We start from the raw sequence: 52197 nt of genomic DNA, 5'->3' as shown, positions 1-52197 counted from the left end.
CCATGGTGCCTTGGGTGCCGGGGAGTCGGGCGGCGGGATGGCGGGAGTCGGGGGAGTTGAACGCGCAGTAGTCGACAGCGACTTGGATCTTGCGGACCTGTTCGCGGGCCTCGCGGCGTTGGGCGGCGGTGAAGGCCTCCAACAACTCCCCAGTGGACTCCCACGACCCACCGTCATCATCATCAGGCGGAGGCGGCCATTCCTCGTCAGGCGGCGGGCACTCCTCCTCGAGCGGCGGCACATCCTCGTCACGCGGGACAGGCCAGTCCTCCTCGGCCGGCAGAGGGGAACGGTCCTCAGCGGCCTCATCGGCCTTAGCGGCCTCAGCGCCCGCAGCGGCCTCGGCGTCGTCGGCGGCCTTGTCATGGTCGGGTACGCGATCCGGGTCCTGGGCGCGGTCGGCATCGCGGTCGGCATCGCGGTCGGCATCGCGGTCGGCATCGCGGTCGGCATCGCGGTCGGCATCGCGGTCGAGGTCGGTGTCATGCTCGGGGTGCGGCGCACGATCGCGGCTAGGATCGAAGCCACTCTCCCGATCACGATCGCACTCGGGATCGGGCTCGCCGGCTGGCGGCGGAGGAAGCGGTTCCGAGATCGACATGGAACAAGCCAATCAGAAGCCACCGACAATCTGTTGGGTCGACCGAACGCCTGTGGAACAGGCGAAGACAGTCACCTCTGGCACCGCGAACGTCCCCGGAAGAAGGCTAGGAGCTGGGTCCGACAACATGTCTCGCGCCTGGGCCGGTGCGGGGGACCTTGCTGAGGTGATCAACCGACAGTCGCGGTAGCCGAAACCGTCCGCCTTCGCGATCAGCACGCGCTCTTGGCCGGACCGCTGCGAGCGTGGCGAACCAGCGTGTGATCGCCGAGGCCGTGGGACGTGTCAGCACGGTCTGGATCGGCGATACGACCGGCCGAATCAGCGGCCTCACTCCTGTCGGCCGTCGCGGCGCGTTGATCGTTCCGGCACCCCGTCAGCTCGCCTGTCGTCTGGGACCATCCGGCTGAGTCCGTCGTCGTGGGGCCGTCAGGAGTCGCCTCACGACGGTGACCACGTATCCGGCGAAGGCGAACGGCGGGATGAAGGCAGCTCCTGAATCGAGATCGGACACGGTGGCGAGACCGACCGCGGTGACACCGGCGACCACAAGCCACGCGGTGGCGTCACCGAACACTGCGGCGGCGATGTCGAGGGTCTGCTGCTCGCGATCCATCTGGCTCCGCAAAGGCAGATTCTTGCGTGAGGCAAGCGCGATGGGCGATGCGCCGGATCGAGCCATGCGCCGATGCGCGACGAAGGTAGGCAGGTAGGCGCACGCAGCAGTGCGCATGCGGGAAGCCGCGAGCCGGAAGCCGCGAGCCGGAAGCCGCGAGCCGCGAGCCGGCAGCGACGAGCCGGAAGGGGCAGCGGGAAGATCAGACCTGACCGGATGTGGCGACCAGGACGACATCGGCTCCGACCCCGACGACGGCGGACGTCGCGGAGGGACGCCCTGACCAGCGCGACACCACGGCGTACGTCGGCCTCTATATCGCTGAGGGCGAGACGGGCTGGCCGCCGCAGAGCCCGCGGCGCGTCGACGCGGAGCTGTTGCGCGAGCGCCTGAGCGAGGGCGGGCGCGACCGGGACATGTGAGACCGGCCCGGCATCGGGGCACTGCGAAGCATGAGCACGGACCCCGCACACGCCCGTGGCGCCGTCGACGCGTGGGGTCTGCAGCGCGACTGGGTGGACGCCGACGATCACCCGCAACGGGTCGATGAGGTGACCCTCGACCGCCTTCGCGAGCTCATCGGCACACCGCCGGAGGACCTGGAGGACCGTGCGCCGCTGGTCACGAGACCCGGGCGGCGACTGGGCCTCGGAGCCCTCGAGGTGAGGTGCGAGGACGGCGTCAGGCGGACGATCGAGGACGAGGTGCCCTCGGACTTCCCGCTGGGCTACCACCGCGTCGAGGTCGGTGGTCACGACCGTCTCCTCGTCGTCTCCCCAGGGCGGTGCCATCAGCCCTCCGAGCAGGCGTGGGGTTGGACGGTCCAGCTCTACGCGGTGCGCTCGCAGGACAGCTGGGGCATCGGAGATCTGGGCGACCTGAGGGTCCTGCGTGAGTGGACGGAGCGGCTGGGTGGCGGCTTCCTCCTGGTCAACCCGCTCCATGCGACGGCGCCGACGCTGCCCCAGGAGCCGAGCCCCTACCTGCCGGCGACGCGACGGTTCCTCAGCCCGCTCTACCTTCGCCTGGACCAGGTGACGAGCGATCTGCGGGCCGAGGTCGATCGTCTGCGAAGGGAGTCGACCCTCGACCGCGACACCGTCTGGCGGCTCAAGCGCCGGGCGTTGAAGGCCGCCTGCGATCTCGATGCTCCGGACTTCAGAGCCTGGCGAGGCAAGGCCGCTCGTCCGCTCGAGGACTGGGCGACCTGGTGCGCGCTGGCCGAGGAGCATGGGCCCGACTGGCGGAGCTGGCCGGAGGAGCTCCGACGTCCGGACGGCCCGGCCGTGGCGGCGTACGCTCGCACCCACGCCGCCCGGGTCGACTTCCATGCCTGGCTCCAGTGGCTGCTTGACCATCAGCTGCGAGAGGCCAGCGGCGAGCTGACGCTCATCCAGGACCTCCCGATCGGCGTGGCCGGCGGTGGAGCCGACGCCTGGGCGTGGCAGCATGTTCTGGCCCACGGCGTCAGCGTCGGCGCCCCGCCGGACATGATGAACTCGACCGGTCAGGACTGGGGCTCTCCGCCGTTCGTGCCATGGCGGTTGCGCGCCGACGAGTATGCACCCTTCATCGAGTCCGTGCGTGCCACGATCGCGGGAGCAGGCGGACTGCGCATCGACCACGTGATGGGGCTGTTCCGCCTCTGGTGGATCCCGGAGGGCTCAGCACCGACGGAAGGCGCCTACGTCCGCTACCCGGCCGACGACCTTCTCGACATCGTGGCGCTGGAGTCGCATCGAGCGGGCGCCGTCGTGGTCGGTGAGGACCTCGGGACCGTCGAGCCGGGCGTCCGCGAGGCGCTGGCCGAGCGCGGCATCCTGTCCTACCGCGTCCTGTGGTTCGAGGACGAGGATCCCGCCGAATGGCCGCGGGAGGCGCTGGCAGCCGTCACGACCCACGACCTTCCCACCGTCGCCGGTCTGTGGAGCGGAGCGGACGCGGAGGAGCAGGCTGCGACGACCGGGATGACGGAGGACGACATCGCGGCGGGCCGCGAGGAGCTGCTGGGACGGCTCCGACGCACCGGTCTTGCGGCTGAGGCGTCCGTCGACCAGGCGATCAGGACGGCCTACGAGCAGCTCGCGAAGGCGCCCTCGTTGCTGCTCGCCGCCTCCCTCGACGATGCCGTGGGCGCGCAGCGGCGCCCCAACATTCCCGGCACGACCGACCGCGACAACTGGCGCATCCCGCTGCCCCTTCCGCTTGAGCAGCTCCTCGAGGATCCCGGCGTTCGTGAGCTCGCCCGGCTCCTCGCGGACCACGCGGAGCGGTGAGCTGTCCGGCGGTGCCAGGACGCCCGATCTGGACCGGGCGCCCACGGCGCGGTCCCACGGTCAGGCTGAAGCCTCGTCCGCCCCGGTGCCCGCCTGCCACCGTCGCAACCGCGCCGCACGCAGACTGCTGTGCTGCTGGTCGGCGCCGACGACGGAGACGAGCTGCGCGGCAGGCATCGGGCGGTGCATGAGATAGCCCTGCGCGCAGACGTCAGCGGTGTCGTCGCCGAGGGCGTCGAGCTGGGTCCCGCGCTCGATGCCCTCGACCACGACGCCGAAGCCGAGCGTGCGGCCCATGGCGATGACCGAGAGGAGCAGCGCGGAGGAGCGCTGGTCGACGTCGATGTCCTGAGAGAGCGAGGCGTCTGCCTTGATGTAGTGCACCGGCAGGTCGTGCAGATAGCTGATCGAGGAGAACCCGACGCCGAAGTCGTCGATCGCGAGCTGAGCGCCCGCCGCACAGATCCCGTCCATCGTGGCAAGCACGCTCGGGTCCAGGTCGATGCCCTGCCGCTCGGTGATCTCCAGGACGAGCGTGACGTCCGCGAGCGCAGCGACCGTCCGGCGGACGACGTCGAGGAAGGTCGGCTCATGGAGCTGGCGTGCCGAGATGTTGACGGACAGGCTGAACGGTCCGGCGACCATGCTGCGCAGGTGGACGGCATCGGCCGCGACCCTCGCAAGCACCCGCTCGCCGAGGTCGACGATCAGTCCCGCGTCCTCGGCTGCGGGGATGAAGACGTTCGGCGGCACGGCAGCCCCTCGGCGGCTCCATCGAGCGAGCGCCTCGGCCCCGACGACCCGGCCGGTGTCCAGGCTGACGATCGGCTGATAGGCGACGTCGATGTCGCCTCGTGTCAGCGCGTGCCGCAGGTCGTCGACGAGCTCGAGACGCTCCAGCCGGGACAGGCCCATCGTGTCGGCGTACTCCTCGACCTGGCCCTTGCCCGCCATCTTGGAGGCATACATCGCCAGGTCGGCCTTGCGCAGGAGGCCTGTTGCGGTGTCGCCGAGGGCCGCGAAGGCGATGCCGGCGCTGGCGCCGATGGACATCGTGTGCTCGTCGACGGACAGCTCCTCACGGAGGGCGGCAAGGATGTCGTCGCAGACGACCTCGACCTCGAGGGGCCCGCGGTTCTCGAACAGCACGGCGAACTCGTCGCCGCCGAGCCGGGCGACGGTGCCCCACGCGCCGACGGACTCCCGAAGCCGTCCCGCGAGCGCGACGAGCACCTTGTCGCCGGCCTCGTGGCCGAAGCGGTCGTTGACGGGCTTGAAGTCGTCGAGGTCGATGAACAGGAGCGCGACCGGGTGCTGGCCGGTCGTGGACGAGCCCAGCGCCTCGGTCACACGGTCGAGCAGGATGCCGCGGTTGGGCAGGTCGGTCAGCGGGTCGTGCCGAGCGATGTGCACCATCTCGTCGGTGAGGTCGAGGCGCGAGAGTGCCTCGGCGGCCACGGCCGCGAGCGCCCGCAGGGCCTGCTCGTCAGCGGCGGACGTCGAGCGCGCGCGGTCGAGGGCCTTGGCGACCAGCCACAGGGGCTCGTCGCCGCCCTGGACCTCCGCGCCGATCTCCGAGCGACCCGGCGGGGTCGGGCGCACGGCCACGTGCGAGAGCCGGAGCAGCCGGCGGGCGTCCTCGACCAGCGCGTCCTCCACCTCGCGACGTGTGGCGAGAGTCTGCGCCCGCATGGCGGCGTCGAAGAGCGCACTGAGACGGCGGGCGTTCTCCTGCCCGCGGGTGACGGCGCGCGTCGCCACGAGGAGTGTCACGAGTGGCACGCACAGCAGGCTCAGGCTCCACCACGGAGCCGTCCGGTGGACGATCGCCGCCAGGTAGCCCAGCGTGTCGAACGGGACGAAGCACGCGATCGCCACGAACGTCTCGCGTTGCACGAGATGGCGGCTGAAGCGGCCGCCGCTGCTGATCGTCACCGAGACCGCCGAGAGCAGCAGGTCGGTCGCGAAGTACGCCGTGGCGGCCAGCGCGACGCCCACGAGCTCTCGCATGTCCCCGGCGCCCTCGCCGCGCACGGTGGTGAGGATGAGAGCCGCGAGGGCGCCTGCCACGATCCCGACGCCGATGTTGAACAGCTTCGGCGAGAGGCGCTTGTCGGCGGTCAGCTGGGTGGCGAGCACGCCGAGCGACCAGACGACGAGCGCGTCCGGCGTCGGCAGCGTGCAGAGCATGAACATGAGGATCGTCGAGTCGAACCCGACCTCGATCCCGCCGCTGCCGGCTCGGTCGAAGACGATCGGAAACCGTGCGACGACGACGATCAGGATGACGCCGCCGACGCTCATCGCCGCCGGGACCGTGTGTGCGTTGATCCGCGCGACCACCGTCGCGAGCACCGCGATCGCGAGTCCCGCGCCACAGATCGCCGCATTGAACAGCCAGCCGAGCGTCGCTCGCGGCTGAGCAGGCAGCACGGTCATGGGGCCCCGATCTCTTCCGCGACTGTTCGCAGCCATGATCGCGTGCACGCCGCGCAGGAGCCGGCCGTTCGGCGGAGGTTCGCCCGAACGGACCATCGGCACCGGAGGTGGTCTAGCCCGATCGGGCCACCCCGACAACCGGGGTCCGGCACAATCTCAGGCCGGGAAGGGCACCCCGGTCTTCGCGTGGCACCGATACCCGTGGGGGACCCGGTCGAGGTACTGCTGGTGGTAGGGCTCGGCGGGGTAGTACACCGGCGCCTCGCGCACCTCGGTGGTGATCGGGTCGAACCCGCGACGCGCCAGCTCCTCGCCGTACACCTTGGTCAGCTCGAGTGCCGTCTGCTCCTGCTCCGGGGTCGTGTAGTAGATCGCCGAGCGGTACTGCGTGCCGACGTCGTTGCCCTGGCGCATGCCTTGGGTCGGGTCGTGGACCTCGAAGAAGGTCTTCACGAGGTCGGCGTAGGAGACCACCGACGGGTCGAAGACGATGCGGATCGCCTCCGTGTGGTTGGTGCGCCCGCTGCACACCTCCTCGTACGTCGGGTGGGGTGACGTGCCGCCCTGGTAGCCGACGGAGGTCGAGTAGACGCCTGGCTTCTGCCAGTAGATCTCTTCGGCGCCCCAGAAGCAGCCGAGACCGAAGTAGGCGACCTCGAACCCCTCGGGCGTCGTGCCGTCGCCCGGAGTCGCGTCGAGAGCGGTGCCGAGCACACGGTGCCGGGCCGGCAGGTCCCACATCGGGGCGTCATGGCCGGGAAGGGTCTGCTCGGGGGAGAAGAGGGTCTTCGGACGACCGAACATGGTGGTCCTCCTTCACGAGGGTCTGGTGGTGGCATCCATCCAACACCGTGGGACACGCAGAAGTTCCCGCTCGCTAGGCTCGTCGACGTGACCCAGGAGCACCGAACTGAATCAGACCTGAAGGGGTCAGGCTTCGAGACCCTGGCCATCCACGCCGGCTACGAGCCGGACCCGACGACGGGGGCGGTGAACCCGCCGATCGTCGCCTCCAGCACCTACAAGCAGGACGGTGTCGGTGGACTCCGCGGCGGCTACGAGTACAGCCGCTCGGCGAACCCGACCCGCACAGCCCTCGAGGGGGCGATCGCCGCCGTCGAGCAGGGTGAGCGCGGGTTCGCCTTCGCGAGCGGGCTGGCCGCCGAGGACACGATCCTGCGGAGCCTGCTCGAGGCCGGGGACCACCTCGTCTTCCCGGACGACGCGTACGGCGGCACGTTCCGTCTCGTCGACAAGGTCGCGCGCCCCTGGGGCTTGGAGTACACGCCCACGTCGATCCACGACGTCGCGTCCGTCGCCGAGGCGATCAGGCCGGGCCGGACCAGGATGGTCTGGGTCGAGACGCCGACCAACCCGCTGCTCAACATCGCCGACATCGCCGCGATCGCCAACCTGGCCCACGCCGCCGGTGCGCTGTTGGTCGTGGACAACACCTTCGCCTCGCCCTACCTCCAGCAGCCGCTGACGCTGGGCGCCGACATCGTCGTGCACTCGACCACCAAGTACGTCGGCGGGCACTCCGACGTCGTCGGGGGAGCGGTCGTCGTGCGCGACCTCGACCTCGCCGCCAAGATCGGGTTCCACCAGAACGCGATCGGTGGCGTCGCGGGCCCGTTCGACGCCTATCTGACCCACCGCGGCCTCAAGACGCTGGCCGTGCGGATGGACCGGCACTGTGACAACGCCGAGCGCGTCGTCGACTTCCTCGTCAACGACTCGCGCGTCTCAGAGGTGTTCTACCCCGGACTCGCGAGCCACCCCGGCCACCAGGTCGCGTCGCGCCAGATGAAGAGGTACGGCGGCATGATCTCCTTCCGCGTCGCTGGTGGTGAGAGCAAGGCGCTCGACGTGTGCGAGCGGGCCGAGGTCTTCACCCTCGGCGAGTCGCTGGGCGGTGTCGAGTCGCTCATCGAGCATCCGGGCCGCATGACGCACGCCAGCGTCGCCGGCACCGAGCTCGAGGTCCCCGCCGACCTCATCCGGCTGAGCGTCGGCATCGAGACGGCCGACGATCTCGTGCGCGATCTCGACCGAGCGCTGGGCTAGCGAACGGGTAGCGCCGGCGAGCGCCGCGGCGCTGACAGGGGATGTCCCCACCACGCCCTAGTCTCGGGACATGACGGACGAGAACCCGAGGCGCCGGCCCGCCCGCACGGCGCAACCGGAGCCGACTGAGCCGCCGGTCCCCCCGGCGGACGAGGCCCGGTTCGCCGCGCGGCTCCTCCACCAGTGGAGCCAGCTCCGTGAGGAGCGCCAGGCGCAGCTCGCGGTGCCCGTCGCGGTGGCGACGCCGATCGAGCGCGCGCCGGCGGTCCCGTCGGGCGTCGAGCTCGCCGCGCAGTGGGCGTGGCGCTTCCTGGTGATCGCCATTGCGGGCTACTTCCTGGTGCGCGCGCTGGGCTACCTCGAGCTCGTCGTGATCCCGCTGGTGGTGGCGATGCTCATCGCCGCCCTCGTCGTCCCGCTGGTGGTGGCCCTGCAGCGTGCCGGCCTTCCGCGGGGTGTCTCGTCGTTCCTGGTGGTCATCGGGGGGCTCGTCTTCGTCGCGGCGCTGTTGACGTTCGCCGGCCAGCAGGTCGCCAACGGCGCCAATGACCTGGCCGACCAGACGGTCAAGGGCCTCGGTGAGATCAAGGACTGGCTCAAGAACGGGCCGCTCCATGCCAGCGACAGCCAGATCAACAACTACATCGACCGTGTCCAGAAGGCGATCACCGACCGCACGACCAGCGGCGGCAACGTCGTCGGTCGTGTCGGCGAGGTCGGCACCGCCCTCTCGCACGTCTTCGCGGGCATCTTCATCACGCTCTTCGCGACGTACTTCTTCCTCGCCGACGGCGATCGGATCTGGGCGTGGCTGGTGCGGATCGCCCCGCGGGCCGCTCGCGGGCGGGTGGACGGCTCCGGCCGGGTCGCCTGGATCTCGCTCACCCAGTTCGTGCGCGCCACGGTGATCGTGGCGGCGGTCGACGCGATCGGCGTGATGATCGTCGCGGCCGTCCTGCGGGTGCCGTTCGTGGCCGCGATCGGCGTGCTGGTGTTCCTGGGCGCTTTCGTGCCGCTCATCGGCGCGACCCTGGCCGGCAGCGTGGCGGTCCTCGTCGCGCTCGTCGACCAGGGCCCGGTGACCGCGCTGCTCATGCTCGGCGGCGTCATCCTCGTCCAGCAGCTCGAGGCGCACGGTCTGCAGCCGTTCCTCCTCGGGCGATGGGTCTCGGTCCACCCACTGGCGGTGATCGTCGCGATCGCCACCGGCGTGCTGGTGGCCGGCATCGCCGGCGCCCTGGTCGCCGTCCCGTTGGCGGCGGCCCTCAACGCGGTGGTGCAGCACCTGGCGGCGGAGACGACGGTCGGCGCCGACCCGGAGGAGGAGCTCGCCGAGGACTACGCCGAGGACGTCGACGCGACGGACGCGGAGGTCCCCGACGTCCCCGAGGACAGTGGGCAGGAGGACGGCTCGTGAGCGTCGAGGAGGGCACCGTCACCCTGGCCGACATCGAGGCCGCCCGCGACCTGCTGTCCGATGTCGCCGTCGAGACGCCCGTCCAGGGCGCTCGGTGGCTCGAGGCGCTGACCGGCGCGCCGGTGCGGTTCAAGTGCGAGAACCTCCAGCGCACCGGCTCGTTCAAGTCCCGCGGGGCCTACGTCCGCATCGCGCGGCTGAGCCCGGAGGAGCGTGCCCGCGGGGTCGTTGCCGCGAGCGCGGGCAACCACGCGCAGGGCGTCGCGCTCGCCGCCCAGCGGCTCGGCATCCCCGCGACGGTCTTCATGCCCGAGGGCGCCCCGATCCCGAAGGAGAAGGCGACCCGAAGCTACGGGGCGACGGTCGTGTTCGAAGGCCGCTACCTGGAGGACAGCCTCGCGGCTGCGCGCCGGTTCGCTGAGGAGACCGGCGCCGTCCTCATCCATCCGTTCGACCACGTCGACATCGTGGCGGGCCAGGGCAGCGTCGGCCTCGAGATCCTGGAGCAGGTGCCGGACGTGCGCACGGTCGTCGTGCCCACCGGTGGCGGCGGACTTCTCGCTGGGATCGCGCTCGCCATCAAGGCGAAGAACCCGAGCGTGCGGCTCGTCGGCGTCCAGGCCGAGGGGGCGGCCGCCTTCCCCGGCTCGCTGGCCGAGGGCCGGCCGCTGGCGCTGCCGTCGATGAAGACGATGGCCGACGGCATCGCAGTCGGCCTGCCCGGGGACATCACCTTCGCGGCTGTGCGTGACAACGTCGACGAGATCCGGACCGTCTCCGAGGAGTCCCTCTCCCGGGCCCTGCTCGGCGTCCTGGAGCGGGCCAAGCTCGTCGTCGAGCCCGCCGGAGCCGCCGGTGTGGCGGCGGTGCTCGACGACCCGGCGGGGTTCCCCGGCCCGACGGTGATCGTGCTCTCCGGCGGCAACATCGACCCGCTGCTGCTCAACAAGGTGATCCGGCACGGTCTCGCCTCGGCGGGGCGGTTCGTCACGCTGCGTCTCGTCATCCCCGATCTGCCCGGCGGGCTGGCGGAGCTCCTCGCGGAGGTCGGGGGAGCCGGGGCCAACGTGCTCGAGGTCGCGCATGCACGCACCAGCCCGACCCTGAGTCTCGACGAGGTCGAGGTCCTGCTGCAGCTCGAGACCCGCGGCGAGCCCCATGCGGTCCAGCTCGTGGATCGACTCCGCACCCGCGGCTACCGGGTCGAGCTCAGCTGAGCCGGCAGCGTCCCGGCAGCGTCCCGCCTCGCGCCCACCTGCGTCTCGACCACAGGCTTGCTAGACTCAGACGTTCTGACAGTCCGCTGGGCCGTCGAGAGAGGATGGCCCGCCGACCGAAGTCACTCGAGGCGATCGTGTCTTCTCCCGTCGCCCCCAGCATTCCGATTCCCGCAGTGCGAGCCGCCCAGCGGCTCACCGATCCACCGAGGAGTACCCCTCATGACGCAGCAGACCGACACCGCCGGCGCGAGCACAGTGTGGTTGGCGAAGTCCGCCTACGACCAGCTGGCCGCTCAGCTGGAGGACATGAAGGGTCCGCAGCGCCAGGCGATCGTCGCCGAGATCAGCGCGGCCCGCGACGAGGGTGATCTCAAGGAGAACGGCGGCTACCACGCCGCGCGCGAGGCGCAGGGCCGGCTCGAGGGCGAGATCCAGGCCCTCGAGGCCCTCCTGCGCACCGCCGACACCACCGAGCCCGCGGACGACGGCATCGTGGCCGCCGGCAAGGTCGTCACGTACAAGTACGACGGCGATGCGGACGACGAGGCGGAGACGTTCCTCTTCGGCGCGATCGAGATGAAGCAGTTCTACGACGGTGACGTCTTCAGCCCGCAGGCGCCGATCGGCCGCGCGCTGCTCGGCCACAAGGCCGGTGAGACGGTCGAGTTCACCGGCCCGACCGGCCGTGCCATCAAGGTGCAGGTCCTCAGCGCGGAGCTCTTCAAGGGCTGATCGTCGCTACCGCGCGTCGTTCTGGTCGGCGGTGGTGCATCCGATCTTCTCGACCGACGTCGCGAGGCGCTCGGTCCTGATCGAGACGTCGTTGCGGCCGTTGCTCGGCACGAAGGACTTGTCCCCGACGATGGTGTGGTCCTCGGCGTAGGCCCGCAGCAGGCACCGGGGGCTCTTGGCGCCGGATCGGAGATCGACCTCGAGCCGCGCGTCGACCGTGTGGTCGTCCACGACCTTCCAGGTCGACAGGTCCGAGGTGACCTGCGGCGTGGAGTGCACGTAGACGGCCCACGCCAGCCAGATCGCCAGCAGGAACGGCACCAGGACCCCGACGGCGAGGAACACCTTCGGCCAGACCGAGGAGTGTGCGGCGTACCGCTCGGCGATGCGCGGATCCTGCTGAGTCACCCGCTCACTCTCCCACCTAGGATCAGACCATGCCCGACCACCCCCGAGCCGCAGCCTGGGCTGGGCTGCGGCTCATGCACGTCCACGCCCACCCCGACGACGAGTCGAGCAAGGGCGCGGCGAGCACGGCGATGTATGTCGCCAACGGTGTGGACGTCCACGTGGTCACCTGCACGGGCGGTGAGCGGGGCTCGATCCTCAATCCGAAGATGGACCGGCCCGGCATCCTGGAGAACATCCACGAGATCCGCCGCCAGGAGATGGAGCGCGCGCGCGACATCCTGGGGGTGACGCAGGACTGGCTGGGGTTCGTCGACTCCGGCTGGCCCGAGGGAGATCCACGCCCGCCGCTCCCCGAGGGCTGCTTCGGGCTGGTGCCGGTCGAGGAGGCGGCGGTGCCGCTGGTGCGGCTGATCCGGTCGCTGCGTCCGCACGTCCTCACGACGTACGACGAGCGGGGCGGCTACCCGCACCCCGACCACGTGATGTGCCACCAGGTCAGCGTGTTCGCCTTCGACAAGGCGTCCGACCCGACGTGGCACCCGGAGCTGGGGGAGGCGTGGCAGGTCCTCAAGCTCTACTACCACCACGGCTTCAACCGGCCGAAGACCCTGGCTCTCCACGAGGCGATGCTCGAGCACGGCCTGGAGTCGCCCTACGCGCAGCGCCTCGAGGACTGGAAGCCCGAGCCCGAGTGGGACGCCCGGATCACGACTCGGGTGCCGTGCTCTGAGTTCTTCGGCGTGCGCGACCAGGCCCTGCTGGCCCACGCCACGCAGATCGACCCCGACAGCGCCTGGTTCGCGATCCCGCACGAGATCCAGGCCAAGGTGTGGCCCACCGAGGACTTCGAGCTCGTCACGAGCCACGTCGAGACCACCGTGCCGGAGGACGACCTGTTCGCCGGCATCACCGCGAAGGAACACCCATGAACACCCTGATCAGCACGCTTGTCACCACCTGGGCGACCGAGGGCCCGAAGCCGGCCGATGTGAAGGCCGGCTGGACCGCCTTCGCCGTCTTCCTCCTGCTGCTCGCCGCAGTGGCGCTGCTGGGCTGGAGCCTGTCCCGCCAGCTCAAGAAGGCCCAGCGCAACAAGGAGGCCGGCATCCTGCCCTCGTCGAAGGACGAGCGGCGAGGCCACGCGCCCCGGGGCTGAAGAGGGGCCGAACAGGACTGAGTCAGGGCTGGATCAGGACCGGCGCACCACCCGCACGAGGCAGTCCCACGCGACCAGGTCGTCCTCCTGGCGGTGGCCCGGCTCGGCGACGGGTCGCGCGACCCGCTCGGCACGCACGACGTCGTAGGCCGCCCCCGACTCTGCGCACACGGCGTCGAGGTCCTCCAGGATGTCCTCGGCGGTCATGAGCACGTCGGGGTCCTGCGGGCCGCCCGTGCCCTCGGTCAGGTTGGTCGAGTCGTGTCCGACCACGAGGAGCGTCCCACCCACGCGCAGCGACGAGAACGCGTTGCCCACCGCCGCGCGCCGCTCCTCGACGGGCAGGTGGAGGTAGGCCTCGACGACGAGGTCGACCGGCTCCGGCACCCGCCAGGTCGTGGCGTCGGCGCAGACCCACTCGATCGCCAGGTCGCCGGCGACGGCGCGGCCCTTGTCGAGGGCGACCTGCGAGAAGTCCACGGCGGTCACCCGCCACCCGAGTCGGGCCAGGTGAAGCGCGTTGCGCCCCTCGCCGGCGGCGAGGTCGACGGCGCGTCCGGGCGCCAGGTCAGCGACCTCCGCGGCGACGAAGCGATTCGGCTCGGCCGACCAGACCAGCTCCGTCGCGGCGTACCGCTCGTTCCACCCGCTGGCGTCCATGGCGGTCACGCTACCGCCGCCCCGGGTTCGCCGGCGACGGGGTCGCCATGCGAGAATGGGCTGCGCAGGGAGGGGAGTATTCCTTCGCGACGGCGTCGTCAGGACGGCCCGCTTCTCGGAGCGGACCCGGTGCCGTCGGCCCACCGTTCATGAGTGGGTGGAAGAGACCTCCGGAGTTCCGTCACGCACTCCGGAGGAGACACATCTCATGAACGCTCTCTACGGCGACTCGGTCGCCTCGCCGACCGTCTGGGCGATCACCACCGTCGTCCTCGTCGGCGTCATCGCGTTGGACATCTTCGTCATCGCGCGCCGCCCTCACGAGCCGTCGATGGCCGAGGTGACCCGTCACCTCGGCATGTTCATCGGGCTGGCGGTGCTCTTCGGGATCGGTCTTGCCGTCTTCGCCGAGCCGCACGCGCTGTCGCCGAACCCATCCGCCGAGTTCTTCGCCGGCTGGCTGACCGAGTACTCGCTCTCGGTCGACAACCTCTTCATCTTCATCATCATCATGGCGAAGTTCGGGGTGCCCCGGCAGTATCAGCAGACGGCGCTGCTGATCGGGATCGTGATCGCGCTCGTGATGCGCGGGATCTTCATCCTCGTCGGCGCGGCCGCCATCAACCAGTTCAGCTGGATCTTCTACCTCTTCGGTCTCTTCCTGGTCTACACCGCCGTGAAGCTGGCCCGGGAGGGCGGCGAGGACGAGGACGAGTACGAGGAGAACCGGCTCGTCCGCTTCGCGGAGACACACCTGCCCGCCACCACCCAGTGGCACGGGACGCACCTCCTGACGAAGGTCGGCGGGTCGCGCCTGCTGACGCCGATGTTCTTCGTGGTGCTCACCCTCGGCACGACCGACCTGCTCTTCGCGCTCGACTCCATCCCGGCGATCTACGGTCTGACGAAGGACCCCTACATCGTCTTCACGGCGAACCTGTTTGCACTGATGGGCCTGCGTCAGCTCTACTTCCTCATCGGCGGTCTGCTCGAGCGGCTCATCTACCTGTCCTACGGGCTGGCGTTCCTGCTCGGCTTCATCGGGCTGAAGCTCATCCTGCACGCCCTGCACGAGAACGAGCTGCCCTTCATCAACGGCGGCCACCCCGTGCACTGGGCGCCCGACATCCCCATCTGGCTCTCGCTCGTGGTCATCGTCGGCACGCTCGCCGTCACCACAGTCGCCAGCCTCGTCGGCTCGCGGCGCATGTCCGACGCCGAGCGCGACGCCGTCACGGGCCCCCGTCGGGAGTGGCACCGCGACTGACACCCGACTGACCGGGGTGGGTGCCGGTGGACCATGAGGGCGGGGGCGCGGGGCCGGCCTGACATGTCTGCGACACGTCCGGGTACCGGGGCCGGTCGGGCAGCGTGGTGCTCTCTGGCATAATTCGGAACGGCTCAAGAAGTCGGGCCTCCGAACATGTCGCCGTCCCCAGCGGCGGCTGTCGTTGCGCTGCCGCGCACCGGAGATCGCCCGCGTGGTCGCTCCGCGCTCGGTGAAGCGCGCACTTCGGTGGAACGACATGCTCCTGTTCCAATGAGGAGGACCCCTTGCACGACTGCGACGGCGCCCGAGGTGCGGCTCGGTGACCCAGCCGCTTCCTCTCGACGAGTCCGCCACGGCCTTCCAGGCTCTGGCCGACCTGGTCTACCAGGCCGACTCCTTCGCCGAGGTCTACGACGCCATCTGCCGGACTGCGCTCGAGGCCGTCCCGGGCTGCGACCACGCCGCCGTCACCACGATGCGGGCCGGCGAGAAGCCCGTGTGCGAGGCCGCCACCGACGAGATCGCGCGCAGGATCGACGAGCTGGAGCGTGAGACCGGCGAGGGCCCCTGCCTCGACGCGATCCTGACCCAGAGCTTCGAGTGCGAGCCGGACATCACCGCGGGGTCCGCGTGGCCCCGACTCGCCGAGCGGGTGCTGGCCGAGACTCCCGTCCGCGGCATGGTCGGCTACCGGATCCTCGTCGGCGACCGGAAGGCCGGCGCGCTCAACCTGTTCTCCGACACCCCGGGGGCGCTGACACCGGAGACCGCCAGCGTCGGCGCCATCGTGGCGTCCTTCGCCTCGGTCGCACTGGCCGCGGCGGCGGAGCACGCCAGCGCGCAGAGCCTGCGTGAGGCACTCGACAGCAACCGGGAGATCGGCAAGGCGATCGGGCTCCTCATGGCCACCGAGGGCATCGGCGACGAGGAGGCCTTCGGCAAGCTGCGCGAGGCGTCCAGCAAGCTGAACCTGCGCCTCTCCCTCGTCGCCCGTCGTCTGGTGGACCACCACAATGGCGATGCAGACTCCGTCCAGCGCTAGCGCCACGGCGTCGGTATCCCGCAGGCCCGTCTACGTGGTGGTGGCCAGCCATCGCGAACTCGTCGCCCGGGGACTGGTCTCGATGCTCGCCGACCATCCGGAGGAGGTGCTCGTCAGCGTCGCGGCGAGCCTTCGCGCGGTGAGCGCAGGGGTCGACGTCGTCCTCTACGACCTGGCGCTGCTCGACGACTCCGGTCCGACACCGCTGCGGGACGTGATCGCCAGCGCTGAGGGCCGTGTGATCGGCATCGCGGAGGCGTCCGACGGCGTGCACCAGAGCCTGGCCGAGCAGTTCGGGGTGGCGGGCTGCGTGCCGACGGAGGTGCACGGCGGCGACCTGCTCTTCGCGATCGCCACGGTCGCGGCAGGCAGGCGGCTGCCCCCACGGGTGGAGGCACGTGGCCCCTTCACGCGGCGTGAGGCCGAGATCATGGGACTGATCGCTCAGGGTCTCTCGAACGAGGAGATCGCGCGCCGCCTGGTGATCAGCGCCAACACGCTGAAGAGCCACATCCGGCAGGCCTACCGCAAGATCGGAGTCGCGACCCGCGCACAGGCCGTGGCCTGGGTGACGCAACGGGGACTCGGGTGAGCGCCGGCTGACTCACTCGGTGCTCATTCCGGAGACCCGACGGGGGTACCGCCGCCCCATGACGTCCTCGACGGGCCTGCTCCCGACCTCGGTGCATCCCACGCCGGTGCCTCCTGACCCGGCTGCTGCCACGGCCGACGATGGGGAGGGGTTCCGCGACTGCCGCGGACACTGGCACTCCTGGAACGGCGAGGAGGACTGATGCACCTGCCCAAGCCCCGGGGGCCCCTCAGCGAGCGGGTGGTCGGCTCGCTGGCCTCGGCAGACCCGCAGGCTCTCACCTCTCCGCCCGAGACGGACGGCGCCGAGGACGCGGCGATCGCCCTGTGGTGTCTCTACGAGCTCTCCTACCGTGGGTTCGACGAGGTCGATGACCGCCTGGAGTGGGCCCCGGACCTGCTCAGGCTGCGCCGGGAGCTCGAGGAGGACCTGGAGGCACGGCTGCGATCGCGCTGGAGCGGCCCGCCGTCGTACGACGGGGACTTCGCCTCTGCCTTCTTCGCCGCCGTCGAGGGGCATGAGGGCCCCTCCCTGGCACGGTTCGTCCAGCGCAAGGCCACGGCCGACCAGGTCATGGAGCTGCTCCAGGCCCGGTCGGTCTACCACCTGAAGGAGTCCGACCCGGTCGCCTTCAGCGTGCCACGCCTTCCCGTCGCCGCGCGGGCCGCGCTCATGGAGCTGCAGTACGACGAGTACGGCGGTGGTCGCCCCGAGCGACTGCACGCGCATCTGTTCGCCGAGGGCACGGCGGCGGTCGGTCTCGACCCGTCCGAGGGCGCGTACGTCGACCAGGCGCCCGTGCCGGTGCTCGAGCAGAACAACGCGATGAGCCTGTTCGGCCTCCATCGCCGACTGCGTGGCGCCTCGGTCGGTCACCTCGCTGCCTTCGAGGCGACCAGCTCGGGGCCGTGCCGACGGATGGCGCAGGGCCTGGCCCGCCTCGACATGGCGCCCGAGATGCGGGCCTACTACGAGGAGCACGTCGAGGCGGATGCCGTGCACGAGCAGCTCGCGGTTCGGATGATCTGCCAGGCGCTCATCGAGGCGGAGCCCGAGACGGAGGCCGACGTCTGGCTCGGCGCCTTCACCTGCCTCGACACCGAGGACCGGGTGGCGCACTTCTACCTCGACCGGTGGGGAGTGGAGGCGTGAGCGCGACCACCACGCCCGACGTCGTCATCTGCCCGGGCGGCCCGCTGCTGCTCCGCGGCGAGCACGTCGTCCGTGACGAGGACGGCACGGAGCACGAGACCACCCGGCCGATCTCGGCGGTGTGCCGGTGCGGCCGGTCGGCGACGAAGCCGTGGTGCGACGGCACGCACAAGCTCATCCCCGAGAAGCTGCGTCCCTGAGCCACCCGCCAGCCGCCCCGCGTAGCCTGGCCGCGAGGCGAGCGGGTCGCGTCGAGCTGGAGGTGACGATGGGCGAGGTGACGGCGCGCCCCCTCGAGCTGGCCGACTTCGCCGCGGTCGTCCGCCGTGCGCACGCGCTCGCCCAGCAGGGCGGACGCCGAGTCCTCGGCGTCGCGGGCCCCCCGGGCGCGGGCAAGACGACCTTGGCGGTCGCCCTCGTGCGTGAGCTCAACGCCTCGGCACCTGACGGTCGCGACTGGGTCTGCCACGTGCCGATGGACGGCTTCCACCTCGCCGACGTCGAGCTGAGTCGCCTGGGTCGGCTCGACCGCAAGGGAGCGCCGGACACCTTCGACGCCGACGGCTACGCGGCCCTGTTGCGACGGGTCCGGTCCGCGCCCGACCACGAGACGGTGTACGCCCCGGCGTTCGACCGGGACATCGAGCAGCCGGTCGCGGGCGCCATCCCTGTGCCGCCCGAGTGTCGACTCGTCGTCACCGAGGGCAACTACCTGCTGCTCGACGAGCGGGGCTGGCGTCATGCCAGGGCGGCCGTCGACGAGGTGTGGTTCTGCGACCTCGACGACGAGGAGCGCCGTCGGCGGCTCGTCGAGCGGCACGTGCGCTTCGGGAAGTCCCGCGTCGACGCCGAGGCCTGGGTCGACGGCGTCGACGCGTCGAACGCGGTCGCGGTCCGCACGACCCGCCCTGCCGCAGACCTCGTGGTGGCCCCGTCGGCCGTCGACGAGGCACGCCGCCGTTGAGCGCTGGTTGTCGGCTGCGGAGCCGCCACTGTCGGCGGCCTCTGCCACGATGGGGACATGGCCGACCGTCCCGACGTCCCGCCCGAGTGGGTCCGCCGCGTGGGTGAGGTGCTGCAGCGCTTCCCGGAGTGCGTCGAGCAGGACGCCTGGACCGGTGTCTCGTGGCGGGTCGGCCAGGCGACGGTGGCCCACGTGTTCGGCGGGGAGGACCAGCTGTTCCGGATCGTCTTCCGTGCCGAGCCCGACGAGGTCATGGCGTTCGAGCATCTGGGTGCGCCGTACTTCCGCGCCTCCTGGGGGCAGAACGTCGTCGGCCTGCTGCTCGACGACGACACCGACTGGGAGGAGCTGGCCGAGCTGCTCACCGACTCCTACTGCCTGCAGGCGCCCGACCGCCTCGCGAGCCGGGTGTCGCGTCCGGCGTGAGGCATGCTGGCGACGAGTGGGTACTGTGCCGCTACTCTGCCTCGGAGCGGGTTGAGACGCAGCCCGGTCCGGCACAGAGCGCCGTGCGTCGGGGATGGCGGTGGTGTTGTCGGTGTTGTCGGTGGAACGGTCGAGCGTGCGGCTCGTCGGGAGGTGTGGTGGAACGGCTTCGGGGAAGCGTGTCGAGCGGTGGCACGCACCTGGCTGTCGAGCTGGACTTCGTGCCGACCGCGGTGCCGCTGGCTCGGTCGATCGTGCGTCGGCACGCGGGCGACTCCTCACCGCGCGTCCGCGCCGACGCGGAGCTGCTGACCTCCGAGGTCGTCAGCAACGCCGTGATGCACGGCGCCCCGCCGTTGCGCCTCGCCGTCCTCGGCGTCGGCGATGATCTCGTCGTCCGCATCAGTGACGGCAGCAGCGTCGTCCCCACCGTCCGATCCGGTGCGCTGAGCCTCGATGCCGTCGGCGGGCGGGGCCTGCGGATCGTCGCCGACCTCGCCTTCGCGTGGGGCGTCGACGTCGATCAGGACGATGATGGCAAGACCGTGTGGTTCCGAGTGACCGCGGAGACCACCGGGAGACACAACAACCCCACGCAACAGCATCGAACGCAGGAGACAGACCTATGGATCTGAGCATCACTCGCAAGGACGGGAAGCTGGCGCTCGTCGGCTCGGTCGACCTCGTCAGCCGGCAGAGCCTCGTCGACGCGGGGAAGGAGGTCCTGGACGACGGCGAGCCGCTCGCCCTCGACCTCGCCGGGGTCGACTTCATGGACTCGGTGGGCATCGGCGCCCTGGTCGAGCTGAGCAAGGCGGCCGCCTCGCGCGGCCAGCGCTTCACCGTCGCCGAGGTCTCCCCGGTCGTCGGGCGCATCCTGCAGGTGACCGGTCTCGACGGCGCATGGACCGCAGAGGGCACCGCCGCCGACAGCCAGGGTTGATCGTCGCCGCTGTCAGGCCTCAACCAGCAAGCCGGCCGTGGAGGAGCCTGACGATCGGCCAGGCCCCGTCCGACCAGTTCGACATCACGGTGTAGGTCAAGGACGCCGAGGGCCGATGCAGGCTGGTGAACGACACGCCGGCGTCGTACCCCTCCAGCCACACGGCGTCGCTCGCGGCGTGCAGGTGGAACCCGAGGCCGTAGCGCCTGTTCTCCTCGGGCCAGTCACTGCGCGGTCGGACCATCTCGGCGAGCCGCTCGAGCGACACGATGCGGCCGGCGAACAGCGCGTCCCAGAAGGCGCTGAGATCAGCCGCGGTCGAGTAGATCCCTCCGTCGCCACTGCCCAGCACGGGAAGATGGAAGACGTTCGTCCGCCGTCCGCCGGCTGTCAGATAGCCGAGAGCGGCGCGGCCCGGGAGCTCATCGGAGCGCAGGAACGCCGTGTCGACCATGCCCGCCGGCTCGCACACCGTGGTGCGCACCAGATCGGCGAACGCGACGCCGCTCGCCCGCTCCGCCACGAGTGCCAGCACGACGTAGCCACCGTTGTTGTAGGCGAAGTGCGCCCCCGCGGGGGACACCGTCTCGTGCCCCTCGAGCACCGGCAGATACTGCTCCGTGCTCGCGAGCGTGTGCACGGAGACGGGCATCACATAGTCGGTGATGTCGCCAATGGCGTCCTCGCCGAGGTAGTCGCCGATCCCGGATCGATGCGCCAGAAGATGCTCGATCGTCACGTCGCCAGCGATCAGCGGCAGATCGTCGCCGAGGAGCGAGCGGGCGGTCGTGCCGAGGCCGAGCACCCCCTCCTCGACCAGACTCATCACCGCGAGAGCCGTCAAGCCCTTCGTGCCGCTCGCCGTCGCGAACTGCGTCTCGAGGGTGTTCGCGACCCCATGCGCGCGGTCAGCGAGCCCGTAGGCGGCGGACAGCTCGGTCTCCCCGGCGCGATCGACACGGACCACGCCCGCGAAGCCGATGTGCTCTGCAGCGGCGTCCACCTCGTCCGCGAGTGACATGACGACGAACCTAGCCTCGCGATGCTCCGCCGGTCACGCCTCGCGCTCTTCTGGCCCTGTGCGGCTCCAGGGGCTGCCAGACTCAGGCGCATGAACGGCAGCACGCAGTCGGCGGATCGACAGAGCAACGCCTACGAGCTGTTCATCCTGGTGCTGACGGTCTACTCGCTCGCCATCATGGCTGCGGTCCTGCTGCCGACTCTGTCGACGCCGACGCTCGATCTGCTCGCCTTCTACGACAACGTCATCTGTGTGGTGTTCCTCCTCGACTTCGCGCTGCGCATGAAGCGCGCCGAGTCGAAGGCGGCGTACTTCTTCCGAGGGCGCGGCTGGCTGGACCTGCTCGGGTCCATCCCGAGCTTCGGCTTCTTCCGCTTCACCGTCCTGCTGCGGTTGGCACGCCTGAGCCGGCTCGCCCGCATCAGCCGCCTCTTCCGGAGACAACGCAAGGAGGACCTCGTCCGCGACGTCCTGGCGAACCGGGGCCAGTACGCCGTCCTCGTGACGATGCTCACCGCGTTGCTGGTGCTCACCGTCTCGGGCGTGATGGTGCTCCAGTTCGAGAGCCACTCCTCCGACGCCAACATCAAGACCGGAGGCGAGGCGCTGTGGTGGTCCATCGTCACGCTCACCACCGTCGGATACGGCGACTACTACCCGACGAGCTTCGGTGGCCGGATCGTGGCCACCTTCGTGATGGGCGTGGGCATCGGGATCATCGCCTCGCTCGCCAGCATCCTCGCTCGCGTGATGATCCCGACCGGTGACGACGACGATCCGGCCGAGCTCGACGCCGTCTCGCGTCAGCTCGAGGCGCTGCGGCTCGAGATCGAGCTGCTCCGTCGCGAGCTCGGCCCGCGGCGTTCTGAGGAGGCGGACCCCGACGGGGGAGTCGCCGACTGACGTGACGCCATGCTGGGCCTGGGTCCGCGCTCATTCGAGCGCGACGGGCTCCAAGGTCCACGCGATCTGGCCGGACTCCTCGCCTGCCGACAGGGCCGTCTTCGCCCACGTGTCGAGCGGGGCGAACGTCGTGAGCCAGTCCTTGATGAGGCGGTCGGCCTCCTCCTCGCCGTAGTGAGCGGGGAGCAGCACACCCAGCTCCCAGTCCTCCTCGAGGGTCCCGCCCTCCAGCAGGAAGACATAGGTCACCACGTCGTCTGCCGGCCCCGTCGCGCGCATCACCCGCCACCGACCGTCGAGGTCAGGGCGCTGAGCGCGGACGGCAGGGACGACGGTCTCGACGAGGAACCGCTCGAAGTCGTGAGCGCGGTCGGATCGCACCGGATTGAGTCCCAGGTGCAGCTGCTCGGTCATGGGGTCCTCCTGACTACCCTCGTGCATGGACGGGTCGAGGTCACCAGCGTGAACCTGCAGGGGGACGGCGTCCACCCTTCGGTCAGCCCGGCGCTCCGATGACCGGCGGCGGCGTTCGCGGCGGCGTTCGCGGCGCTGGGCTCGTCGTAGCCGCACGGACCAGCCCGGCTCGCGGTAGAGCGGGATGATCTCCATCTCTATCGGCACGCAGACGCGGGTCCGATCGACCACGTCTCCACTCTAGTCCTGACGCCGCTTCGCGTCGGTTCGACCGCCGCCGGCTTCGACGGTGCCCTCACATGTCGGTCGCGCGGGGGTGGCGTGGCTCGTAGAGCGCCACCTCGCCCCCGCCCGGCAGCCGGAACCGGGTGAGCCGTCCCCATCGTTCCTCGCTGATGTCCCCGCTGAACTCCACCCCCTTGGCCTGCAGGTGGAGCATCGTCGCCTCCAGGTCGTCGCACATGAAGAAGAGCTCGTGTGCGGGTGGACCGTCCGTGGGGTGGAACGCCACCTCCGACGGAGGCAGCTTGAAGATCAGCCATCCGCCGCCGGCGTCGACATGCGGTTGCTCGAGCACGTCCACGAAGAAGGCGCGGTCGGCTTCGGGGTCACGACTGAACAGCACCACATGGCTTCCGTTGATCACGTGAGGACCGTACGCCGTGCTGCGTCCGGTCGGGCCCTACCGGTTGGTGGCGTCCTCCGCTAACGTCGGCAGCACGCACCGCGCCGCAACCTGAGCAGTGGGTTGTCTGCCTCATAGCTCCATGGCTCGCGGGTATCTGGTGGCCTGTCAGGAGGGTCCCGATGGCGTCCGTTCCCTCGCCCGTGCGGCACCCCGTGGCGCCGCTGGCCGGCGGACTCTTCCTTGCGGCGTGGGTCGCCGTGGACGTCTGGGGAGACGTCCAGGTCAGCGGGCTGTTCTGTCTGTCGGCAATCGCGGTCGCGGTGAGCGGATCGGTTCGGTGGACGTTGGTCACCTCGGCCGCGGCCGTCACGTCGGCTGCCGCGTCGGGTCTGTGGCACGACAACCTCGGATCGGCGGCATGGCTGGTGAGACTGACCGGGTGCGTGATCGGCTGCGTCGCGGCGACAGCGGGGGCGTGGCACCTGGAGCGCGACCGGCGCGTGATGCGGCACACGACCTCGCTCGCCCACGGCCTGCTGGACGCTCTTGCGGTCGAGCTGACCGGCGCCCGCACGGTCAAGGAGGTGGCGACGGGCTTCGTGACCCGAGCCGCGGACCGTCTTGGTGCCAGCTCCGGCATGGTGTTCGTCCTCGACGACGACCGCGTGATGCGCTCAGTGGTCTGGATCGGACGCAGCGGGCCGCAGGCCGACCGCTATGCGGAGTTCCCGATCGACGCCGACCTTCCGGGGGCCGTGGCGGCGCGAGAGCGCACCGCCAGGCACTACCCGGAGCGAGCGGCGATCGAGACCGAGTTTCCTCAGCTGCGGGGCTACTACCCCGACGACCGAAGCCTCCACGTCCTGCCGCTGGTCCATCACGAGACGGTGATCGGGCTGCTCGCCCTGACCTTCCCGGTCGGTGCGATCACCACCTCCGAGGAGGAGGGTCTGCTCGTCTCGCTCAGTGGCACGCTGTCGACGGCACTGATCCGAGCTCGCGAGCTGGAGGTGGCCGACGCTGCGGCTCAACGCACGCAGCTGCTGTCCGAGGCATCCGTGTCGCTGTCGCGCAGCCTCGACTTCGACAGCACCCTCGCCGAGGCGTGCCGCCTCCTCGTGCCCCGGTTCGCCGACTGGTGCGTCATCGACGAGCTCGAGGACGGCCAGCTGGTCACGGTCGCGCTCAAGCACCGCGACCCCGAGACGACGGCCTGGGCCGAGTCCATGCGGGGTGTCTTCCCTGTCGACATGGGCGCGGCCTCCGGTGCTCCTGCCGTCGTTCGCACCGGCCGGTCCGAGCTCCACCGCTACATCCCACGCGAGCTCGTCGATGCGGCCGCGACCAGCGAGGTGCACGGCGAGGTCCTGCGCCGGCTGGGACTGGTCAGCGCGGTCATTGCGCCGATGTGTGGGCGGGAGGGGACGGTGATCGGTGCGGTCAGCCTCGCTCACGCCGAGTCTGGTCGCCGATACACGTCCGAGGACCTGCAGTTCCTCGAGGACCTGGCCAACCGCATCGGGCTGGCCCTGGACACCGCCACCACCTTCCGCCAGCAGACCAAGCTTCTCACCGACGTCACCGCGATCGCCGAGGCAGCCCAGCGCGCCATCCTCGCGCCACTCCCCGCCCGCATCGGCCCGATCACCCTGTCTGCTCGCTATGTCAGCGCCGCCGAGGAGGCACATGTGGGCGGCGACCTCTACGAGGTCGTCCTCGCCTTCGACCGGACCCGGTTCCTGATCGGCGACGTCTGCGGCAAAGGACTTCCCGCCGTACGCACCGCCACGATCGTGATGGGTGAGTTCCGTGCCGCCGCGACCCAGGAGCCCGACCTCACCACCTTGGCCAAGCGGCTCGACCAGCAGCTGCGACCCTGGCTCGACGACAAGACCTTCGTGACAGCCTGCCTGGTCGACATCAGCCCAGACGGTGCCTACGAGGCGGTCTCCTGTGGACACCCGCCGCCCTTCCACATCTCTGGCGGCGGCTGGCAGCCCGTGCTGCTCGACCCGGCACCTCCGTTGGGCCTGAGCTATGCCCCCACGCCGGCTCTGGGAGAGCTCCGGCGGGGCGACCGCCTGTTGCTCTACACCGACGGACTCCTCGAGGCGCGCCTGCCCACGCCCGACCGGCAGTTCTTCGACCCGAACACCATCCAGGCACTCGCAGCGCACGAATCGTTCGACCGCGTGCTCGACACGATCTTGCACCGGCTCCGCGCCAGCACCTCCCAACAGCTCCGAGACGACCTCGCACTCCTCCTCATCGGCTACGAGCCGCCGGGTCCTCCGGTGCCGGCAACGGCACCGACAAGCGCGTGAGAGGTTGACCCTCGCCATCCCTCCTACGTCGTCCCGCCCCCCGCGGTGGGTGCAAGGCTGGGGACATGCCCAACCGGCTGGCCAGCGCGACATCCCCCTACCTGCTGCAGCACGCAGAGAACCCCGTCGACTGGTGGGAGTGGGAGCCGGCGGCCTTCGAGGAGGCGAAGCGGCGCGACATCCCGATCCTGCTGAGCGTCGGCTACACCGCCTGCCACTGGTGCCACGAGCTGGATCCATTGGCGGTTACTGGCGAGTATTGACGAAACCGCAGTTCAGATGGGGTGTGCCGGTTCACGTCGGTTCGGCAATGCCCGCCATTGGACACCGATTTCGCGGCTTCGTGCATCACTCTCGTGTATCACTGGGGGAGGGGCTCAGGCGTCAACCTCAGTGGAATGACGAGCGATGCTGACGTGTCGAGACACCTAACACGTCCCAGAGACGTGTTAGGTTTCTCCAAAATTTCTAACACGTCGTTCGGATGAGTCGAAAGAGATAACAGGTGTCCTGGAGTCCCGAGGTTCCCTTCAATGATCTGCCCGCTCTGCCGCCGGCAGGTCTCGACCTCGAGCCCAAGCAAGTGCTCAAGGCCACCGTCGAGGCCCGCACTGCGCTGGCGACACTCGCCCAGGCCGGCCAGCTGCTGCCAAACCCCAACATCCTGATCCACGCTGTCCCGCTGCTTGAGGCGCAGGCCAGCTCCGAGATCGAGAACATCGTGACAACAGCGGACGAGCTGTTCAAGCACGTCGATTCGGGTGGCGGAGATCACGCCACCAAGGAGGCTCTGCGCTACCGGCGTGCGCTGTTCGCGGGGGTCGAATCGATCAGGAACCGGCCGCTCACGGCTGCGACGGCTGCTCGGATCTGCTCCGAGTTGCAGGGTCGAGACATGGCGGTTCGCGCGGTGCCGGGCACGCGGATCGCGAACCCGGTCACGCGGGAGATCGTGTATGCGCCACCCGAGGGGGCGGACCTCATCCGCGAGAAGCTCTCGGCATGGGAGCGTTTCGTCCACCTTGGGGACGATCTTGATCCGCTCGTGCGTATGGCAGTGGCCCACTACCAGTTCGAGGCGATCCACCCGTTCCACGATGGAAACGGGCGCACCGGCCGCGTGATAAACATCCTGATGTTGATTGAGGCCGGCCTGCTGCGCGACCCGATCCTCTATCTTTCACGCGCGATCATCGCCCGGAAGAACGATTACTACCGACTCTTGCGAGCGGTGACGGCCGAAGACGCGTGGATCGACTGGATCCTCTACATGCTCGACGTCGTCCGCGAGTCGGCAACGTCAACCACGCGGAAGATCGGAGCGATCCGCACGTGTCAGGAGGACATTGCCGAGCGAGCTCGCACTGCCACCCCGGGTGGACGAGATGCACAGTTCTTGGCCGTCCTCTTCGAGCAGCCTTACTGCCGCATCAACACTGTCGCCGACCGATGCGACGTCTCGCGTCAGACCGCGTCCTCCTGGCTGCACGCTCTGGTTGAGGCGGGGCTCCTCAGCGACGTTAAGGTCGGCAGAGAGCTCCTATTCGTCAACCACGAGTTCCTGGATGTGTTGACGCGCCCCGAGTGAGCTGAAGGCTCACGTGAGCTTGAACCGCAAACGCAATCCTTGACCGACGAACGCGTACAGGCCACGGGCCCGGGGATCGAACGGGTTGCGCAGCATATGAATGCGGCGCTTGTCGTTCAGCACGTCGGTGATCACGAGGAGTTCGCCAGCGCCCGTTTCGGGCGTTCTGCTGTGCGGCAAGCACCTGAGTTTCTCCGAGTTCGATCTGACCGCCTTCACCCTGCGTGGTCTTCACCTCATACATGCGCAGCCCCTCGCGCGTCGGGACCGCAAAATCCCAGCCGAGCCCGTCGTCTCCAGCGCCGGGGAAGGCAAGTTGACGATAGGCACTCACCCAACACTCCGGGGAAAGTCCTCGGGGTGCAACCGTTCGAGCCACTTGTAGGCGAACCACTCACCGGCGAAACCGATCGCCTCACGTTGAGGGTCGCTCATCCGCGGCTGCTTGGAGATGCCGCCAGGCCCGCACACGATGATCGACGGACCGCTCGAGGTGGCGGTCGTCGGGCCCGCCGGACCGGCCCGCGATGCCCTGGCCCGAGCGGCGCGCCGGCTTCCGGGCGCGTCGTGCTGGTCGCTGACGGGCCGCGTTACGACATCGGCCTGCTCGAGGGCCGAGTCCCGGTGGACGGCCGCCCGGCGGCGTACGTCTGTCGCGGCTTCGTCTGCGAGCGGCCCGTGACGGACCCGGCCGATCTGCCGGCTCAGCGCAGCGCGTAGGTCGCGATCGACACACCGGTGTAGTGGGCGACGAGGGCGAGCACCGTGAACGAGTGGAAGACCTCGTGAAAGCCGAACCAACGCGGCCAGGGGTCGGGGCGCCGAAACCCGTAGACGACGCCGCCGAGGGTGTAGAGCGCCCCGCCGACGCAGATGAGCGTGAAGACGGCGATGCCGGTGCCCAGCCCCAACGCGGTGGCGCCGCTGAAGAACAGGGGCAGGAAGAAGACCGCGGCCCAGCCCAGCGCGCCGTAGATCGGGACGTAGAGCCAACGGGGTGCGTCGTTCCAGAAGATGCGGAACAGCACCCCGAAGATGGCTCCGGTCCACACCACGGAGAGCAGAAGAACCTGCGGCCGGCCGTGAAGCAGGATCAGCGAGAAGGGCGTGTAGGACCCCGCGATGAGCAGGAAGATGTTGGCGTGGTCCCACCGCTTGAGGAACGCGTGTGCGCGCGGACCCCAGTGGCCGCGATGGTAGACCGCTGAGACGGCGAACAGCAGGAGCGCCGTCGCGGTGAACGCGACGGCGCCGACCTTCGCTCGGCCGGCGGGGGCCAGCACGACGAGCACGATCCCCGCAGCGAGGATGACGGGCACGCTGGCGGCATGCAGCCACCCGCGCAGCTTCGGCTTGACCTCGGCGATCCGCTCCGACACCGCGTCGGAGAGGTTGTCGAACCGATCGCGGACGGCGTCGCGGCCGCGCTCGAGCGCGCGGTCTCGGCGGGCGTCGCTCTGGTCGGTCATGCCACGACGGTACCCAGAGCGTGGTCGACACGCCCAAGCAACCGGCAGGCCTCGGGAGCCTCTACCCTGGAATCGTGGCCGACTGGAAGCGTGGACTCCGCAAGGTGCTCTACCCCGCCTACGAGGCGCGGATGGTCCGCAACCTCCCCGAGGACAAGCTCCCCAAGCACATCGGGGTCATGCTCGACGGCAACCGCCGCTGGGCCAAGGCCGTCGGCCAGGACACCGCCCACGGCCACCGGGCCGGTGCGGCCAACATCGAGCCGCTGCTGACCTGGTGCGACGAGGTCGGCATCCAGGTGGTCACGCTCTGGCTCCTCTCGACCGACAACCTCAACCGACCCGCCTCCGAGCTCGAGCCGTTGCTGCAGATCATCGAGGAGGCCGTCGACTCGCTCGCCGACCAGCGTCGGTGGCGGTTGCACCCCGTCGGCGCGCTCGACCTGCTGCCCGGCAGCACCGCGGAGCGGCTCAAGTCGGCGGAGGAGTCCACCCGCGACGTCGACGGGCTGCTCGTGAACGTCGCCGTGGGGTACGGCGGCCGCCGCGAGATCGCCGACGCGGTCCGCTCGCTGCTCATCGAGCACGCCGAGCGCGGCACCTCCCTCGAGGAGCTCGCCCAGATCATCGACGTCGAGCACATCGCCGACCACCTCTACACCAAAGGTCAGCCCGACCCGGACCTCGTCATCCGCACGTCGGGGGAGCAGCGACTCGGCGGGTTCCTGCTGTGGCAGAGCGCGAAGTCGGAGTTCTACTTCTGCGAGGCCTACTGGCCCGACTTCAGGCGTGTCGACTTCCTCCGCGCACTGCGGGCCTACTCCCAGCGCGAGCGCCGACTCGGCCGCTGACGGTCCGCCGGCACCGCATCGCCGGCGTTGTCGCGGCTCGACGACCCGCTCCGCTCAAGGTCGCCTTCGCCGCTCCGCCTTGGCGCTGCAGCACCGGCGCACCGTCAGTCGGCGAAACGTTGCGAAATCAACTGTTCACCCACGCGTGCGGGCGTGTCGCCGTTTCGGGGTACTGGAGCGGCGTACGTTTCCAACCAACGGCGAGTGGGGAAGCTCGCCGCATCGGGAGGCCCGTTCGTGACTGCTCACGACCAACAGACTCGGCACGGTGACCCGTGTCGTGTCGAAGGGGGCCGGCACCCCGGCCTTCGGGCATCCTCCCGGTCCACTCGTGTGAACTGAGGACCGGGGCGAGGGTGCGTGCCTGCGGTCCGTGAGGGGTGAACCGCGTGGCTACCCAGGCCAAGACCTCCAGCTCCACGAATTCCTCGGGCGTCGGACCGACAGTGCGGACGTTCGTCCTCGACACCAGCGTGCTGCTGGCCGATCCAGGAGCGCTGCGGCGCTTCGCGGAGCACGAGGTCGTGATCCCGGTCGTCGTCATCACGGAGCTGGAGGGGAAGCGGCACCATCCCGAGCTGGGCTTCTTCGCCCGCGCCGCCCTGCGCACGCTCGACGACCTGCGGGTCCTCCACGGCCGGCTCGACCAGCCCGTCGAGATCGGCGATGAGGGCGGCACGCTGCGCGTCGAGCTGAACCACACCGACCCGATGGCGCTGCCGTCCGGGTTCCGGCTGGGCGACAACGACACCCGGATCCTGGCCGTCGCGAAGAACCTCGCCGACGAGGGGGCCGACGTCGTCCTGGTCTCCAAGGACCTGCCACTGCGGATCAAGGCGTCCGCGGTCGGCCTGGAGGCGCAGGAGTATCGCGCCGAGACCATCTCGGACTCCGACACGGGCTACTCCGGCATGGCCGAGCTCGACGTCCCCGCCGCCGACCTCGACGAGCTGTACGACGACGGCGTCGTCGACCTCGAGGCGGCCCGGGGCCTGCCGTGCCACACCGGGCTCGTCCTGCTCTCCGACCGCGGCACCGCCCTGGGCCGGGTCGGGCCGGACAAGCAGGTCCACCTCGTCCGGGGCGACCGCGAGGCGTTCGGCATCCACGGACGCTCCGCCGAGCAGCGCATCGCGCTCGAGATGCTCCTGGACCCGGAGGTCGGCATCGTCTCCCTCGGCGGCCGGGCCGGCACAGGCAAGTCGGCCATGGCGCTGTGCGCCGGGCTGGAGGCGGTGCTCGAGCGTCGTCAGCACAAGAAGGTTGTCGTCTTCCGGCCCCTGTTCGCCGTCGGTGGCCAGGAGCTCGGCTACCTGCCCGGCTCCGAGGCCGAGAAGATGGGCCCCTGGGCGCAAGCCGTCTTCGACACGCTCGGCGCCGTGACCAGCCAGGACGTCGTCGACGAGATCCTGGACCGCGGCATGCTCGAGGTGCTGCCGCTCACGCACATCCGGGGGCGCTCGCTCCACGACTCCTACGTGATCGTCGATGAGGCTCAGTCACTGGAGCGCAACGTGCTCCTCACGGTGCTCTCGCGCATCGGCGCCAACTCGAAGGTCGTCCTCACACACGATGTGGCGCAGCGCGACAACCTGCGCGTCGGGCGGCATGACGGGGTCGTGGCCGTCGTGGAGAAGCTCAAGGGCCACCCGCTGTTCGCCCACGTGACGCTGACCCGCTCGGAGCGCTCGCCCATCGCCGCTCTCGTCACCGAGATGCTGGAGAGCTACGTGCTCTGAGGCGCCCTAGCGCCCCACCCGGCGCGCCGAGGGCTGTGAGATAGGCCTCGGCGCGCCTGCACGTGCGGGGCTGTTGTGACCTGTGTGACGGGAGGGGCCCATTTTGTTCGGAACTCGGAGCAAGATAGCGCGTTCGGTTTGCGAGCCTCGGATCGGTCGGGCAGGGTGTTCGGGACCTGTCGGACGACCCTAGGGTGAATCTTGTCGAAGCATGCCGCACCCAGGCACCGCAAGGCGCCTGAGCGCTCGGTCCTCGACGCTCCCCGGAAGGCCGTTCGCGCAACGGTCCTCCTCGGTGGCCTCGCCGCCGCCGCCACTGGCACCGTGGTTGCCGGAGGGCTGGCGCTGAACGGCGGGGATGGCAGCCTCGCGGCCGCAACGGTCAGCGAGCCCCTGCCGCAGCACGCGGACGCAGCCAGTCAACCCACCAGCACCGCAGCCCAGTCGCAGAGCAGCGCCGACGCGCTGGCGCGCCGGGACACGGTGGTGTCCCGCTCCAGCGACCGACGCGCCGCGGCCGACCCCGCCAAGGCCGCCGCCCTCGCCGCAGCCGCTCCGGCGAAGGTGCAGGCGTTCGCGCGCACCGAGGACGCCGCGGCCGGAGACCCTAAGTCGATCGCCAGTGCCCTGCTCGGCGACTTCGGCTGGGACAGCTCGCAGTTCGGCTGCCTGGACAGCCTGTGGACGCGCGAGAGCAACTGGAACGTCAACGCGACGAACGCCTCCTCGGGAGCCCATGGCATCCCGCAGGCGCTGCCCGGCTCGAAGATGGCGTCCGCCGGCCCCGACTGGGAGTCCAACCCCGTCACCCAGATCAAATGGGGACTCGGCTACATCCAGGGTCGCTACGGCTCGCCCTGCAGTGCGTGGGGACACTCGGAGTCCTTCGGCTGGTACTGAGACGCCAGGAGTCCTGGGCCGATCGCATCAGAGTTCCTACGCAGCGGACAACGATCGGTAATAACCCCCAGATTGGCGATGTGGCCGGCAGAGAGTGATCTTTGCCGCTCGGGGGCGACCAATCGACTATCCGGGGGACCCATGTCTACATCGTCCGGCCGCGCTGCTGCGCGCGGCCTCGCACTACTTCTCACACTCGGCCTGTCCGTCGGCCTCGCGGCCGGCGCCGAGGCCAAGGGCAAGCCGACCAAGCCATCGGTCCCGACCGACCTGGCCATCGGGACGATCACGACGTCGGGGGCGTCGTACGTCGTTCCTGCAACCTGGAAGGCCGGCGCCAACACGACGTCGTTCCAGGCGTCCGTCCTGGCCGGCACGTCCGTGCTCGCCAAGTCCACGCTGACCACGACCTCCTGGGCGCCGCACATCACGGCCAAGGCCGGCACCGCGATCAAGGTCCAGGTGATCGGGGTCAACGGCAAGTTCAAGAGCGCCGCGGCCATCGCGTCGGCCACCCTGCCGGACGTGACCGCGCCCGTCGGCCGCTACACCGCGGCGTGGGGCACGCCAGGCGTCAGCGACACCACGCTGCCGGTGACCTTCTCGCAGGTCTCCCTGACCGATGACGTCACCCCCACCCCGGGCATCACGGTCAAGGTCGACTTCGGCGATGGCTCGCCGAGCGTGACCAACCCGACCTTCCCGCTGGTGCACCCCTACACGATCGCCAGTGGCGTGGCCCAGCGCTACCAGCCGACGATCACCGTCACCGACGCAGCCAACAACGCGGCGAGCGCTGCGGTGAACGCAGTCGTGGTGTTCGACAGCGCGGCGCCGACGGGCGCCGTCACCGTGACCCCGGCGAAGGGCTGGGCACGCTGGACGGCCGTGTCCCTGCGGACGACGGCGACCGACAACCTGAGCCCCGCGGCCAACATCCGGCGGACGATCGCCTGGGGCGACGGATCCACGACCGTCACGACCGGCGACAAGACATTGCGTCACACCTACGCGGTGGCGGGGACGTTCACGCCGAAGGTCACTCTGTTGGATGAGGCCGTGCCGGCCAACTCCCACGACGTCCTGGGCACCGCCGTCGCGATCAAGAAGGACGTCTACGCCCCCGCCGTCACGCTGACGCTGCCGGCCACCAAGAGGAGGTCCGTCCGGTCCTGGACGACCCTGCGGGGGACGGCCCGTGACGCGCAGACCGCGGTCAAGCTGGTCCGCGTCAAGACGGTCGAGAAGCGCGGCACCGCCTTCTACGCCTACATCCCGGCCAAGCATGTGTGGGTCAAGGTCGGCACGAAGACGCGTGCGTTCGCCACCGCCGGCTACGTCCAGGTCAACACCACCCGGGCGTGGGGCGTGCGGCTCGCGCGCCTGACCAAGGGAGTTCTCGTCTATCGCGTCCAGGCGAGGGACGTCATGGGGAACTACTCAGCGGTGGTCGAGCACAAGCAGCGGCTGACGCAGCGCTGACAGCAGCGCCGGATCGACCCGGCACGCCGTCCCGAGGGGCGGGCGTGCCGGGTCGTGCGTCATCAGGGGTGCGTCATGGACTCCACGTCGAGGGCCGCATCGAGCTCTTCGAGGGTCAGGACGCCCCGGTCGACGTACCCGAGCTTGAGAACCGTCGCCCTGATCGTCGAGCCGTCGGCGAGCGCCTGCTTGGCGATCTTCGCTGCGTCCTCGTAGCCGACGTAGGAGTTGAGTGGCGTCACGATCGAGGGTGACGACTCGGCGTAGGCACGCAGGCGGTCCCGGTCGGCCGTGATGCCGTCGATCGTACGACGGGCGAGGACCGTCATCGACGCCGCGAGCAGCCTCACCGACTCCAGCACGTTGCGCGCGATCACCGGCATCGCGACGTTGAGCTCGAAGGCGCCCGACGCGCCCGCGGCGGTGACCGCGGCGTCGTTGCCGATGACCTGGAAGGCCACCATCAGCGTCGCCTCGGGCAGCACGGGGTTCACCTTGCCGGGCATGATGGAGGAGCCGGGCTGGAGGTCGGGAAGGTGGATCTCGGCGAGACCCGTCGTCGGACCGGACGACATCCAGCGCAGGTCGTTGTTGATCTTGATCAGCCCGACCGCCAGCGTCTTGAGCACGCCGGACAGTTCCACCAGCGAGTCACGGGTGCCCTGCGCCTCGAAGTGGTTGCGTGCCTCTGTGAAGGGCTGCCCGGTCGCCTCCGAGAGCACCCGGATCACCGCCTGCGGGAACCCCGCAGGCGTGTTGATCCCCGTGCCCACCGCGGTGCCGCCGAGCGGCAGCTCCCGCACGCGCGGGAGGACGGCCTCGAGGCGCTCGGCGGCGTAGCGCACCGTCGCGGCATAGCCCCCGAACTCCTGCCCCAGGGTCACCGGAGTCGCATCCATCAGGTGCGTGCGACCCGACTTCACCAGGCCGGCGAACTTCTCGGCCTTGCGCTCCAGTGAGGAGGCGAGTACCTCGATCGCGGGCAGCAGCTGGTCGCTGACGGCGACCGCCGCAGCGACATGGATCGCCGTCGGGAACGTGTCGTTCGAGGACTGGCTGGCGTTGACGTGGTCGTTGGGGTGCACGCTGACGCCGTCGCGAGCGGCCAGCGACGCGATGACCTCGTTGGCGTTCATGTTGGAACTCGTGCCCGAGCCGGTCTGGAAGACGTCGATGGGGAACTGGTCGTCGTACCGCCCGCTGACGATCCCCGCGGCCGCCTTGCGGATCGCGGCCGCCTGCTCCGCGCTGATGACGCCGAGCTCGGCGTTGACGGTGGCGGCCGCCGCCTTGACGTGGGCCATCGCGTGGAGGAGGTCGGGCTCGAGGGGCGTGCCGGAGATCGGGAAGTTCTCGACCGCGCGCTGGGTCTGTGCCCGCCACAGCGCGTCCTTGGGGACACGGACGTCGCCCATGCTGTCGTGCTCGATCCGGAAGTCCTCGTCGCGGGCGCTCACGTCAGCCATGTTCGTAGTTGTACCCCGCTTCGCGGCCGGACGTGCCCTCCTGTGACCGGTCAGACGTGTCCGGCGTAGAGCCAGTAGGTCTCCGCACGGCCCTGGAGGTCCACCTCAAAGGCCAGCGCCTCGGTGCGCCACCGGCCGAACACCCGCTGCATCGTCGCCTCGAGAGCCGGCGCCGCGGCCGCGCTCCACACCACGACGGTGCCGCCGGGTCGGGTCACTCGCATGGCCTGCTCGAGCGCGGGCGCCTCGTAGAGGTCGGCGTTGGCGTCATGGACGAGATAGCCCGGTCCGTTGTCCACGTCGAGGAGGACCAGGTCGTACGTCGACCCGGCGCTCTCGCGCAGCGCCAGGGCGACGTCGCCGACGGTGACGGTGACGCGCGGGTCGGCGAGGAGCTCGCGGCCAGGCACGATGCCCTCCTGCATCCAGTCGACGAGCGCCTGCTCGATCTCGACGACGGCGACCCACTGGACGCGCCCGTCGGCGAGGACCGCGCCGAGCGTGAACCCCAGCCCGAGACCGCCGACCAGCACCGTCGCAGGGTCGGCGTGCAGCTCGAGCGCCCGGGTCGCGAGCGCACGCTCGGTCGAGGTCTCGACCGTGTCCATGACGAAGACGCCGTTGGCCCGCAGCTCGAGCGAGCCGTCGGCGCGCCGCCGCAGGACCAGCTCACCCCGCGCCGAGGTGGCGCGGGCGACCTCTCGCGTGCTCTCGTCGTCCGGCGCCACGCGGGCCATCCTCGCCCACTCAGCAGAATATGGCCCGACGCACCCGGGTAACGGCTCCCATGACGAATCCGAGCGACCCCACGCCCGAGCGCCCCGGCATGGACCAGGAGGCCGAGGCGCACCCCGGCACACCCCGCGAGACGGAGGCCGAGGAGACCGACGGGCAGGTCTCGGAGGTCGGCCGGCTCGACGCGAGCGACGCCGGCACCCCGATCCAGCCGTCCGACTCCACCGCGGGCTACACGGAGTCGGAGTCGGAGTCGGGTGATCCGGACACGCAAGCCGCCGGCCCGGACGCCGTGCCGCCGGAGAACAGGCGCGACAACGATTTCCGCCCTCGGGACGGACAGCTCGGCGACCGCGTCGACGACGCGTAGCCGCGGCCCGAGCGTGCGCCGCCACACCGCGACACGCCGACGATCACGGCGTGTTGCGCTGATCAGGCGCAGCGAGCGGCCGGGCCCTACTGCGCCGACCGCACCCGGATCCCGGAGAGCGGCACCGTGGTGGTGCCGGAGGGGTCGGTGAAGAAGTCGTTGCCCTTGTCGTCGACGACGATGAAGGCGGGGAAGTCCTCGACCTCGATCTTCCAGATCGCCTCCATGCCGAGCTCGGGATACTCGAGCACCTCGACGGACCGGATGCAGTCCTGGGCGAGCCGGGCGGCCGGGCCACCGATCGACCCGAGGTAGAACCCGCCGTGCGCGCCGCACGCGTCGGTCACGGCCTTCGACCGGTTGCCCTTGGCGAGCATGACCATCGACCCGCCGGCCGCCTGGAACTGCTCGACGTAGGAGTCCATCCGCCCCGCCGTCGTCGGCCCGAAGGAGCCTGACGCCATCCCCGTCGGCGTCTTCGCGGGGCCGGCGTAGTACACGGGGTGGTCGCGCAGGTAGGAAGGCATCTCCTCGCCCGCGTCGAGGCGCTCCTTGATCTTGGCGTGCGCGATGTCGCGCGCCACGACCAGCGGGCCGGTCAGGGACAGGCGCGTCTTGACAGGGTGCTTCGAGAGCTCGGCCAGGATCTCGGACATCGGCTGGTTCAGGTCGATCTTCACGACCTCGCCCGCCGAGATGTCCTCGGCGACGCCGGCCGAGGGCATGTAGTGCGCCGGGTCGGTCTCGAGCTGCTCGAGGAACACGCCCTCCGGGGTGATCTTGCCGAGCGCCTGCCTGTCGGCCGAGCACGAGACGGCGATCGCGACGGGGCAGGAGGCGCCGTGGCGGGGGAGTCGGACGACGCGGACGTCGTGGCAGAAGTACTTGCCGCCGAACTGGGCCCCGATGCCGAAGGACTGGGTCAGCTTGAAGACCTCCTCCTCGAGCTCGAGGTCGCGGAAGCCGTGGGCCGACATCGAGCCGGAGGTCGGCAGGTTGTCGAGGTAGTGCGCCGAGGCGTACTTCGCCGTCTTGAGTGCGAACTCCGCCGAGGTGCCCCCGATGACCACGGCCAGGTGGTACGGCGGACAGGCCGCTGTGCCGAGCGAGCGGATCTTCTCGTCGAGGAACTCCAGGATCCGCTTCGGGTTCAGGATCGCCTTGGTCTCCTGGTAGAGGAAGGACTTGTTGGCCGAGCCGCCGCCCTTGGCCATGAAGAGGAACTTGTACTCCGGCTTGCCGTGCGAAGGAGTGGAGTAGATCTCGATCTGCGCCGGCAGGTTGGTGCCGGTCGACTTCTCCTCGTACGTCGTGATCGGCGCCAGCTGGGAGTAGCGCAGGTTGAGCTGCGTGTAGGCGTCGTACACCCCGCGGGAGATGACCTCGCCGTCGTCGACGCCGGTGAGCACGCCCTCGGACTTCTTGCCCATCACGATGGCGGTGCCGGTGTCCTGGCACATCGGCAGCACTCCGCCGGCGGATATGTTGACGTTCTTCAGCAGGTCCAGAGCCACGAAGCGGTCGTTGCCGGACGCCTCCGGGTCGTCGATGATCTTGCGGAGCTGGGCGAGGTGCGCCGGCCTCAGGTAGTGCTGGATGTCGTGGATCGCCTCGTAGGTCAGCCGACGGATGGCTTCCGGGTCGACCTTGAGGAAGGTGCGGGTGGTGCCGTCCGCGTCGGGCACCTCGAACGTCGAGACCCCCTCGGTCGTGACCAGCCGGTACGGCGTCTCGTCGGCGCCGGTCGGCAGCAGGTCGGAGTAGAGGAACTCAGGACTCGAGGGTGTGCTCGCCACGAGTCGTCAGGGTAGCCCAGGCGCCACCGGAAGGGACCCTCAGGTGCGCGGAGGTAGGGTCTGGCGTGCTCGTGAGGCTCCGTTCCGCCCTCGTCGCGCTCACCGCGCTGACGACCGTCCCCCTCGCCGCGGCTGCCTGCTCCTCACCGGCCGAGCACCCGGCGAAGCACGAGACCGCAGCCCCCACACCGTCTGCGTCCGCGGGGGCGTTCGGTGGGACGGACGGACTGGTGGCCGCCGCCAAGAAGGAGGGCCGGCTCAACGTCATCGCGCTCAGGCCGGACTGGGCCAACTACCAGGGCGTCATCGACGGCTTCAGGAGGAAGTACGGCATCACCGTCGACTCGACGCAGCCCGACGCGTCCAGCCAGGAGGAGGTCGACACCGCCAGGCGGCTCCAGGGAAAGCCGACGGCGCCGGACGTGTTCGACATCGGCCCCGCTGTGTCCGCGGCCAACCTCGACCTGTTCGCGCCGTACAAGGTGGCGACATGGGACGACATCCCCGCTGCCCTCAAGCAGCCCGACGGCACGGCGGTCAACGACTACTGCGGCTATATGGCGATCGGCTACGACGCCGGCACGGTGCCGCGGATCACCAGCCTCGACGACCTCCAGAAGCCTGGCTTCACAGGCAAGGTGGCGCTCACCGGGGACCCGACGCAGTCCAACACCGCTCTCAACGCGGTCCGCTTGGCCTCGATCGCCGAGGGCGGGAGCGCCGGCGACGTCGCGCCGGGTGTCGCCTTCTTCCAGCGGCTCGCGAAGGCGGGACGCTTCCTGCCGAGGGCGGCTACGGACCAGTCGGTCCTGTCGGGCCAGACCTCGGTGGTCTTCGACTGGGACTACCTCAGTGCCGCGACCACCGCGAAGCTGCCCACGTGGAAGGTGTTCGTGCCGCCGAACGCACCCCTCGCGGGCTGCTACTACCAGGCGATCAACAGGCACGCCCCCCATCCGGCGGCCGCACGTCTGTGGGAGGAGTACCTCTACTCCGACGAGGGTCAGAACCTTCTGCTCTCCGGCGGCGTCCGCCCGGTCCGGGCGGCCGCGATGCTGAAGGCGGGCACCATCGACAAGGCGGCGTACGCGAAGCTGCCACCGACGTCTGCCGCGCCGATCCGCCCGACGCCTCAGGACGACGCGAAGGCGGCGGCGTACCTGGATGCGAACTGGTCCCAGGCGATCGGCTGAGAAGGCAGGGCGTGGCTACGCTGAGGTCATGAGCTCGCAGGACCCGTCCCGGCTGCGGATCTCCGACGACGACCGCCACCGGGTCGCCGAGATCCTGCGGCAGGCGGCCGGGGAGGGCCGGATCGACCTCGGCGAGCTCGACGAGCGGCTCGAGCAGACCTACGCCGCCAAGACGTACGCCGACCTCGTCCCGATCACCCTCGACCTGCCCACCACCCTCGGTCCGTCGATCGAGATTCCCTCGCAGGCGATCACCCCGACGGCGTACACCAGCCAGCCCCACCCGCACGAGAGCCACGTCGCGATCCTGAGCGGTCTCGACCGCAAGGGCGTGTGGACGGTGCCCGCGTCGATGACGATCAGCTGCTTCATGGGCGGCGCCAACCTGGACCTGCGACAGGCCGTCTTCTCCTCGCGCGACGTCGTCATCACCGTCAACGCCTTCATGGGCGGCGCCAGCATCATCGTCGGCCCCGGCACCGAGGTGGTGATGGAGGGCACCGGCATCATGGGCGGGTACGCCGGTCCCGCCGACCTCCTGGCTGCCGATCGCCGGCTCGACTCGCCGACGGTGCGGGTGCGCGGCGTCGCGATCTGGGGCGGCGTCAGTGTGGAGCGCAAGCCACTCAAGCCGCCCCGCCAATTGCGGCGCCGGGGCTAGACGCTCGTCTGCAGCTCCGGGATCGTGCCGGCGTGCTCGGTGTCGACCGTCAGGTTGCGACCGGACTCGGGCTCGAACAGGTGGATCCTGGAGGCGTCGACCCAGATCTCGGCTTCCTCGCCTTCCCGGATCCGGCTGCCGCCCGACAGGGTCGCGACGAGCTGGGTGTGCAGGGCCTCGCCGTCGAGGTCACGCTCGAGCTGGGCGAGCTGCTCCTTGACCTCGGGCGGCGCCTCGTAGGGGATGTAGGCGTAGGTCTCGTTGCCGAGCCACTCCACGACCTCCACGGTGGCGCGGAACGTCGAGCCTTGGGCGCCCTCGCGGGTGCCGGCGTCGTCGAAGTGCTCCGGTCGGATCCCCGCGAGCAGCAGCCCGTGCCCTTGCGCCTGCTCGGCCTTGTCCGGCGGCAGCTCCACGCTGCCGAACGGCAGCTTCGCCGTCGTGCCCTCGACGGTCGCGGGCAGGAAGTTCATCGGCGGCGACCCGATGAACCCGGCGACGAACAGGTTGCCGGGGTTCTCATACAGCTCGCGCGGTGTCGCCAGCTGCTGCAGGACGCCCCGCTTGAGCACGGCGACCCGGTCGCCGAGGGTCATCGCCTCGGTCTGGTCGTGGGTGACATAGACGGTGGTGATCCCGAGCCGCTTCTGCAGGCGCGAGATCTCGGTGCGCATCTGACCGCGTAGCTTGGCGTCGAGGTTGGACAGCGGCTCGTCGAAGAGGAATGCGTCGGCGTCGCGGACGATCGCCCGGCCCATCGCGACACGCTGCCGCTGGCCACCCGAGAGGTTGCCCGGCTTGCGGTCGAGGTGCTCGTTGAGCTCCAGGGTGTCCGAGGCCGCCCTGACCTTCTGGTCGACCTCGGCGTCGGAGGCGCCGGCCAGCCGGAGGGGGAAGGCGATGTTCTCATAGACGGTGAGGTGGGGATAGAGCGCGTAGTTCTGGAACACCATCGCGAGGTTGCGGTCGCGCGGCGCCAGGTCGTTCACCCGGCGCTCGCCGATCATCATCTCGCCCGAGGTGATGTCCTCGAGGCCGACGATCATCCGCAGCAGCGTCGACTTCCCGCAGCCGGAGGGACCGACCAGGATCATGAACTCGCCGTCGGCGACGTCGATGCTCACGTCGTTCACGGCGGGGAAGCCGTCGCCGTACTTCTTGACGATGTTCTTCATCTTGATCTCGGCCATGAGGTCACCCCTTCACCGCGCCGGAGGTGAGCCCGGACACGATCTTTCGCTGGAAGAGCAGGACGATGATGATGATCGGGACGGTGACCACCACCGAGGCGGTGGCCAACAGTCCGTACGGCGGGTTGAACGGGTCGGGCCCGACGAAGAAGGACAGTTGGGCGGGCACCGTGCGCGACGCGGTCGTGGAGGTCAGCGAGATCGCGAGGACGAACTCGTTCCAGGCGAAGAAGAACGTCAGGATGGCCGCGGTGAACACGCCGGGCGCGGCGAGCGGGACGATCACCTTGCGGAACGCCTGCCACGACGTGGCACCGTCGACCTGGGCGGCCTGCTCCATCTCCCACGGGATCTCCCGGAAGAACGCCGACAGCGTCCAGATCGCCAGGGGGAGCGTGAACGTCATGTACGGGATGATGAGGCCGGGCCAGGTGTTGAACAGCCCGAGGATGCGCCACAGATCGAACAGCGGACCGACCAGGGCGACCACCGGGAACATCGCGATGGCGAGCGCCATCGAGAGCACCAACCGCTTGCCCCGGAACTGCAGGCGGGCGATGGCGTACGCGGCCAGCGTCGCGAAGATGACCGAGAGCAGCGTCGCGATCGCCGCGATCCCGAACGAGTTGCGCAGTGCTGCGAGGAAGTCGGTGTGTGTGCTCTCCTGACCCGGCGTGACCGAGCCGAAGCCCAGGACGTCACGGTAGTTCTGAATCGTCCAGTGCTTCGGCAGGAACTGGGGACTGCCGGCAGCGGTCTCGGCGGGTCCCTTGAAGGAGAGCGACAGGATCCAGACGACCGGCAGCAGGCACCAGATCAGGATGATGACGAAGCCGACCCACGTGCCGATCCTGGTCCGCGTCTCTCGTGACATGGCCATCACGCCTCACCCCTCGCCTGCGCAAGGTCCACGCGGAAGAGCTTGACGATCAAGAACGCCAGCAGCAGCACGGCGAGGAACAACAGCACCGAGAGGGCCGAGCCGAGTCCGAGCTGGAACTGGTTGATGACCTGTCGGTAGGTCAGGAACGACGAGGACTCGGTGTCCTGAGCGCCCCTCGTCATCACGTAGATGTTGTCGAAGATGCGGAAGGCGTCCAGAGCGCGGAAGAGGACGGCGACCATGATGGCGGCCCGCATGTTGGGGATGATCACCTTCCACAGCCGCTGCCACCAGGTCGCCCCGTCGACCTGGGCTGCCTCGACCATGTCCTCCGAGACCTGCGAGAGTCCCGCCAGCAGGAGCAAGGACATGAACGGCGTGGTCTTCCAGATCTCCGAGATCATGATCGCGAACATCGCCGGCCAGTGGCTGCCGAACCAGTTGGTCTCCGGCGAGATCCACGGCAGCCAATGGAACCAGCTGTTCACCCAGCCGTTGTTGAGGCTGAACGCGAACTGCCACGCGTAGGCCGAGACCACCGTGATGATCCCGTAGGGGATCAGGATCGCCGTGCGGATCGCGCCTCGAGCGAAGACGATGCGGTGCATGACCATCGCGAACGCGAACCCGATGACCAGCTCGACCGCCACGGTCACCACCATGATCACGACGGTGTTCCAGGTGTCCTTCCAGAACAGCGAGTCGGTCAGGACGGTGCCGTAGTTGCTGAGGCCGATGAACTCCTTGTCGTTCGGGGACGTCAGCCGGTAGCGGAACAACGAGAGGTAGAGCGCCTGGAACATCGGGTACGCCGTGACGAGCAGCATCACGATGACGGCCGGTGCCACAAGCCGCTGGCCGAGGCGGTTCTCCGCCCTCGAGCGGTCGGTCATCTGCGCGCGCTTCCTGCCCGGGGGAGCCTTTGCTGCGGCGGTCGCGGTGGTGGTGGTCACAGCAGGCTCCTTCCATGGAGCACGTTGTCGATGAACGTCTGCGAGGTGGCCGGGGTCGACGAGTTGACGCTCGCAGAGGGGTGCCACGTCGCCTGGAGGCCGCCGGAGATGTCACTCCAGTAGGGCGTCACGGTGCGGGGCGCCGCGGCGTCGAGGCTCTGCTGGAACAGCTGCAGCAGCGGCGCGGGATAGGTCTTCTGCAGCGCGTTGTTGTTCGCCGCGTAGCCCGCCTGGCTGGCCGGCATGTTGCCGGTGATCTCGGCGTTGACCTCCTGGTTGTCCGGGCTCGTGATGCACTCGATGGCCTGCATCGCGTCGTCGACGTGGTTGGAGTACTTGCTGACGCCGACCCCGATGCCGCCGTACGGCGGTCGGGCGGGCTGTCCCTGCACCGTCTCCGGATACATGGTGTAGCCGATGTCCTTGTTGAAGCCCGGGGTGATCGACTCGTAGCTGTTGTAGATGTAGGTCCAGTTCACCATGAAGGCGCCCTGCTGACCGCCGAAGGTGCTTCCTGCCTGGCCCTCCTGCGCGACCGACAGGTCGGCGGGGGCGGCGGCCGAGTGCGAGAGCTTCTGGATGACCCCCGCAGCCTTGTCGCCGGCCGGCGAGTTGATCTCGAGCGTCATGTCGAGACCCTTGTCGGTGTTGGTCGCCAGCTGGCCGCCGGCGCCGGAGATGAGCGCGTTGATCCAGACGACGTAGCCCTCGTACTTGTTCGCCTGGACGGCCACCTTGCCGCCGTTCTTGGAGGCGGCGTCGATGATCTGGTCCCAGGTCACTGGCTGGCTCATGTCGATGCCGGCCTTCTGGACGAACGACTTGCGATACCAGAGCACCTGGGTGTTGGACCAGAACGGCGCCACGACCAGCTTGCCGTTCCACGTGGCCGCCGCAGTGGCGCCCTTGAAGGACTGCTGCGTCAGCTTGTCCTGGAGGCTCTGCGGGATCGGGGCCAGGAAGCCGGCGTTCGAGAACTCTGCGCTGAACGGCGGGTCGATGCTCATGATGTCGATGCCGGAGTCGTGGGCCGCGAGCCGTCGCGCCAGCTGGATCCGCTGCTCGTTCGCGTCCTGCGGGAGCACCTGGGTGGTGATCTTGTACTTGTCGGTGCTGCAGTTCGCGGCGACCTTGGCCTGTCCCCCCGAGTCAGGGTTGATGTACCAGGTCAACTGGGTCTCGCCGGAGGCCGACGAGCATGCGGTCAGCGCCGAGCTGACGAGGATGCCGGCGGCTGCGAGACCCCACACGCGGTTCTTCACATGCCGCCCCCGATGGCCATGGACGCTCATCAACCGCCTCCCCTGTGATCCTTGTCACTCCGGTGTACCCCGTTCGCGGCGCTTTGTCACCACCCGAGACAGGGGAGGCGGTGCGGGAGCGCTCCCGTGCGGGCGATGGTGGCCGATCCGTTATGGTGATCCCTGCCACATCTTCGTGTGGCGTCACTTCACTACGGATCGTCCGGCACGTACCTGCCGGTGAAGGAGCAGTTCGTCATGGCATCAGTGACCTTCGAGAAGGCCCAACGCTGGTATCCCGGGGCAGACGCCCCGGCTGTCACGGGCATCGACCTCGAGATCGGCGACGGGGAGTTCATGGTCCTCGTCGGCCCCTCCGGTTGTGGCAAGTCCACGACCTTGCGCATGCTCGCCGGCCTGGAGGAGGTGAACAGCGGACGCATCCTCATCGGCGACCGCGACGTCACCACCGTCCCGCCCAAGGACCGCGACATCGCGATGGTCTTCCAGAACTACGCGCTCTACCCGCACATGAGCGTCGCCGAGAACATGGGCTTCGCGCTCAAGATGGCCAAGGTCGACGGCACCGAGCGCGACCGGCGTGTCAAGGAGGCTGCGGCCCTGCTGGGGCTGACCGACTACCTCGACCGCAAGCCCAAGGCGCTCTCCGGCGGCCAGCGGCAGCGTGTCGCCATGGGGCGCGCGATCGTGCGCCAGCCCCAGGTCTTCTGCATGGACGAGCCGCTGTCGAACCTGGACGCCAAGATGCGCGTGCAGACCCGCACCGACATCGCGAAGCTCCAGTCGGATCTCGGCGTCACCACGGTCTACGTCACCCACGACCAGGTCGAGGCCATGACGATGGGAGACCGCGTCGCGGTGATGAGCGCCGGGGACCTGCAGCAGGTCGACACCCCGCTCAACCTCTACTCCAAGCCGGTCAACCTGTTCGTCGCCGGCTTCATCGGCTCGCCGCAGATGAACCTCATCAAGGCGAAGGCGGCCGACGGCCAGGCGAAGATCGGTCAGTACCTCGTGCCCGTCGACCCGGCCGCCGCCGCGAAGATGACCGGCGACATCACCGTCGGCGTGCGCCCGGAGGCCTGGCGACTGGTCTCGGACGGCGAGGGAGGCCTGCCGGTGCACGTCACCGTCGTGGAGGAGCTCGGCTCGGACTCGTTCGTCTACGGCACCTCGGATGTCGAGGGGACCCCGTCGAACATCATCATCCGTGTCCCGGCCCACCAGCACGTTCACAAGGGCGACATGCTCTACGTGACCACCGACCCCCGCGACGTGCACGTCTTCGACACGACGACGGGCCTGCGCCTGAGCGACTGACGCCGAGCGGACGCAGATGTTCGCGTGACCCGCGCCGAGCGGACGCAGATGTTCACCCAGTGTGGGCATCTGCGTCCGCTCGTCAGGTGTGGGGTGGGCATCTGCGTCTGCTCGGCGTCAGGCGCGGTCGGCGTTGCGGCGTACGGCCTGGACGAGGGTCGGCCACAGCGTCTCGGGCACGTCGTGGCCGAGACCGTCGATGAGGAGCAGCTCGGAGCGGGGGATCGCCAGCGACGTGGCGCGCCCGCCCGAGACGTGCACCATCTTGTCGTTCAAACCGTGGACCACCAGGGTCGGCACGCTGATGCGCCGCAGGTCGCGAGTGCGGTTGGGCTGGGTGAGCACGGCCAGCATCTGACGGCCGGTGCCGTCCGGCGACACGCCACGCTCATAGGTCTCCTCCGCCCGCCGGCGTACGTCGTCCTCGGCCGACGGGAAGTCGGGGGAGCCGATCAGTCGCCAGGTCCGCAGCGACGCCTGCACATAGCGGTCCTGGCCGGCGCCACGAGTGAGGAAGGTCGGCAGGAGCGAGGGGTGCTGGAAGCCGACCGCGCGGGCGCCCGTCGTGGACATCATCGAGGTCAGCGACAGCACCCGCTCGGCATGCGCGAGCGCCATCGTCTGCGCGATCATGCCGCCCATCGACACGCCCCAGACATGGGCGGCGGCGATCCCCAGGTGGTCCAGCAGGCCGAAGGCGTCGGACGCCATGTCGTCGAGGGTGTAAGCCGTCCGCACCCTCAAGCCGACGAAGGCACGCGCCAGCCGACCCATGGAGACGGGGCCGGCGACGCGGCTGGAGCGTCCGATGTCACGGTTGTCGAACCGGATGACGAAGAACCCGGCGTCGGCGAGCATCTGGCACAGGCGCTCGTCCCACCAGGTCATCGGACCCCCGAGGCCCATGATGAGCAGCAGAGGGTCGGCGTGGCTGTCGCCGAAGGTCTGGTAGCAGAGCTCGACCCCGTCGGCGACGTGGGCGAACTGCTCCTCGGAGGGCGCGACCTCGCCGCCCACGCGTCAGCTCTCGAAGTCGATCGCCGAGTAGGCCTTGAGCTTGGACAGCTGGTGGTCACTGACGATCTTGCGGATCGTGCCGCTGCGCGAGCGCATCACGAGCGACTCGGTGGTGCACCCGCCGGCCCGGTACTGCACGCCCTTCATGAGGTCGCCGTCGGTGATGCCGGTCGCGACGAAGAAGCAGTCGTCGCCGGTGACCAGGTCGTTGGTGGTGAGCACGAAGTCGGTGTCGAGGTTGTGCCCGGCGTCGAGAGCCTTCTGACGCTCCTCGTCGTCCTTGGGCCACAGCCGTCCCTGGATCGTGCCGCCCAGTGCCTTCATCGCGCAGGCGGCGATGATGCCCTCCGGCGTGCCCCCGATGCCGAGCAGCAGGTCGACGCCGCTCCCGGCACGGGCCGCTGCGATCGCGCCGGCGACGTCGCCGTCGGTGATGAACTTGATGCGCGCACCGGTCGCCCTGATCTCGTCCGCCAGCTCGGCGTGACGCGGACGGTCGAGCAGGACCACTGTGACGTCGCTCGGCTGCGCGCCCTTCGCCTTGGCGACCTGGTGGATGTTCTCGGCGACGGGGAAGCGGATGTCGACCACGTCGGCCGCCTCGGGACCCGTGACGAGCTTCTCCATGTAGAACACCGCCGACGGGTCGTACATCGAGCCGCGCGGCGCCACCGCGAGCACCGCGATCGCGTTGTTCATGCCCTTCGCCGTCAGCGTCGTGCCGTCGATCGGGTCGACGGCGACGTCGACGTCAGGCCCCGTCCCGTCACCGACCTGCTCGCCGTTGTAGAGCATCGGCGCGTTGTCCTTCTCGCCCTCGCCGATGACCACCGTGCCGTTCATGGCGACGGTCGAGATCATCACCCTCATGGCGTTGACGGCGACGCCGTCGGCTCCGTTCTTGTCGCCGCGGCCGACCCAGCGAGCGGCTGCCATCGCGGCCGCCTCGGTGACCCGCACCAGCTCGAGGGCGAGGTTGCGGTCCGGCGCCTGCGGCGCGACGTCGAGGGGCTCGGGCAGATGGCGCTCGCTCATGGGGCGACTGTATCCGGCTCGGAGGCCTCCGACGCAGCACGGCGGGCACCGTGGACGGAGACCTCTGTCGCTTTCACGATCAAATGCACCGGGTCGCCCGGGGCGAGGGAGAGATCGACGACCGCCCCGGCCGTGACCTCGGCCTGTAGTGGCGTGGCGCCGGCCAGGGCGCGGACGCGGAAGCGGTCGCCGAGAGGCTCCACCTCCGTCACGACGGCCGGCAGCGCGTTGCGAGGGCTGCCGCCGGGCGGCTCGCGGAAGACCGAGACGGCCGTGGGGGAGAAGACCGCCACCGCTTCTTCGCCGAGGGTCGGGGGGTCCTCGGAGGCGAGTCCGTGCACCACCAGGTCCGCTCGCGACACCGCGTCCCCGTCCCAGCGTCCCGAGACGAGGTTGAGTCCGGCGATCCGGGCACCGAACGCACTGCGAGGCCGGCGCAGGACGTCGGCGGTCGCCCCGTCCTCGACGATCCGGCCGTCCTCGATGACCACGACCCGGTCGGCGAGGAGGAGCGCGTCCAGTGCGTCATGGGTGACGACGATCGCGGTCCGGTCTGCCAGCACCATGCGCAAGAGCTGGCGCAGCGCCGGTGCGACGTCCACGTCGAGCGCGGCCATCGGCTCGTCGAGCAGCAGGAGCCGGGGCCCGGCCGCCAGAGCGCGGGCGATCGCGACGCGCTGAGCCTGCCCACCACTGAGCTGGTGAGGGCGACGGTGGGCCAGGTCGCCGACTCCGACCCGGTCAAGCCACTCCCGCGCCCTGCTCCGCGCCTCGCGGCGGCCGGCACCGCGGGAACGCGGTCCGAAGGCCACGTTCTCGACCACGGACAGATGCGGGAAGAGGAGCGGCTCCTGGGCGAGCAGCGCGACCTGACGCCGATGAGGAGGTACGCCGGCCAGGTCCCGCCCCCCGACGAAGACCTCGCCGGCCGACGGTGGGAGGAGCCCCGCGATGACGCTCAGCACCGTGGACTTGCCCGCGCCGTTGGGGCCGAGGAGTGCGACGGTCTCGCCGTCGGCCACGTCGAGGCGCACCCGGACGCGCCGGTCGGCCACCGTCGCGTCGTAGCGCAGGGCGGTCATCGGGTGCTCCCGGCGGCCGGCGCGCCCCGGGGATCGTGAGGTTCGCGATTCCGTGTCTCGGGGGCCCGTTGGCCGCGAGCCGTGGTCGTCCTCTCGCCCCAGACGCGAGGAGCGTGGCTCATGGGCGCGATGACGACCACGGCGACCACCACGAGGAGCAGGGACAGGGCGACGGCGGCGTCGGGGTCGGTGACGCGCTCGAGGTAGATCTGGATGGGAAGCGTCGCCGTCGTGCCCTGCAGGGAGCCGGCGAACGTGATCGTCGCACCGAACTCGCCGAGCGAGCGCGCGAAGGCGAGCACCGCGCCACTCAGCAGACCGGGGAGGACGAGCGGCAGCGTGACGCGACGGAACACGGTGGACGGAGCGGCGCCGAGCGTCGCCGCGACGACCTCGTAGCGCTGGCCAGCGGTCCGCAGCGCGCCCTCGAGCGAGATCACCAGGAACGGCAGCGCCACGAACGTCTGCGCCATGACCACCGCGGTCGTGGAGAACGCCACTTCGATGCCGAGCACGTCGAGGGTGTGGCCGAGCAGCCCCCGACGGCCGAAGGTGTAGAGCAGCGCGATGCCGCTGACCACGGGCGGGATCACCAGTGGCAGCAGCACCAACGAGCGCAGGATGCCCCGGCCGGGGAACGAGGTGCGCGCGAGGACCACGGCCATCGGCACGCCCACGAGCACGCAGAGCACGGTGCTGCACGCACTCGTGCGCAGGCTCAGCCAGAGCGCCTCTCTGGCCGACTCCGAGCTGATCAGGCTGCCGAAGCCGCCCCAGTCCACGCGCGAGACCATGGCGACGAGAGGGAGCAGGACGAAGGCGGCGCCGAGCGCCGCCGGCGCGAAGAGCCAACGGGGCAGGCCCACCTGGCCTGCGCTCACGGCTTGCCGAACCCGGCGTCCGCCAGCACCTGCTGCCCGTCGGCTCCGACGACCAGGTCGAGGAACTCTCGGGCCAGCTTCGCGTGCTTGCTGTCCTTGACGGTGGCGATCGGATAGGTGTTCACGACGCTCGAGGACTCGGGGAACGCGACGCCCTCGACCTTGTCGCCTGCGGCCTTCACGTCGGTCACGTAGACCACGCCCGCGTCGGCCTCGCCGCTGGTCACCTTGCCGAGGACGTCGGTGACCGACTGCTCCTCGCTGACCGGCTTCAGGGTGACGCCGGCCTTCGCGGCGACGGCGGCGGTGGCCGCTCCGCACGGGACCGCGGGTGCGCAGACGACCAGCTTCACACCGGGCTTGGCCAGGTCGGCGAAGCCGGTGATCGTGGCCGGGTTGCCCGGCGGCACCGCGATCTCGAGCACGTTGGAGGCGAAGTTGCGCCGGTTCTCGGCATCGCCACCGAGCTTGTCCATGTTCTTGGCGTCGGCCGAGGCGAAGACGTCGGCCGGTGCGCCTGATGTGATCTGCTCCACCAGGTCGGAGGAGCCGCCGAAGCTGAGCTTCACCGTCGTGCCGGGGTGCGCCGACTCGAACTTCCTTCCGAGCTCGGTGAAGGTCTTGGTCAACGATGACGCGGCCAGGACGGTCAGGGTCTCGTGGTCGCTGCCGCCGCTGCTGTTGTCGGAGCTGCCGCAGGCTGCGAGCGGCACGACGAGGGCGAGGAGGGGCAGGAGGGCGAGCTTCTTGGCAAGACACAGCATTCTCAGGGACGCTCCACGACGACGTTGGTGGACTTGACCGAGGCGATGGCACGTACGCCGGGCTCCAGCCCGAGCTCCTCGGCCGCCTCGCTGCTCATCAGCGAGACCAGGCGGTAGGGGCCGCAGATCAACTCGACCTGGGCCATGACGGTGTCCTTGACGACCCGTGTGACGATGCCGGGCAGTCGGTTGCGTGCGCTCACGGACCGGGCACGCGGCACGCTCTCGGGGTCCTCGGCCAGCGACACGGCCAGATCGGCGAGTGCGCGGCCGGGGACGAGGGTCCGTCCCGACTCACCCTCGGTGGCGAGCCTCCCCGCGTCGATCCACCGGCGGACGGTGTCGTCGCTGACGCCGAGCACCTCAGCGGCCTCGGAGATGCGGTAGGTGCTCATGGGAAGATCATGCCGCATCTGCGGTCGTATTCGGTCACGGGGTCCGCAGATGCGGATACGCCTGCTCAGGTCACTGCGAGTGCTGCCACGGCGGCGACCACCGCGACGGGGGTCAGCGTCAGCGACACCCGGTGGAAGGTCGCGGTGCCCAGCATCGGCCCGGCGTCCCCGTGCCGGACCAGGGTCCGGCGCCAGAGCAGGTTGGCCAGCGAACCGGTCCAGGTCAGGCCCGACCCGACGCCGAGCCCGATGAGCGCCGCGAGGACGGCATCGGTCCCCAGTGGGGCGAGCAGCGGCAGGAGCAGGAGCGTCGCGGACAGGTTGGTGAAGAGGGCCGCAGCCAGCGTCGCGAGGCAGCCGATGCCCAGGAGCGCGCCGAAGGACGTGCCGTGGGGGAGCAGGTGGGCGACGGCATCGCCCAGGAACGCGTCGGCCAGGCCTGCGACCACCACGCCGAGCGAGAGCACGAAGAGCGCGAAGGAGGGATGAGTCGCGCGTGCCGCGATCGCCAGCGTGGTGACACGGCGCCGCCGGCCCCACACCACCAGGACCAGCGCCGCGGCTGTCGAGACCCAGGCCGGCTCGACGCCGAGCGGTGAGCCGACGGCGAAGCCGAGCAGCATGAGGCCCACGACCAGCACGGGGACGGGCTCGATCCGCGTCTCCGGTTCCGCCGCAGGGCGCAGGTGCAGGGGGTTCGCGTCTCCGTGGCGGGGAGCGCGGTCATCGGCGAGCTCGTGGCGGAAGAGGAACCGCAGGCCGACGTACTCGACGACGAGGACGACGGCGAACGACGGCGCCATGTGCACCGCGAAGCCGATGAACGTGAGGTCCAGGTGCGGCATGGCCAGCAGGTTGGTGAGGTTGGAGATCGGCAGCAGCAGCGATGCTGAGTTCGCCATCCGGAGGCAGGCATAGGCGACAGGGCGAGGTGACGAGCCGATCCCGGCAGCGGCCGTGACGGCGACGGGGGTGACCAGCACGACGGTCGCGTCCAGGCTCAGCACGGTCGTCACGAGGGCCGCGAGCAGGAACGTCCCGGCGAAGAGCGAGACGGGCCGCCCGCGGCTGTGGCGGCGCACCAGTGCTGCGCCCGCGTCGAACACACCGGCACGTGCGCAGACGTCGGCGACCACGAGGATGGTGATGAGGAAGGCGACCACCGGCAGCAGCGGACGCACCGCCTCCCATGCGGCGTCGGTCGAGATCAGGCCGGTGAGGAGGACGAGGGCAGTGGCGGCGAGCGCGGCGAGTGCCTCCAGGCGGGGCCGAGGGTGTCGATGCGCCACCACGAGAAGGCTTCCGAGGGCGATGACTCCGCTCACGTCCGCGACGGAGGGGGTCAGGGGCGGCACGGCCGCAACGATAGGACCCTGAGAGAATCAGCCGTGTGAGTGAGCCACAGACCGGAGCGAAGCGCTACCCGCGGACCTTCGGCGGTCTGGTCGGCTCCATGATCGTGCTGGTGGCCGCGGTCGTCGGCTACTGGGTGATCCAGAACCTCACGCATGACCAGCCGGAGGGCAAGCCGGTCGGCTACGACTACCTGGCGACCGTCGGCTCGGTGCAGGGCGCCGGCATCCAGATCGCCTACCCGCGGTCGCTCCCGCACGGGTGGATCGCCAACGGCGAGCCCAACTTCACCCCCGGCGACCGACCGGCGTGGGGCCTGCCGATGCTGACCGACCACGGCAGGTTCGTCGGCATCCAGCAGCAGGACGCACCGCTGCAGGACCTGCTCGACACCGCCCTCCCGAGTGGGGCACGTCAGGGCGCGGAGGCTCGGATCGAGAGCGACCTGCCCGGCAAGGCGGCAAAGGACTGGTCGTCCTGGTCGTCCGGGAACGGCGACCACGCCTTTGCGACCAAGGTCGGCAACGACACGCTGCTG

At 69.9% G+C, this 52197-nt stretch carries 56 protein-coding genes and 1 pseudogene (1 of these 57 running past the window's edge); 32 read left to right on the top strand and 25 right to left on the bottom strand.

Features of this window, described 5'->3' with window-relative positions; genetic code table 11:
• Together ACYQ1K_RS13580 and ACYQ1K_RS13575 are read right to left on the bottom strand one after the other, a co-directional pair.
• Positions 1-601, bottom strand: a 601-nt coding sequence (locus ACYQ1K_RS13580; RefSeq protein WP_459983549.1) for a hypothetical protein, incomplete at its 3' end; no start/stop codon positions are given.
• Positions 602-977: 376 nt separating this feature from the next.
• A complete protein-coding gene (locus ACYQ1K_RS13575) occupies positions 978-1217 on the bottom strand; it encodes a hypothetical protein (protein WP_459983546.1) in 240 nt (79 codons plus the stop codon).
• 218 nt (positions 1218-1435) lie between these two features.
• On the opposite strand from ACYQ1K_RS13575, the gene ACYQ1K_RS13570 reads away from it, so the two are divergent.
• Together ACYQ1K_RS13570 and malQ are read left to right on the top strand one after the other, a co-directional pair.
• Positions 1436-1639 carry a hypothetical protein gene (locus ACYQ1K_RS13570; RefSeq protein WP_459983545.1) on the top strand — a complete coding sequence of 68 codons (204 nt, stop codon included), beginning with the start codon at positions 1436-1438 and terminating at the stop codon, positions 1637-1639.
• A 30-nt stretch (positions 1640-1669) separates the two neighbouring features.
• Positions 1670-3493, top strand: a complete 1824-nt coding sequence (gene malQ / locus ACYQ1K_RS13565; RefSeq protein WP_459983544.1) for a 4-alpha-glucanotransferase — start codon at positions 1670-1672, stop codon at positions 3491-3493.
• Positions 3494-3553: 60 nt separating this feature from the next.
• Here malQ and ACYQ1K_RS13560 read toward each other — a convergent pair whose 3' ends face one another.
• The gene (locus ACYQ1K_RS13560) at positions 3554-5932 is read right to left on the bottom strand and encodes a putative bifunctional diguanylate cyclase/phosphodiesterase (protein ID WP_459983543.1); all 2379 of its coding nucleotides are present in this window, start codon (positions 5930-5932) and stop codon (positions 3554-3556) included.
• Between the two features lie 156 nt (positions 5933-6088).
• Entirely contained in the window at positions 6089-6736 is a 648-nt protein-coding gene (gene msrA / locus ACYQ1K_RS13555) for a peptide-methionine (S)-S-oxide reductase MsrA (RefSeq protein WP_459983542.1), read from the bottom strand.
• Between the two features lie 87 nt (positions 6737-6823).
• Here msrA and ACYQ1K_RS13550 point away from each other — a divergent pair, with 87 nt between their 5' ends.
• From ACYQ1K_RS13550 to greA, 4 genes are all read left to right on the top strand, one after another.
• Positions 6824-7999, top strand: coding sequence for a cystathionine gamma-synthase (locus ACYQ1K_RS13550; RefSeq protein ID WP_459983541.1), 1176 nt, complete (start codon positions 6824-6826; stop codon positions 7997-7999).
• Between the two features lie 70 nt (positions 8000-8069).
• Positions 8070-9416, top strand: coding sequence for an AI-2E family transporter (locus ACYQ1K_RS13545; RefSeq protein ID WP_459983540.1), 1347 nt, complete (start codon positions 8070-8072; stop codon positions 9414-9416).
• A complete protein-coding gene (gene ilvA / locus ACYQ1K_RS13540) occupies positions 9413-10633 on the top strand; it encodes a threonine ammonia-lyase (RefSeq protein WP_459983538.1) in 1221 nt (406 codons plus the stop codon). Before ACYQ1K_RS13545 ends, ilvA begins: the two co-directional genes overlap by 4 nt.
• A gap of 222 nt (positions 10634-10855) precedes the next feature.
• Positions 10856-11368: a transcription elongation factor GreA gene (gene greA / locus ACYQ1K_RS13535; RefSeq protein WP_459983536.1), complete on the top strand. Its 513-nt coding sequence runs from the start codon at positions 10856-10858 to the stop codon at positions 11366-11368.
• A 6-nt stretch (positions 11369-11374) separates the two neighbouring features.
• Here the strand turns inward: greA and ACYQ1K_RS13530 are convergent, their stop codons facing one another.
• Positions 11375-11776, bottom strand: coding sequence for a DUF4307 domain-containing protein (locus ACYQ1K_RS13530; RefSeq protein WP_459983534.1), 402 nt, complete (start codon positions 11774-11776; stop codon positions 11375-11377).
• A 29-nt stretch (positions 11777-11805) separates the two neighbouring features.
• On the opposite strand from ACYQ1K_RS13530, the gene mca reads away from it, so the two are divergent.
• Together mca and ACYQ1K_RS13520 are read left to right on the top strand one after the other, a co-directional pair.
• The gene (mca, locus tag ACYQ1K_RS13525) at positions 11806-12708 is read left to right on the top strand and encodes a mycothiol conjugate amidase Mca (protein ID WP_459983532.1); all 903 of its coding nucleotides are present in this window, start codon (positions 11806-11808) and stop codon (positions 12706-12708) included.
• Positions 12705-12935 (top strand): hypothetical protein, encoded by a 231-nt coding sequence (locus ACYQ1K_RS13520; protein WP_459983528.1) that lies wholly within the window; start codon positions 12705-12707, stop codon positions 12933-12935. The genes mca and ACYQ1K_RS13520 overlap by 4 nt, the downstream gene beginning before the upstream one ends.
• Before the next feature lie 33 nt (positions 12936-12968).
• Here ACYQ1K_RS13520 and ACYQ1K_RS13515 read toward each other — a convergent pair whose 3' ends face one another.
• Complete coding sequence (locus ACYQ1K_RS13515) at positions 12969-13595, bottom strand: class I SAM-dependent methyltransferase (RefSeq protein WP_459983526.1); 627 nt, start codon at positions 13593-13595, stop codon at positions 12969-12971.
• A gap of 208 nt (positions 13596-13803) precedes the next feature.
• On the opposite strand from ACYQ1K_RS13515, the gene ACYQ1K_RS13510 reads away from it, so the two are divergent.
• The 10 genes from ACYQ1K_RS13510 to ACYQ1K_RS13465 all read left to right on the top strand — a co-directional run bounded on the left by ACYQ1K_RS13510 (position 13804) and on the right by ACYQ1K_RS13465 (position 19984).
• Complete coding sequence (locus ACYQ1K_RS13510; RefSeq protein WP_459983525.1) at positions 13804-14862, top strand: TerC family protein; 1059 nt, start codon at positions 13804-13806, stop codon at positions 14860-14862.
• Between the two features lie 322 nt (positions 14863-15184).
• Positions 15185-15907 (top strand): GAF and ANTAR domain-containing protein, encoded by a 723-nt coding sequence (locus ACYQ1K_RS13505; RefSeq protein ID WP_459983524.1) that lies wholly within the window; start codon positions 15185-15187, stop codon positions 15905-15907.
• Positions 15885-16499: a helix-turn-helix transcriptional regulator gene (locus ACYQ1K_RS13500; RefSeq protein WP_459983522.1), complete on the top strand. Its 615-nt coding sequence runs from the start codon at positions 15885-15887 to the stop codon at positions 16497-16499. Before ACYQ1K_RS13505 ends, ACYQ1K_RS13500 begins: the two co-directional genes overlap by 23 nt.
• A gap of 58 nt (positions 16500-16557) precedes the next feature.
• Positions 16558-16701: a hypothetical protein gene (locus ACYQ1K_RS13495; protein WP_459983521.1), complete on the top strand. Its 144-nt coding sequence runs from the start codon at positions 16558-16560 to the stop codon at positions 16699-16701.
• Complete coding sequence (locus tag ACYQ1K_RS13490; protein WP_459983520.1) at positions 16701-17651, top strand: iron-containing redox enzyme family protein; 951 nt, start codon at positions 16701-16703, stop codon at positions 17649-17651. Before ACYQ1K_RS13495 ends, ACYQ1K_RS13490 begins: the two co-directional genes overlap by 1 nt.
• On the top strand, positions 17648-17851 hold the full coding sequence (locus ACYQ1K_RS13485) for a CDGSH iron-sulfur domain-containing protein (RefSeq protein ID WP_459983519.1): 204 nt from the start codon (positions 17648-17650) through the stop codon (positions 17849-17851). Before ACYQ1K_RS13490 ends, ACYQ1K_RS13485 begins: the two co-directional genes overlap by 4 nt.
• 68 nt (positions 17852-17919) lie before the next feature.
• Positions 17920-18615, top strand: a complete 696-nt coding sequence (locus tag ACYQ1K_RS13480; RefSeq protein WP_459983517.1) for a nucleoside/nucleotide kinase family protein — start codon at positions 17920-17922, stop codon at positions 18613-18615.
• 57 nt (positions 18616-18672) lie between these two features.
• Positions 18673-19041 carry an MmcQ/YjbR family DNA-binding protein gene (locus tag ACYQ1K_RS13475; protein WP_459983515.1) on the top strand — a complete coding sequence of 123 codons (369 nt, stop codon included), beginning with the start codon at positions 18673-18675 and terminating at the stop codon, positions 19039-19041.
• A gap of 158 nt (positions 19042-19199) precedes the next feature.
• Positions 19200-19676 (top strand): ATP-binding protein, encoded by a 477-nt coding sequence (locus ACYQ1K_RS13470; protein ID WP_459983513.1) that lies wholly within the window; start codon positions 19200-19202, stop codon positions 19674-19676.
• Positions 19667-19984 (top strand): STAS domain-containing protein, encoded by a 318-nt coding sequence (locus ACYQ1K_RS13465; RefSeq protein ID WP_459983511.1) that lies wholly within the window; start codon positions 19667-19669, stop codon positions 19982-19984. The genes ACYQ1K_RS13470 and ACYQ1K_RS13465 overlap by 10 nt, the downstream gene beginning before the upstream one ends.
• 19 nt (positions 19985-20003) lie before the next feature.
• On the opposite strand, the gene ACYQ1K_RS13460 is transcribed toward ACYQ1K_RS13465, so the two are convergent.
• Positions 20004-21005, bottom strand: coding sequence for a serine hydrolase domain-containing protein (locus tag ACYQ1K_RS13460; protein ID WP_459983510.1), 1002 nt, complete (start codon positions 21003-21005; stop codon positions 20004-20006).
• A gap of 90 nt (positions 21006-21095) precedes the next feature.
• Here ACYQ1K_RS13460 and ACYQ1K_RS13455 point away from each other — a divergent pair, with 90 nt between their 5' ends.
• Positions 21096-21908: a potassium channel family protein gene (locus ACYQ1K_RS13455; RefSeq protein WP_459983509.1), complete on the top strand. Its 813-nt coding sequence runs from the start codon at positions 21096-21098 to the stop codon at positions 21906-21908.
• A 30-nt stretch (positions 21909-21938) separates the two neighbouring features.
• Here the strand turns inward: ACYQ1K_RS13455 and ACYQ1K_RS13450 are convergent, their stop codons facing one another.
• Positions 21939-22553 carry a hypothetical protein gene (locus ACYQ1K_RS13450; protein ID WP_459983507.1) on the bottom strand — a complete coding sequence of 205 codons (615 nt, stop codon included), beginning with the start codon at positions 22551-22553 and terminating at the stop codon, positions 21939-21941.
• 64 nt (positions 22554-22617) lie between these two features.
• Entirely contained in the window at positions 22618-22968 is a 351-nt protein-coding gene (locus ACYQ1K_RS13445; protein WP_459983506.1) for a VOC family protein, read from the bottom strand.
• A 161-nt stretch (positions 22969-23129) separates the two neighbouring features.
• Here ACYQ1K_RS13445 and ACYQ1K_RS13440 point away from each other — a divergent pair, with 161 nt between their 5' ends.
• From ACYQ1K_RS13440 to ACYQ1K_RS13430, 3 genes and pseudogenes are all read left to right on the top strand, one after another.
• On the top strand, positions 23130-25274 hold the full coding sequence (locus ACYQ1K_RS13440; protein WP_459983505.1) for a SpoIIE family protein phosphatase: 2145 nt from the start codon (positions 23130-23132) through the stop codon (positions 25272-25274).
• A gap of 65 nt (positions 25275-25339) precedes the next feature.
• A pseudogene (locus ACYQ1K_RS13435) lies at positions 25340-25501 on the top strand (DUF255 domain-containing protein); the annotation flags it as partial.
• A 278-nt stretch (positions 25502-25779) separates the two neighbouring features.
• Complete coding sequence (locus ACYQ1K_RS13430; protein ID WP_459983503.1) at positions 25780-26862, top strand: Fic family protein; 1083 nt, start codon at positions 25780-25782, stop codon at positions 26860-26862.
• Positions 26863-26871: 9 nt separating this feature from the next.
• Here the strand turns inward: ACYQ1K_RS13430 and ACYQ1K_RS13425 are convergent, their stop codons facing one another.
• Positions 26872-27042 carry a hypothetical protein gene (locus ACYQ1K_RS13425; protein WP_459983501.1) on the bottom strand — a complete coding sequence of 57 codons (171 nt, stop codon included), beginning with the start codon at positions 27040-27042 and terminating at the stop codon, positions 26872-26874.
• 387 nt (positions 27043-27429) lie between these two features.
• On the opposite strand from ACYQ1K_RS13425, the gene ACYQ1K_RS13420 reads away from it, so the two are divergent.
• Positions 27430-27582 carry a hypothetical protein gene (locus ACYQ1K_RS13420; protein WP_459983500.1) on the top strand — a complete coding sequence of 51 codons (153 nt, stop codon included), beginning with the start codon at positions 27430-27432 and terminating at the stop codon, positions 27580-27582.
• Here the strand turns inward: ACYQ1K_RS13420 and trhA are convergent.
• Positions 27567-28331, bottom strand: coding sequence for a PAQR family membrane homeostasis protein TrhA (gene trhA / locus ACYQ1K_RS13415; RefSeq protein WP_459983498.1), 765 nt, complete (start codon positions 28329-28331; stop codon positions 27567-27569). The genes ACYQ1K_RS13420 and trhA overlap by 16 nt on opposite strands.
• A gap of 74 nt (positions 28332-28405) precedes the next feature.
• Here trhA and ACYQ1K_RS13410 point away from each other — a divergent pair, with 74 nt between their 5' ends.
• The 4 genes from ACYQ1K_RS13410 (at position 28406) to ACYQ1K_RS13395 (ending at position 33303) form a co-directional block, all read left to right on the top strand.
• A complete protein-coding gene (locus ACYQ1K_RS13410) occupies positions 28406-29182 on the top strand; it encodes an isoprenyl transferase (protein ID WP_459983497.1) in 777 nt (258 codons plus the stop codon).
• A 389-nt stretch (positions 29183-29571) separates the two neighbouring features.
• Complete coding sequence (gene phoH2, locus ACYQ1K_RS13405; protein WP_459983495.1) at positions 29572-30921, top strand: RNA 5'-3' helicase PhoH2; 1350 nt, start codon at positions 29572-29574, stop codon at positions 30919-30921.
• 201 nt (positions 30922-31122) lie between these two features.
• Positions 31123-31821 (top strand): aggregation-promoting factor C-terminal-like domain-containing protein, encoded by a 699-nt coding sequence (locus tag ACYQ1K_RS13400; protein WP_459983494.1) that lies wholly within the window; start codon positions 31123-31125, stop codon positions 31819-31821.
• 141 nt (positions 31822-31962) lie between these two features.
• A complete protein-coding gene (locus ACYQ1K_RS13395; RefSeq protein WP_459983493.1) occupies positions 31963-33303 on the top strand; it encodes a hypothetical protein in 1341 nt (446 codons plus the stop codon).
• Between the two features lie 62 nt (positions 33304-33365).
• Here the strand turns inward: ACYQ1K_RS13395 and ACYQ1K_RS13390 are convergent, their stop codons facing one another.
• Together ACYQ1K_RS13390 and ACYQ1K_RS13385 are read right to left on the bottom strand one after the other, a co-directional pair.
• Complete coding sequence (locus ACYQ1K_RS13390) at positions 33366-34769, bottom strand: class II fumarate hydratase (RefSeq protein WP_459983492.1); 1404 nt, start codon at positions 34767-34769, stop codon at positions 33366-33368.
• A gap of 50 nt (positions 34770-34819) precedes the next feature.
• Complete coding sequence (locus tag ACYQ1K_RS13385) at positions 34820-35497, bottom strand: spermine/spermidine synthase domain-containing protein (RefSeq protein ID WP_459983491.1); 678 nt, start codon at positions 35495-35497, stop codon at positions 34820-34822.
• 59 nt (positions 35498-35556) lie between these two features.
• On the opposite strand from ACYQ1K_RS13385, the gene ACYQ1K_RS13380 reads away from it, so the two are divergent.
• A complete protein-coding gene (locus ACYQ1K_RS13380; protein WP_459983490.1) occupies positions 35557-35874 on the top strand; it encodes a hypothetical protein in 318 nt (105 codons plus the stop codon).
• A gap of 86 nt (positions 35875-35960) precedes the next feature.
• Here ACYQ1K_RS13380 and ACYQ1K_RS13375 read toward each other — a convergent pair whose 3' ends face one another.
• On the bottom strand, positions 35961-37670 hold the full coding sequence (locus ACYQ1K_RS13375) for a fumarate hydratase (protein WP_459983489.1): 1710 nt from the start codon (positions 37668-37670) through the stop codon (positions 35961-35963).
• 71 nt (positions 37671-37741) lie between these two features.
• Here ACYQ1K_RS13375 and ACYQ1K_RS13370 point away from each other — a divergent pair, with 71 nt between their 5' ends.
• On the top strand, positions 37742-38863 hold the full coding sequence (locus tag ACYQ1K_RS13370) for an ABC transporter substrate-binding protein (RefSeq protein WP_459983488.1): 1122 nt from the start codon (positions 37742-37744) through the stop codon (positions 38861-38863).
• Between the two features lie 28 nt (positions 38864-38891).
• Positions 38892-39524, top strand: a complete 633-nt coding sequence (locus ACYQ1K_RS13365; RefSeq protein ID WP_459983487.1) for a DUF1707 SHOCT-like domain-containing protein — start codon at positions 38892-38894, stop codon at positions 39522-39524.
• Here the strand turns inward: ACYQ1K_RS13365 and ACYQ1K_RS13360 are convergent.
• Genes ACYQ1K_RS13360 through ACYQ1K_RS13345 form a run of 4 tightly spaced genes read right to left on the bottom strand, consistent with a single transcriptional unit; the run spans position 39521 to position 43842 of the window.
• Positions 39521-40714, bottom strand: a complete 1194-nt coding sequence (locus tag ACYQ1K_RS13360; protein ID WP_459983486.1) for an ABC transporter ATP-binding protein — start codon at positions 40712-40714, stop codon at positions 39521-39523. The two genes, ACYQ1K_RS13365 and ACYQ1K_RS13360, sit on opposite strands and share 4 nt — an antisense overlap.
• 4 nt (positions 40715-40718) lie before the next feature.
• A complete protein-coding gene (locus ACYQ1K_RS13355; RefSeq protein ID WP_459983485.1) occupies positions 40719-41588 on the bottom strand; it encodes a carbohydrate ABC transporter permease in 870 nt (289 codons plus the stop codon).
• A gap of 5 nt (positions 41589-41593) precedes the next feature.
• Positions 41594-42550 (bottom strand): carbohydrate ABC transporter permease, encoded by a 957-nt coding sequence (locus tag ACYQ1K_RS13350; RefSeq protein ID WP_459983484.1) that lies wholly within the window; start codon positions 42548-42550, stop codon positions 41594-41596.
• Positions 42547-43842, bottom strand: a complete 1296-nt coding sequence (locus tag ACYQ1K_RS13345) for an extracellular solute-binding protein (RefSeq protein WP_459983483.1) — start codon at positions 43840-43842, stop codon at positions 42547-42549. Before ACYQ1K_RS13345 ends, ACYQ1K_RS13350 begins: the two co-directional genes overlap by 4 nt.
• 207 nt (positions 43843-44049) lie before the next feature.
• Between ACYQ1K_RS13345 and ACYQ1K_RS13340 the strand changes: the two genes are divergently transcribed.
• Complete coding sequence (locus tag ACYQ1K_RS13340; protein WP_459983482.1) at positions 44050-45132, top strand: ABC transporter ATP-binding protein; 1083 nt, start codon at positions 44050-44052, stop codon at positions 45130-45132.
• Positions 45133-45249: 117 nt separating this feature from the next.
• On the opposite strand, the gene ACYQ1K_RS13335 is transcribed toward ACYQ1K_RS13340, so the two are convergent.
• From ACYQ1K_RS13335 to ACYQ1K_RS13305, 7 genes are all read right to left on the bottom strand, one after another.
• Positions 45250-46149, bottom strand: a complete 900-nt coding sequence (locus tag ACYQ1K_RS13335; protein ID WP_459983481.1) for an alpha/beta fold hydrolase — start codon at positions 46147-46149, stop codon at positions 45250-45252.
• A 3-nt stretch (positions 46150-46152) separates the two neighbouring features.
• A complete protein-coding gene (gene glpX / locus ACYQ1K_RS13330; protein ID WP_459983480.1) occupies positions 46153-47184 on the bottom strand; it encodes a class II fructose-bisphosphatase in 1032 nt (343 codons plus the stop codon).
• Entirely contained in the window at positions 47181-48266 is a 1086-nt protein-coding gene (locus ACYQ1K_RS13325) for a sulfate/molybdate ABC transporter ATP-binding protein (RefSeq protein WP_459983479.1), read from the bottom strand. Before ACYQ1K_RS13325 ends, glpX begins: the two co-directional genes overlap by 4 nt.
• A complete protein-coding gene (locus tag ACYQ1K_RS13320) occupies positions 48263-49147 on the bottom strand; it encodes an ABC transporter permease (protein WP_459983478.1) in 885 nt (294 codons plus the stop codon). The genes ACYQ1K_RS13325 and ACYQ1K_RS13320 overlap by 4 nt, the downstream gene beginning before the upstream one ends.
• Positions 49144-49911, bottom strand: coding sequence for a molybdate ABC transporter substrate-binding protein (gene modA, locus ACYQ1K_RS13315; RefSeq protein WP_459983477.1), 768 nt, complete (start codon positions 49909-49911; stop codon positions 49144-49146). The genes ACYQ1K_RS13320 and modA overlap by 4 nt, the downstream gene beginning before the upstream one ends.
• A 2-nt stretch (positions 49912-49913) precedes the next feature.
• On the bottom strand, positions 49914-50306 hold the full coding sequence (locus tag ACYQ1K_RS13310; protein WP_459983476.1) for a TOBE domain-containing protein: 393 nt from the start codon (positions 50304-50306) through the stop codon (positions 49914-49916).
• Positions 50307-50371: 65 nt separating this feature from the next.
• Positions 50372-51661 (bottom strand): SLC13 family permease, encoded by a 1290-nt coding sequence (locus ACYQ1K_RS13305; protein WP_459983475.1) that lies wholly within the window; start codon positions 51659-51661, stop codon positions 50372-50374.
• A gap of 35 nt (positions 51662-51696) precedes the next feature.
• On the opposite strand from ACYQ1K_RS13305, the gene ACYQ1K_RS13300 reads away from it, so the two are divergent.
• On the top strand, positions 51697-52197 hold the 5' portion of the coding sequence (locus tag ACYQ1K_RS13300; protein WP_459983474.1) for a DUF4245 family protein. The gene runs 72 nt beyond the window's last position; the window shows 501 of its 573 coding nt (coding positions 1-501); its start codon is at positions 51697-51699; its stop codon lies beyond the right edge, outside the window.

This window comes from Nocardioides sp. AN3 (genome assembly GCF_054653495.1).
The sequence above is the reverse complement of the archived record's forward strand: the minus strand, read 5'-3'. Positions and strand labels throughout refer to the sequence as shown.

Bases quoted from the DNA above. Each gene is read 5' to 3' on its own strand.
- trhA (WP_459983498.1), bottom strand. From the start codon at position 28,331: ATGACCGACCAGAGCGACGCCCGCCGAGACCGCGCGCTCGAGCGCGGC.
- ACYQ1K_RS13475 (WP_459983515.1), top strand. From the start codon at position 18,673: ATGGCCGACCGTCCCGACGTCCCGCCCGAGTGGGTCCGCCGCGTGGGT.
- ACYQ1K_RS13360 (WP_459983486.1), bottom strand. From the start codon at position 40,714: ATGGCCGAGATCAAGATGAAGAACATCGTCAAGAAGTACGGCGACGGC.
- ACYQ1K_RS13510 (WP_459983525.1), top strand. From the start codon at position 13,804: ATGAACGCTCTCTACGGCGACTCGGTCGCCTCGCCGACCGTCTGGGCG.
- ACYQ1K_RS13480 (WP_459983517.1), top strand. From the start codon at position 17,920: ATGGGCGAGGTGACGGCGCGCCCCCTCGAGCTGGCCGACTTCGCCGCG.
- ACYQ1K_RS13390 (WP_459983492.1), bottom strand. From the start codon at position 34,769: ATGGCTGACGTGAGCGCCCGCGACGAGGACTTCCGGATCGAGCACGAC.
- ACYQ1K_RS13575 (WP_459983546.1), bottom strand. From the start codon at position 1,217: ATGGATCGCGAGCAGCAGACCCTCGACATCGCCGCCGCAGTGTTCGGT.
- ACYQ1K_RS13365 (WP_459983487.1), top strand. From the start codon at position 38,892: ATGAGCTCGCAGGACCCGTCCCGGCTGCGGATCTCCGACGACGACCGC.
- ACYQ1K_RS13395 (WP_459983493.1), top strand. From the start codon at position 31,963: ATGTCTACATCGTCCGGCCGCGCTGCTGCGCGCGGCCTCGCACTACTT.
- ACYQ1K_RS13515 (WP_459983526.1), bottom strand. From the start codon at position 13,595: ATGGACGCCAGCGGGTGGAACGAGCGGTACGCCGCGACGGAGCTGGTC.
- malQ (WP_459983544.1), top strand. From the start codon at position 1,670: ATGAGCACGGACCCCGCACACGCCCGTGGCGCCGTCGACGCGTGGGGT.
- glpX (WP_459983480.1), bottom strand. From the start codon at position 47,184: ATGAGCGAGCGCCATCTGCCCGAGCCCCTCGACGTCGCGCCGCAGGCG.
- greA (WP_459983536.1), top strand. From the start codon at position 10,856: ATGACGCAGCAGACCGACACCGCCGGCGCGAGCACAGTGTGGTTGGCG.
- ACYQ1K_RS13345 (WP_459983483.1), bottom strand. From the start codon at position 43,842: ATGAGCGTCCATGGCCATCGGGGGCGGCATGTGAAGAACCGCGTGTGG.
- ACYQ1K_RS13545 (WP_459983540.1), top strand. From the start codon at position 8,070: ATGACGGACGAGAACCCGAGGCGCCGGCCCGCCCGCACGGCGCAACCG.
- ACYQ1K_RS13560 (WP_459983543.1), bottom strand. From the start codon at position 5,932: ATGACCGTGCTGCCTGCTCAGCCGCGAGCGACGCTCGGCTGGCTGTTC.
- ACYQ1K_RS13325 (WP_459983479.1), bottom strand. From the start codon at position 48,266: ATGACCGCCCTGCGCTACGACGCGACGGTGGCCGACCGGCGCGTCCGG.
- ACYQ1K_RS13340 (WP_459983482.1), top strand. From the start codon at position 44,050: ATGGCATCAGTGACCTTCGAGAAGGCCCAACGCTGGTATCCCGGGGCA.
- modA (WP_459983477.1), bottom strand. From the start codon at position 49,911: ATGCTGTGTCTTGCCAAGAAGCTCGCCCTCCTGCCCCTCCTCGCCCTC.
- mca (WP_459983532.1), top strand. From the start codon at position 11,806: ATGCCCGACCACCCCCGAGCCGCAGCCTGGGCTGGGCTGCGGCTCATG.
- ACYQ1K_RS13495 (WP_459983521.1), top strand. From the start codon at position 16,558: ATGACGTCCTCGACGGGCCTGCTCCCGACCTCGGTGCATCCCACGCCG.
- ACYQ1K_RS13455 (WP_459983509.1), top strand. From the start codon at position 21,096: ATGAACGGCAGCACGCAGTCGGCGGATCGACAGAGCAACGCCTACGAG.
- msrA (WP_459983542.1), bottom strand. From the start codon at position 6,736: ATGTTCGGTCGTCCGAAGACCCTCTTCTCCCCCGAGCAGACCCTTCCC.
- ACYQ1K_RS13440 (WP_459983505.1), top strand. From the start codon at position 23,130: ATGGCGTCCGTTCCCTCGCCCGTGCGGCACCCCGTGGCGCCGCTGGCC.
- ACYQ1K_RS13465 (WP_459983511.1), top strand. From the start codon at position 19,667: ATGGATCTGAGCATCACTCGCAAGGACGGGAAGCTGGCGCTCGTCGGC.
- ACYQ1K_RS13500 (WP_459983522.1), top strand. From the start codon at position 15,885: ATGCAGACTCCGTCCAGCGCTAGCGCCACGGCGTCGGTATCCCGCAGG.
- ACYQ1K_RS13310 (WP_459983476.1), bottom strand. From the start codon at position 50,306: ATGAGCACCTACCGCATCTCCGAGGCCGCTGAGGTGCTCGGCGTCAGC.
- ACYQ1K_RS13355 (WP_459983485.1), bottom strand. From the start codon at position 41,588: ATGTCACGAGAGACGCGGACCAGGATCGGCACGTGGGTCGGCTTCGTC.
- ACYQ1K_RS13520 (WP_459983528.1), top strand. From the start codon at position 12,705: ATGAACACCCTGATCAGCACGCTTGTCACCACCTGGGCGACCGAGGGC.
- ACYQ1K_RS13490 (WP_459983520.1), top strand. From the start codon at position 16,701: ATGCACCTGCCCAAGCCCCGGGGGCCCCTCAGCGAGCGGGTGGTCGGC.
- ACYQ1K_RS13380 (WP_459983490.1), top strand. From the start codon at position 35,557: ATGACGAATCCGAGCGACCCCACGCCCGAGCGCCCCGGCATGGACCAG.
- ACYQ1K_RS13460 (WP_459983510.1), bottom strand. From the start codon at position 21,005: ATGTCACTCGCGGACGAGGTGGACGCCGCTGCAGAGCACATCGGCTTC.